Origin of the sequence: Serratia grimesii NBRC 13537 (assembly GCF_001590905.1) — a bacterium.
Classification (GTDB): Bacteria; Pseudomonadota; Gammaproteobacteria; order Enterobacterales; family Enterobacteriaceae; genus Serratia; species Serratia grimesii.
In genome coordinates this window covers 1-57,671 of sequence record NZ_BCTT01000008.1, presented here as the reverse complement: position 1 = coordinate 57,671, position 57,671 = coordinate 1, and the positions used below count along the sequence as shown (strand labels likewise).

47 protein-coding genes, 1 tRNA gene and 1 pseudogene (1 of these 49 running past the window's edge) are annotated in these 57,671 nt (G+C 53.6%); 19 read left to right on the top strand and 30 right to left on the bottom strand.

Annotated elements, in window-relative coordinates; translation table 11 throughout:
* Window positions 1-28 carry the 5' end (the start) of a phosphonate metabolism transcriptional regulator PhnF gene (phnF, locus tag SGR01S_RS11050; RefSeq protein ID WP_172479798.1) on the bottom strand. Its footprint begins 698 nt before the window's first position, so the window shows 28 of its 726 coding nt (coding positions 1-28); its start codon is at window positions 26-28; its stop codon lies beyond the left edge, outside the window.
* Between the two features lie 267 nt (window positions 29-295).
* Here phnF and SGR01S_RS11045 point away from each other — a divergent pair, with 267 nt between their 5' ends.
* The gene (locus SGR01S_RS11045) at window positions 296-1,354 is read left to right on the top strand and encodes a permease (protein ID WP_061807473.1); all 1,059 of its coding nucleotides are present in this window, start codon (window positions 296-298) and stop codon (window positions 1,352-1,354) included.
* 42 nt (window positions 1,355-1,396) lie between these two features.
* Here SGR01S_RS11045 and nrdG read toward each other — a convergent pair whose 3' ends face one another.
* The 3 genes from nrdG to SGR01S_RS11030 all read right to left on the bottom strand — a co-directional run bounded on the left by nrdG (window position 1,397) and on the right by SGR01S_RS11030 (window position 5,241).
* Entirely contained in the window at window positions 1,397-1,861 is a 465-nt protein-coding gene (nrdG, locus tag SGR01S_RS11040) for an anaerobic ribonucleoside-triphosphate reductase-activating protein (protein WP_037426017.1), read from the bottom strand.
* A gap of 60 nt (window positions 1,862-1,921) precedes the next feature.
* Window positions 1,922-4,060 carry an anaerobic ribonucleoside-triphosphate reductase gene (nrdD, locus tag SGR01S_RS11035; RefSeq protein WP_061807472.1) on the bottom strand — a complete coding sequence of 713 codons (2,139 nt, stop codon included), beginning with the start codon at window positions 4,058-4,060 and terminating at the stop codon, window positions 1,922-1,924.
* Between the two features lie 272 nt (window positions 4,061-4,332).
* Window positions 4,333-5,241, bottom strand: coding sequence for a LysR family transcriptional regulator (locus tag SGR01S_RS11030; protein WP_061807471.1), 909 nt, complete (start codon window positions 5,239-5,241; stop codon window positions 4,333-4,335).
* Between the two features lie 104 nt (window positions 5,242-5,345).
* On the opposite strand from SGR01S_RS11030, the gene SGR01S_RS11025 reads away from it, so the two are divergent.
* Complete coding sequence (locus SGR01S_RS11025; protein ID WP_061807470.1) at window positions 5,346-5,870, top strand: NAD(P)H-dependent oxidoreductase; 525 nt, start codon at window positions 5,346-5,348, stop codon at window positions 5,868-5,870.
* Window positions 5,871-5,897: 27 nt separating this feature from the next.
* On the opposite strand, the gene treC is transcribed toward SGR01S_RS11025, so the two are convergent.
* Window positions 5,898-7,562, bottom strand: a complete 1,665-nt coding sequence (gene treC / locus SGR01S_RS11020; protein ID WP_061807469.1) for an alpha,alpha-phosphotrehalase — start codon at window positions 7,560-7,562, stop codon at window positions 5,898-5,900.
* A 56-nt stretch (window positions 7,563-7,618) separates the two neighbouring features.
* Entirely contained in the window at window positions 7,619-9,034 is a 1,416-nt protein-coding gene (gene treB / locus SGR01S_RS11015; protein WP_061807468.1) for a PTS trehalose transporter subunit IIBC, read from the bottom strand.
* Window positions 9,035-9,354: 320 nt separating this feature from the next.
* On the opposite strand from treB, the gene SGR01S_RS11010 reads away from it, so the two are divergent.
* Entirely contained in the window at window positions 9,355-9,768 is a 414-nt protein-coding gene (locus tag SGR01S_RS11010; protein ID WP_061807467.1) for an Exc2 family lipoprotein, read from the top strand.
* Window positions 9,769-9,810: 42 nt separating this feature from the next.
* Here SGR01S_RS11010 and treR read toward each other — a convergent pair whose 3' ends face one another.
* Complete coding sequence (gene treR, locus SGR01S_RS11005; RefSeq protein WP_037425997.1) at window positions 9,811-10,758, bottom strand: trehalose operon repressor TreR; 948 nt, start codon at window positions 10,756-10,758, stop codon at window positions 9,811-9,813.
* A 419-nt stretch (window positions 10,759-11,177) separates the two neighbouring features.
* Between treR and mgtA the strand changes: the two genes are divergently transcribed.
* Both mgtA and SGR01S_RS10995 read left to right on the top strand, forming a co-directional pair.
* A complete protein-coding gene (gene mgtA, locus SGR01S_RS11000) occupies window positions 11,178-13,886 on the top strand; it encodes a magnesium-translocating P-type ATPase (protein ID WP_037425994.1) in 2,709 nt (902 codons plus the stop codon).
* Between the two features lie 156 nt (window positions 13,887-14,042).
* Window positions 14,043-16,436 carry a beta-N-acetylhexosaminidase gene (locus SGR01S_RS10995; protein WP_061807466.1) on the top strand — a complete coding sequence of 798 codons (2,394 nt, stop codon included), beginning with the start codon at window positions 14,043-14,045 and terminating at the stop codon, window positions 16,434-16,436.
* Between the two features lie 76 nt (window positions 16,437-16,512).
* Here SGR01S_RS10995 and SGR01S_RS10990 read toward each other — a convergent pair whose 3' ends face one another.
* The 11 genes from SGR01S_RS10990 to SGR01S_RS10940 all read right to left on the bottom strand — a co-directional run bounded on the left by SGR01S_RS10990 (window position 16,513) and on the right by SGR01S_RS10940 (window position 27,512).
* The gene (locus SGR01S_RS10990; RefSeq protein ID WP_037426375.1) at window positions 16,513-17,241 is read right to left on the bottom strand and encodes a proteasome-type protease; all 729 of its coding nucleotides are present in this window, start codon (window positions 17,239-17,241) and stop codon (window positions 16,513-16,515) included.
* A gap of 75 nt (window positions 17,242-17,316) precedes the next feature.
* The gene (locus SGR01S_RS10985; protein ID WP_061807465.1) at window positions 17,317-18,111 is read right to left on the bottom strand and encodes a transglutaminase family protein; all 795 of its coding nucleotides are present in this window, start codon (window positions 18,109-18,111) and stop codon (window positions 17,317-17,319) included.
* Window positions 18,108-19,037: an alpha-E domain-containing protein gene (locus SGR01S_RS10980; protein WP_037426377.1), complete on the bottom strand. Its 930-nt coding sequence runs from the start codon at window positions 19,035-19,037 to the stop codon at window positions 18,108-18,110. The genes SGR01S_RS10985 and SGR01S_RS10980 overlap by 4 nt, the downstream gene beginning before the upstream one ends.
* A complete protein-coding gene (locus SGR01S_RS10975; protein WP_037426416.1) occupies window positions 19,031-20,467 on the bottom strand; it encodes a circularly permuted type 2 ATP-grasp protein in 1,437 nt (478 codons plus the stop codon). Before SGR01S_RS10975 ends, SGR01S_RS10980 begins: the two co-directional genes overlap by 7 nt.
* Window positions 20,468-20,745: 278 nt before the next feature.
* Complete coding sequence (gene ridA / locus SGR01S_RS10970; RefSeq protein WP_017891419.1) at window positions 20,746-21,132, bottom strand: 2-iminobutanoate/2-iminopropanoate deaminase; 387 nt, start codon at window positions 21,130-21,132, stop codon at window positions 20,746-20,748.
* 221 nt (window positions 21,133-21,353) lie between these two features.
* Window positions 21,354-21,818, bottom strand: a complete 465-nt coding sequence (pyrI, locus tag SGR01S_RS10965; RefSeq protein WP_020825003.1) for an aspartate carbamoyltransferase regulatory subunit — start codon at window positions 21,816-21,818, stop codon at window positions 21,354-21,356.
* A 12-nt stretch (window positions 21,819-21,830) separates the two neighbouring features.
* Window positions 21,831-22,766: an aspartate carbamoyltransferase gene (gene pyrB / locus SGR01S_RS10960; RefSeq protein WP_037426380.1), complete on the bottom strand. Its 936-nt coding sequence runs from the start codon at window positions 22,764-22,766 to the stop codon at window positions 21,831-21,833.
* A gap of 443 nt (window positions 22,767-23,209) precedes the next feature.
* The gene (locus tag SGR01S_RS10955) at window positions 23,210-24,214 is read right to left on the bottom strand and encodes a FecCD family ABC transporter permease (protein ID WP_061807464.1); all 1,005 of its coding nucleotides are present in this window, start codon (window positions 24,212-24,214) and stop codon (window positions 23,210-23,212) included.
* Window positions 24,214-25,170 (bottom strand): ABC transporter substrate-binding protein, encoded by a 957-nt coding sequence (locus SGR01S_RS10950; protein ID WP_061807463.1) that lies wholly within the window; start codon window positions 25,168-25,170, stop codon window positions 24,214-24,216. The genes SGR01S_RS10955 and SGR01S_RS10950 overlap by 1 nt, the downstream gene beginning before the upstream one ends.
* Before the next feature lie 292 nt (window positions 25,171-25,462).
* Window positions 25,463-26,251 (bottom strand): ABC transporter ATP-binding protein, encoded by a 789-nt coding sequence (locus SGR01S_RS10945; protein WP_061807462.1) that lies wholly within the window; start codon window positions 26,249-26,251, stop codon window positions 25,463-25,465.
* 19 nt (window positions 26,252-26,270) lie between these two features.
* Window positions 26,271-27,512 carry an amino acid deaminase gene (locus tag SGR01S_RS10940; protein WP_061807461.1) on the bottom strand — a complete coding sequence of 414 codons (1,242 nt, stop codon included), beginning with the start codon at window positions 27,510-27,512 and terminating at the stop codon, window positions 26,271-26,273.
* 192 nt (window positions 27,513-27,704) lie between these two features.
* Between SGR01S_RS10940 and SGR01S_RS10935 the strand changes: the two genes are divergently transcribed.
* From SGR01S_RS10935 to SGR01S_RS10920, 4 genes are all read left to right on the top strand, one after another.
* Entirely contained in the window at window positions 27,705-28,568 is an 864-nt protein-coding gene (locus SGR01S_RS10935) for a MurR/RpiR family transcriptional regulator (RefSeq protein ID WP_037426393.1), read from the top strand.
* Between the two features lie 39 nt (window positions 28,569-28,607).
* Window positions 28,608-30,047, top strand: a complete 1,440-nt coding sequence (locus tag SGR01S_RS10930) for an N-acyl-D-amino-acid deacylase family protein (protein WP_061807460.1) — start codon at window positions 28,608-28,610, stop codon at window positions 30,045-30,047.
* A gap of 17 nt (window positions 30,048-30,064) precedes the next feature.
* On the top strand, window positions 30,065-30,463 hold the full coding sequence (locus SGR01S_RS10925) for a RidA family protein (protein WP_061807459.1): 399 nt from the start codon (window positions 30,065-30,067) through the stop codon (window positions 30,461-30,463).
* A 117-nt stretch (window positions 30,464-30,580) separates the two neighbouring features.
* A complete protein-coding gene (locus SGR01S_RS10920; protein WP_037426404.1) occupies window positions 30,581-30,841 on the top strand; it encodes a Rho-binding antiterminator in 261 nt (86 codons plus the stop codon).
* 93 nt (window positions 30,842-30,934) lie between these two features.
* On the opposite strand, the gene SGR01S_RS10915 is transcribed toward SGR01S_RS10920, so the two are convergent.
* The 7 genes from SGR01S_RS10915 to argF (SGR01S_RS10885) all read right to left on the bottom strand — a co-directional run bounded on the left by SGR01S_RS10915 (window position 30,935) and on the right by argF (SGR01S_RS10885) (window position 39,609).
* A complete protein-coding gene (locus SGR01S_RS10915) occupies window positions 30,935-32,503 on the bottom strand; it encodes an ABC transporter substrate-binding protein (RefSeq protein ID WP_061807458.1) in 1,569 nt (522 codons plus the stop codon).
* Window positions 32,504-32,729: 226 nt separating this feature from the next.
* Window positions 32,730-33,221 (bottom strand): arginine repressor, encoded by a 492-nt coding sequence (locus SGR01S_RS10910; RefSeq protein WP_037426409.1) that lies wholly within the window; start codon window positions 33,219-33,221, stop codon window positions 32,730-32,732.
* Between the two features lie 61 nt (window positions 33,222-33,282).
* Complete coding sequence (arcD, locus tag SGR01S_RS10905) at window positions 33,283-34,713, bottom strand: arginine-ornithine antiporter (RefSeq protein WP_061807457.1); 1,431 nt, start codon at window positions 34,711-34,713, stop codon at window positions 33,283-33,285.
* Window positions 34,714-34,803: 90 nt separating this feature from the next.
* A complete protein-coding gene (argF, locus tag SGR01S_RS10900; protein ID WP_061807456.1) occupies window positions 34,804-35,808 on the bottom strand; it encodes an ornithine carbamoyltransferase in 1,005 nt (334 codons plus the stop codon).
* Between the two features lie 18 nt (window positions 35,809-35,826).
* Window positions 35,827-36,744, bottom strand: coding sequence for a carbamate kinase (arcC, locus tag SGR01S_RS10895; protein WP_440591199.1), 918 nt, complete (start codon window positions 36,742-36,744; stop codon window positions 35,827-35,829).
* 18 nt (window positions 36,745-36,762) lie between these two features.
* Window positions 36,763-37,983, bottom strand: a complete 1,221-nt coding sequence (gene arcA / locus SGR01S_RS10890; protein ID WP_037424437.1) for an arginine deiminase — start codon at window positions 37,981-37,983, stop codon at window positions 36,763-36,765.
* Window positions 37,984-38,589: 606 nt separating this feature from the next.
* Window positions 38,590-39,609: an ornithine carbamoyltransferase gene (argF, locus tag SGR01S_RS10885; protein ID WP_037424435.1), complete on the bottom strand. Its 1,020-nt coding sequence runs from the start codon at window positions 39,607-39,609 to the stop codon at window positions 38,590-38,592.
* Between the two features lie 163 nt (window positions 39,610-39,772).
* Here argF (SGR01S_RS10885) and rraB point away from each other — a divergent pair, with 163 nt between their 5' ends.
* The gene (gene rraB / locus SGR01S_RS10880) at window positions 39,773-40,201 is read left to right on the top strand and encodes a ribonuclease E inhibitor RraB (RefSeq protein ID WP_037424433.1); all 429 of its coding nucleotides are present in this window, start codon (window positions 39,773-39,775) and stop codon (window positions 40,199-40,201) included.
* Between the two features lie 54 nt (window positions 40,202-40,255).
* On the top strand, window positions 40,256-41,020 hold the full coding sequence (miaE, locus tag SGR01S_RS10875) for a tRNA isopentenyl-2-thiomethyl-A-37 hydroxylase MiaE (RefSeq protein WP_037424431.1): 765 nt from the start codon (window positions 40,256-40,258) through the stop codon (window positions 41,018-41,020).
* Between the two features lie 23 nt (window positions 41,021-41,043).
* Here the strand turns inward: miaE and SGR01S_RS10870 are convergent, their stop codons facing one another.
* Window positions 41,044-42,651 (bottom strand): GMC family oxidoreductase, encoded by a 1,608-nt coding sequence (locus tag SGR01S_RS10870; protein WP_061807454.1) that lies wholly within the window; start codon window positions 42,649-42,651, stop codon window positions 41,044-41,046.
* Window positions 42,652-43,004: 353 nt separating this feature from the next.
* Here SGR01S_RS10870 and SGR01S_RS10865 point away from each other — a divergent pair, with 353 nt between their 5' ends.
* Window positions 43,005-44,012 carry an acyltransferase family protein gene (locus SGR01S_RS10865; protein ID WP_061807453.1) on the top strand — a complete coding sequence of 336 codons (1,008 nt, stop codon included), beginning with the start codon at window positions 43,005-43,007 and terminating at the stop codon, window positions 44,010-44,012.
* Between the two features lie 157 nt (window positions 44,013-44,169).
* Here SGR01S_RS10865 and SGR01S_RS10860 read toward each other — a convergent pair whose 3' ends face one another.
* From SGR01S_RS10860 to pepA, 4 genes are all read right to left on the bottom strand, one after another.
* Window positions 44,170-44,673: a GNAT family N-acetyltransferase gene (locus SGR01S_RS10860; RefSeq protein WP_037424425.1), complete on the bottom strand. Its 504-nt coding sequence runs from the start codon at window positions 44,671-44,673 to the stop codon at window positions 44,170-44,172.
* Between the two features lie 304 nt (window positions 44,674-44,977).
* Window positions 44,978-47,854, bottom strand: a complete 2,877-nt coding sequence (locus SGR01S_RS10855) for a valine--tRNA ligase (RefSeq protein ID WP_061807452.1) — start codon at window positions 47,852-47,854, stop codon at window positions 44,978-44,980.
* Window positions 47,855-47,867: 13 nt separating this feature from the next.
* Window positions 47,868-48,320 carry a DNA polymerase III subunit chi gene (locus SGR01S_RS10850; protein WP_037424421.1) on the bottom strand — a complete coding sequence of 151 codons (453 nt, stop codon included), beginning with the start codon at window positions 48,318-48,320 and terminating at the stop codon, window positions 47,868-47,870.
* Between the two features lie 195 nt (window positions 48,321-48,515).
* A complete protein-coding gene (gene pepA, locus SGR01S_RS10845) occupies window positions 48,516-50,027 on the bottom strand; it encodes a leucyl aminopeptidase (RefSeq protein WP_037424420.1) in 1,512 nt (503 codons plus the stop codon).
* A 280-nt stretch (window positions 50,028-50,307) separates the two neighbouring features.
* Here pepA and lptF point away from each other — a divergent pair, with 280 nt between their 5' ends.
* The 7 genes and pseudogenes from lptF to SGR01S_RS24180 all read left to right on the top strand — a co-directional run.
* On the top strand, window positions 50,308-51,402 hold the full coding sequence (gene lptF / locus SGR01S_RS10840; RefSeq protein WP_037424419.1) for an LPS export ABC transporter permease LptF: 1,095 nt from the start codon (window positions 50,308-50,310) through the stop codon (window positions 51,400-51,402).
* Window positions 51,402-52,472, top strand: a complete 1,071-nt coding sequence (lptG, locus tag SGR01S_RS10835; RefSeq protein WP_037424418.1) for an LPS export ABC transporter permease LptG — start codon at window positions 51,402-51,404, stop codon at window positions 52,470-52,472. Before lptF ends, lptG begins: the two co-directional genes overlap by 1 nt.
* Window positions 52,473-52,851: 379 nt before the next feature.
* Window positions 52,852-52,936 (top strand) — tRNA-Leu (locus SGR01S_RS10830).
* 239 nt (window positions 52,937-53,175) lie between these two features.
* A complete protein-coding gene (locus SGR01S_RS10825) occupies window positions 53,176-53,811 on the top strand; it encodes a carbonic anhydrase (protein WP_061807451.1) in 636 nt (211 codons plus the stop codon).
* 185 nt (window positions 53,812-53,996) lie between these two features.
* Window positions 53,997-54,245: pseudogene (locus SGR01S_RS10820) on the top strand (helix-turn-helix domain-containing protein).
* A gap of 2 nt (window positions 54,246-54,247) precedes the next feature.
* Window positions 54,248-55,534: a type II toxin-antitoxin system HipA family toxin gene (locus SGR01S_RS10815; RefSeq protein ID WP_061807450.1), complete on the top strand. Its 1,287-nt coding sequence runs from the start codon at window positions 54,248-54,250 to the stop codon at window positions 55,532-55,534.
* A gap of 540 nt (window positions 55,535-56,074) precedes the next feature.
* Window positions 56,075-57,671: hypothetical protein (locus tag SGR01S_RS24180; protein ID WP_061807449.1), on the top strand; the 1,597-nt coding region annotated here is incomplete at its 3' end.

Below are 57,671 nucleotides of genomic sequence, written 5' to 3'. Positions count from 1 at the left end.
AACTGGTCGGATGTCTAGATAAGTCCATCATAATAAAAACCTCGGCGTGCCGAATGCTCATTAAAATCTATGGGATGTCAGTTTTTCTTACAGTGCTTGTGCTGCTCACAACGCTACAGCGTGAAAGGCGACGGGTATGTCCCGTGGTGAAGTTGGCATTATCTTGCCGGGGCCAGATGACAATCGCGTTACGCATCGGTGGCGAACAGATGAACTATTTTGGACAGACTGATGATGCGTACTGGCCTACGTCGCGCTAAGCTGACGCCATTGATGACTGAACCGAGCCAATCCCATGCCACATCCCCTGACTGCAACTGAAAACCGTGCCCGCCCCTGGCCATTGTGGAAACCGATTCTGTTTCTGCTGGTGATGGCCGTTGGTCTTTACTACGTCAAATGGCAGCCTTATTACGGCAAGGCCTTTTTGGCTGCCGAAACGCACTCGATCGGCAAATCGATACTGGCTAATGGTGACAACAGCCCGTGGCTGGCGGCCTGGCACTATGCGCTGATCTATTTCACTGCGGTGTGGAAAGCGGCGGTGCTCGGTGTGGTGTTGGGCTCGCTGGTGCAGGTATTAATCCCGCGTGATTGGTTGATGCGTACATTGGGACACCCACGGTTTTCCGGCACCTTGCTCGGCGCGGTGATCGCACTGCCGGGCATGATGTGTACCTGCTGTGCGGCACCGGTTGCCGCCGGGCTGCGCCGTCAGTCGGTATCCAGCGGCGCGGCGATGGCATTCTGGCTCAGTAACCCGGTGCTGAACCCGGCGACGCTGATTTTTATGGGCTTCGTGCTCGGCTGGCAGTTTGCCGCTATTCGGCTGGTGGCCGGGGTGATGATGGTATTGGGTATTGCCTGGCTGGTGCAGCGCGCGACTGCCAACGACCCGCAACCCGCCGCATTGCAAATGCCGGTGATAGCGCTGGAGAAAATCGAGGAGCAACCTTTCTTCGGGCGTTGGCTGAAGGCGCTGTGGTCGCTGTTTTGGTCAACCATACCGATTTACATTTTGGCGGTGTTGGCGTTGGGTGCGGCGCGGGTCTGGTTGTTCCCGCATGCTGATGGCGCGATAGATAACAGTGTGCTGTGGATTATTGGGTTGGCGATCGCCGGTTGTTTGTTCGTGATCCCTACGGCGGCGGAAATTCCGATTGTGCAGGCGATGATGTTGGCTGGCATGGGCACGGGGCCGGCGCTAGCGTTGTTGATGACCTTACCGGCGGTCAGTGTGCCTTCACTGCTGATGCTGAACAAAGCCTTTTCCGCTAAAGCTCTGATTCTGACGGCGGCTTTAGTGGCACTGTGTGGGATCGTGACAGGCGTGGTGGGAGTGTGGCTGGTGTAAGGTGAGAAAGGCGCAGCTTACAGGCTGCGCCCTTGAAAACAGTCAACGCAGCTTATGCACCACCTGATTGGCGCTGCCGCGCCAGATCAATGCCGGGTCTTTTAAGTCCTGCACAAACTTGCCGTCAATCAGCACGTTAATCCGATCCACTACCTGCATTTGCTGTTCATCCAGTTCAGCTAGCCGATAGCCCGTCCACAGCCAAATATCCTTGCCGGGGCACTCGGCATGCACTCTTTTCACCAATTGCAGCACCGCCGGGATATTGGCCGGATGCAGCGGATCGCCGCCGGACAGCGACAGGCCCTGGCGCGGAATACGCGTGTCGTTAAGGTCGGCAATCACTTGGTCTTCGATCGCTTGGGTAAATGGCTGCCCGGAATTGAGCCGCCAGGTGCTTTTGTTGTAGCAGCCAGGGCACTGGTGTACGCAACCGGCAACAAACAGCGTGCAGCGAGTGCCAGGGCCGTTGACCACGTCGATGGGATAGTACTGGTGGTAGTTCATATTTCGCTTTCTGATAGTAGGGGCTCAGCATGCTGAGCCCTGATGTATCGCTGCCCGACGTTAGCCGATCTGTCCATTCCCCAGGTGTTTCACCCGGCGTTTCACTTCTTCCTGCTTGCCTGCGTTGAACGGTCTGGCATCCGGGCTACCGAGGTAGCCGCACACCCGACGCGTAACGGACACCTTGGATGGCTCGTGATTACCGCATTTCGGGCAGGTGAAGCCTTTGCTGGTACAGGAGAATTCGCCGGTAAAGCCACACTCGTAGCACTCATCGATCGGCGTGTTGGTACCGTAATAAGGCACGCGGCTGTAGCTGTAATCCCATACATCTTCCAGTGCTTTCAGGTTGTGTTGCAGGTTCGGGTATTCGCCGTAACAGATGAACCCCCCATTGGCCAATGGCGGGTAAGGCGCTTCAAAATCCAGCTTGTCGTACGGATTGACCTTTTTCTCTACGTCCAGATGGAAGCTGTTGGTGTAATAGCCCTTGTCGGTGACACCCGGCACCACCCCGAAATCAGCGGTATCTAACCGGCAGAAGCGATCGCACAGGTTTTCGCTTGGCGTGCTGTACAGGCTAAAACCGTAGCCGGTTTCGGCTTTCCAACTGTCGGTAGCAGCCCGCAGATGCGCAACAATGGCGACCGCTTTGGCACGCAGCGCTTCATCGTCGTAAACATGTTGTTCATTGCCGAATAGTGCATTGATAGTTTCATGCAAGCCGATATAGCCCAGTGAGATCGACGCGCGGCCATTTTTGAAAATGTCGGCAATATTGTCGTCAGCTTTCAACCGCACACCACAGGCACCTTCCATATACAGGATGGGGGCCACGCGGGCTTTGATACCCTCGAGCCGCGCGATACGCGTCATCAGTGCTTTCTTCGCCAGCAGTAAACGTTGATTCAGCAGTTGCCAGAAGCGGCTTTCATCGCCCATAGCCTCTAGCGCAATGCGCGGCAGGTTTAGGCTGATGACACCGATATTGTTGCGGCCGTCGTGCACCAGCTCGCCGTCCTCTTCATAGGTACCGAGGAAGCTGCGGCAACCCATCGGCGTTTTGAACGAACCTGTGACTTTCACTACCTGATCGTAATTGAGGATGTCTGGATACATGCGCTTGCTGGCACATTCTAGTGCCAACTGTTTGATATCGTAGTTTGGATCGCCATATTGGTGGTTCAGGCCGTCGCGAATGGCGAACACCAGTTTAGGGAACACTGCTGTCTTGCGGTTCTTGCCCAGCCCGGCGATACGGTTTTTCAGAATAGACTGTTGGATCAACCGTGATTCCCAGCACGTACCCAGGCCGAATCCGAAGGTGACGAACGGGGTTTGCCCGTTGGCGGTGTGCAAGGTATTGACCTCGTACTCCAATGACTGGAAGGCGTCGTAACACTCTTTCTCGGTGCGTGCCATGGCGTAGCTTTGCGCGTCCGGGATCTGCCACTCTTCGGCGACTTGCCGATGCTTGTTGAAGCTTTCGCTGACGAACGGTGCCAGGATCTCGTCAATGCGGTTAATGGTGGTGCCACCATAAATATGGCTGGCGACCTGTGCGATGATCTGTGCGGTGACGGCGGTCGCGGTGGAGATCGACTTCGGTGGTTCGATCTCGGCATTACCCATTTTGAAGCCGTTGGTCAGCATGCCTTTCAAATCGATCAGCATGCAGTTGAACATAGGGAAGAAGGGCGAGTAATCGAGATCGTGGTAGTGGATCTCGCCGCGCTCGTGGGCCAGCACCACGTCACGTGGCAGGATATGCTGTTTGGCATAATGCTTGGCGACGATCCCGGCCAGCAGGTCGCGCTGGGTAGGGATCACCTTGCTGTCTTTATTGGCATTTTCGTTCAGCAACGCCATGTTGCTTTGTTCCACCAGGCCGCGGATCTCTTGGTTGAGTCGCCCACGCAGTTCGCGTGCCACGTCACGATCGTGACGATATTCGATATAGGCGCGTGCCAGCTGTTTGTATTCGCCGGCCATCAGCTGATTTTCAACCGCCTGCTGAATTTCATGGATATCAACGCGCTGCTGTTGTGACATCCGTTGAGCGACTACGCGGGCGACAGTAGCGCAGTAGTCAGCATCGACAATCCCGGCGGCCAGTGCTGCCCGCTCGATAGCTTGCCCAATGCGTGCCTCGTCAAAAGGTACCTGGCAACCGTCCCGTTTAATCACTACTGGTTTCACGTTGTTACTCCTTGTTCCCCGAGGGAGCGCTGATGCCCGGCAGCCTGAAAGCTATTGGGTATCGGTATGATTTCGGCTTATCCACAGGGCAAAGCCGCAGCGCACAAGGGCTGAGGCGACGTGTGGATGATTTTGTGGATAACTACTACATATAGGTGTTGGTGTTTCTTAATGCACTATATATAGATATTGGCAGGGTTCTTTTGACGTAGGACAAAGAAATTGAAAGAGCGGGCGTTAGCTGTACAAACGTTAATTTACGGCCTGAAAACTCAGGCCGGGCGGTGACGAAAATGCTCTAGCAGGAACTCAACCCAGACGCGTACCCGAGGCGGAAGGTCGGCAGAAGCGTAATACAGCCACAGTTGAGTCGGCTGTGGCCAGCAGCCCGCCAGCACCGGCAGCAGAGTACCTTGCGCAAAATGCTGTTCCGCGTACCAGCGAGCCAGGCAGGCGATGCCTACCCCAGCCAGGGCCGCGTCCAGCAGCATCTCCGGCCGGCTGGCAACCAGGCGACCATGCAGCTCCAGCGTTTTGGCGTCGCCGTGCTGACGCAGAGGCCATTTTGCGTTGCGCCCGGTAGCCGGGTTACGGTGCAGCAGGCAGTTATGTTGCAGTAGATCGTCAGGATCCTGCGGCATGCCGTGTTGCGCCAGATAACCGGGTGAGGCCGCCAGCACCATCTGCATTGAGTATAGGGGGCGCGCCACCAGTCGACTGTCAGGATCGACCCGGCTGCCAATACCTACGTCAAAGCCTTCACCCACCAAATTGACTACTCGCGCATCCAGTGAAAGATCGAGATCGATCTGCGGATAACGCTCGAGAAATTGGGGGATCAATGGCATCAACATTTGGCGGCCGAAGCCGGGGATCATACTGACGCGTACCGTCCCTGATGGCGTTTGCTGCGCACTGCCGGCGGTTTCCAGCGTTGTGGACAGCGCCTGCCACAGCGGAGCGACTTGTTGCAGCAGTGCTTTACCTTCGTCGGTCAGCACCACGTTGTGGGTATTGCGCTGGAACAATCGCAGCGCCAGCTTTTCTTCCAGCACGCGAATATTTTTGCTAATCGCCGCCGGGGTGACACCCAACTGGCGCGCAGCAGCAGAGAAGTTCTGCGCCTGGGCTGCGGTGAGAAACGCCGGCAGCAGGCGATGTACGTCAAAGGGCAGCGGCATAGTGGTTGATACTTTCAGTTGAAATTGAAGTGACAACTAACAGCCTACACCCGGCGTGCAGGAAATGGAAAAATGCGATATCAAATCTTAATCAAGGATCTCTTATGTCGCGTATTCTCGTGTTAACCGCTCACCGTTTCCCTGATGATTCACGTATCAACAAAGCGTTGATCGAAGCACTACGCCCGCTGCCAAACGTGACTATTCACGAACTGATGCGCGCTTACCCGGACTATCAAATTGACGTGGCGCGTGAGCAGGCGTTGTTGCAGAGCCATGATGCGGTGGTGATGTTGTTCCCATTCTACTGGTACAGCTCACCCGCGATCCTCAGTGAATGGCAGGACGCGGTATTAACCCACGGTTTTGCCTACGGTACTGATGGCACCAAACTGCAGGGTAAACCGTTGCAACTGGTGGTCACTACCGGCGGCAATCAGCAGGCCTATACGCCTGAAGGGTATAACCGCTATCCAGTGACAGATTTACTGCGCCCGTTCCATGCAATGGCCAATCTGACCGGCATGGATTACCTGCCGCCGTATCTGGTTCAGGGTGTGTTTGATATCAGTGAGGAGCGTCTGGCGCAAGAGGCTGCCGGTGTGGTGGAATTATTGGAAAAACTGTAGGGCGCAGCAAGCCACGCCCCGACAGTATTAGTCTTCTAACAGCCACCATACGGCTTCGAATGGCCGCAAGGTAGTGGCCTGCGGTTGCGCAGGCGCATTAGCGTAGTTGCTCATTAGCGGGCGCCACAAATCAGACGGCTCTACGCCTTCCGCTTGCCAGGCCAGCGACTCGCGGCTCAGGTTGGCGACAACCAACAGGCGTTGGCCGTTCCAGCTGCGCTGGTAGCACCACAGTGCCGGGTGGGCGGGGGCCAGGTCACGGTAGTCACCGTGAGTCAGCAGTGGATACTGCTTACGCAGGGTGATTAATTGGCGATAGGCGTAAAACACCGAATCCAGATCGGCCAGCGCCGTTTCGGCGTTGATTTGCGGGTAGTTTTCCGCGCAGCTAATCCACGGGGTGCCTTGAGTAAAACCGGCGTTCGGTGCGGCGCTCCACTGCATCGGCGTGCGGCCGTTATCGCGTGATTTACTGGCCAGGATAGCCAGCAGCTCGGCGTCACTTTTACCCTGTGCACTGAGTTCGCTATACATGTTCAGGCTTTCCACATCGCGATACTGCTCTATGGTGTTAAAGCCCGGGTTAGTCATGCCGATCTCTTCGCCCTGATAAATATAAGGTGTGCCCTGCATGCCATGCAGCACCATTGCCAGCATTTTGGCGGCCGGTACCCGCAGCTCGCCTTCATCACCGAAGCGAGAAACGATGCGCGGCTGATCGTGGTTACACCAGAACAGCGCGTTCCACGCCTGATTATGCATGCCTTGCTGCCAGTGGCGGAAAATCTGTTTGAGTTCAACGTAATCAGGCGCGGCCAGTGTCCATTTTTCGCCGCCCGCATAGTCCACCTTCAGATGGTGGAAATTGAAGGTCATCGACAACTCTTCACCACTTTTCGCCGCGTACTGTTGGCAATGTTCCAACGTGGTGGACGACATCTCCCCTACGGTCATCAAGCCGCGTGGCTGGAACACATCCCGGCTCATCTCTTGCAGAAATTCATGAATACGCGGCCCGTCGGTGTAGAAACGGCGACCGTCGCCTTGGTTATCAGAGGGGAAATCCTGCTGCTTGGAGACCAGGTTGATCACGTCGAGACGCAGGCCGTCCACGCCCTTGTCGGCCCAGAACTGACACACTTTCTTCAGTTCTTCGCGTACCGGTGGGTGCTCCCAGTTAAGATCTGCCTGCTCGGTAGCGAACAGATGCAGATAATACTGACCACTGTCGGCGTGCCATTGCCAGGCGTTGCCGCCAAACTTGGAACGCCAGTTGTTCGGCGGTGTGTCGCCTTCGCCGTCGCGCCAGACATAGAATTGACGGAACGGGCTGTTACGATCCTGTGAGGCTTTGAACCACGGGTGTTCGGTCGAGGTATGGTTGAACACCATGTCCATTACGATGCGGATGCTGCGCTGGTGGGCGGCAGCGATCAGACGGTCGAAATCCTCCATGGTGCCGTAGGCCGGATCGATGGCGCAGTAGTCCGCCACGTCATAGCCGTTGTCCACCTGCGGGGAGACATACACCGGCGTCAGCCAGATCGCGTCAATGCCCAGTTCCTGCAGATAGTCCAGCCGCTGGGTTACACCGGCCAGATCGCCGTAGCCATTGCCGGTGCTGTCCTGAAAACTCTTCGGATAGATTTGGTAGATGACACCGTTTTGCCACCAGGGGATTGGATTGCTCATAGTAATACCTTTGAATCGTGACAACGGGCCCGGCTTGGCGGGCCCCTACATTTCAATCAGACCGGCAGCTCACCGCGGCTGGCTTTGCGTTTGTAAACCATGATGGTCAGTACCAGCGGGATAATCACCGCCACCAGGATCGCCACCGTGTAAATCATCCAGAACTGCGGTTTGATCGACAGGATACCCGGCAAACCACCGACGCCGATACCGTTAGCCATCACGCCGTCCAGGCCGCAGATCAGCCCGGCGAAGGCGGAGCCGATCATCGCGCACAGCATTGGGAAGCGGTACTTCAGGTTGATCCCGTACATCGCCGGTTCGGTAACGCCGAGGTAGGCAGAGATGGCCGCCGGTACAGAGATTTCTCGTTCGTTGGCTTTACGGCTGACAATGATAATGCCCAGTACCGCAGAGGCTTGTGCAATGTTAGACAGCGCAATCAGTGGCCAGACCGGGGTACCACCCATGCTCTGGATCATCTGCATATCGATGGCTAGGGTGGTCTGATGCACACCGGTAATCACCAGCGGTGCATACAGGAAGCCAAACAGCGCGGCGCCAATCGGTGCGAAGCTGCCGGTCATCACGGCTTTTACCGCCCAGGCTACGCCATCGCCAATCATGCGACCAAACGGCCCAATAAACGCGTGTGCCAGGAACACTGCCAGCAGCAGTGAAACCACCGGCACTACCACCAGATACAGGTAATCCGGCACGATCTTTTTCAGGCGGGTCTCAATCCAGCCCAGCGCCATACCGGCCAGCATGGAAGGGATAACCTGTGCCTGATAGCCGACTTTCTGAATGGTAAACCAGCCGAAGTTCCACACTTCCGGAATCTGCTGACCGAGTTGATAGGAATTCATCAACTGCGGGGAAACCAGCGTGACGCCCAGCACAATCCCCAGCACCGGCGTGCCACCCATTTTTTTCACTGTGGACCAGCAAATGGCGACTGGCAGGAACATGAAGATGGCTTCACCGAGCAGCCACAGGAAGTCGTAAATGGTTTTCCACGCCGGATGCATCTGCGCCAGCGTTTGGCCGCCGGACATCGGGATGTCGCCGATCACGTTGCGGAAACCGAGGATTAAACCGCCGCTGATCAAGGCAGGCAGCAGTGGGAAGAAGATTTCAGCAAAGTGAGAGATGGCACGTTCGCTCCAGGTCATGTTCTGGCGCGCTGCCACTTTGGCTTGTTCTTTATCTGCTTCATTGACGCCGGTGGTGGCGATCAATGCCTGGTAGTAATCACCGACTTCCGGACCAATCACCACCTGGAACTGACCGGCATTGGTGAAGCAACCTTTGGCCATCGGCAGCTCTTCGATTTCTTTCGGTTTGGCCAGCGCTGGGTCATTGAGAACAAAACGCAGCCTGGTAATGCAATGGCTGACGGTAGCGATATTCTCGCGCCCGCCCACCAGCACAATCAGGCGATCGATATCCTGCTGTTTTACTTTGCTCATTATTAGATACCTTTCTTGGTATGGGACTGCCGCAGAGGTGTTGACTGAGTAATGATCAAAGCTTAGTCATTCCCCTTTTCTTATGGAATGGGAACGTTCCCGGTTTGGGGCGAGGATCACAAAACGATAAAAAAATGACCATTTATCCAGCAGGGAATTTTGAGCGCTGGCCGAAACATCCAGCAATATTATCTTGAACAAGCGCATTGGCGGTTATACTGTCACCCTTAACAATCAATAAGTTGATTGAAATTAGCGCGACGCGTTAGTCCAATACATTATGTGATCGTCGCTACCACGCACTTTTTCAAGGAAGAATGATGACTTTGACATTGCCCCGAATTCTTATTGTTCTCACCGCGTTGTTTCTGAGCGCCTGCACCGGCCAAAAAAGCAGCCCGGAACGCCACGCCCGGCAGGCGATTTATCAGCTGGCGCGAGAGGATTTTTCCCCCGAAATGCGGACGCAAATTCCGGACTCGATAAAAGCCTCTATTCCGTTTTTTGACCAGTTCTATCAAATGGGGAAGGCCGATCGGGCCAAAGGATTGACGCGCAAGCAGGCAGAGCAGCAGGAAGCCTATTTCCGCAGCCCTGAATTCCTCAGCGACATGGGGAAGAAAGGGAAATTTATCAATCAGGAATATTCAGTGGATAACCCGCAAAAACAACGCCAGATCCTGCTGGATTCCGCCGTGGCTACCTACTGGGATGGCTATGAAGGACGGCCTTGAAAGCGGTTATCACGCTACCTAATAGCCCAAGCAAACCCGCCCTTAGGCGAGTTTGCTTGGTACGATGATCTGGCGGATACCCAGTTCGCCGCTGAGCTGGCCTAATAGCTGCTGGGCGGCTTGCAGCCCGGCGCTGCCGTAGCCGAGGTCAACCGAAAACGTTTCAGGGAACAGGAAGTTAAGCAGCGGGGTATTACCGATACCGCAAACTTGCAGTGGGGCAATATGTTGCTGTTGCAGGTATTTGATGGCACCCAGGGCGATGGTGTCTGAGGCGCACACCAGCGCCGTGGTCTGGGGATCGATGACCGAAGCGGCCAGTTGGAAACCACTCTGATAGCTCAGTTCCCCCAAGGCTACGCTTGGGGTTATCCGCTGTTGTTGGCAAGCGTCCAGATAAGCCTGATGGCGGCGCATACCCGTGGTGGCATCCGAAAGTTGTACTCCCAGGTAACTGATGTGCTGGTGGCCCTGTTGTTGAAGGCGTTCCATCAACAGCCGTACGGCACCGTCATCATCGTAGCAAACTGAAGAAAACCCCTCGTATTCGCGAGCCAGCACAACCATCTTGTCTTGCCATGGGCTGAGCATCGCTGCCGTCAGTCCTGTGAAGCCAAATAGGATCACCCCGTCGACGTTACGCTGCTGCAGGACGTGCAGATGCTCTTTCACCAACCGTGTTTCAAACTGACTTTCCATGACGATCGGGTCGAAGCCCTGCTGATAGAGCAGCGGCAACATGGTACGCACTGCCTGGTTTTCCGACGGTGAGTCGAGTCGGGAAACGATAATACCCACCACTTTGTCGCTTTGGCCGCGCATCGCACGTGCCGACTTGGACGGTGTAAACCCCTGCTGACGGATCACCGCTTCTACCCGTTCGCGGGTCTGCGGGCTTACGCTGCCTTCGTTGTTCAACACCCGTGATACGGTGGATTTTCCTACGCCGCTCAGGCGTGCGATGTCCTTGATGGTCAGCCGGTTTTGCATGGTTTACTTGTCGTTTAGGTTAAAAGGCGTAAATTGACGGCGTACGCTGAATGCCCGTCAGCATAGCCTATTTTCCGCAACGGATCTTGGCGCAATAAGGGGATTTGTGTACTGCGCTGAACGGCCGCTCTTGTCGTTCGATCTTTTCATTTACCGGAGGTTATCACCCGTATGGATCCCGATCCGACAGCCTTAGACACTCACTCGGTGATCCGGTAAAACCTGCCCGCTCTGCGCTGCTGTTTTACCGGTGAAGTAAACGGTAACCGGTAGCGCACGCCCGTCGTTCGCTCCTGCTGCTTTTAAAAATACAAGAATCTGCTCCGGCAGAGGCTTTTTGGCGTGTCCGAAAGCCTGGCTGGGGAAAGATCCTGCGTTCACCCGCTGCCGTGAGGCAATGGGCGACGAGGTGCGAAAAAATGAAACTGAAAAATATCCCCCGTCGGCTGCTGGGCCTGCTCAGCCGCAATTTACCGCGCCGTTTGGTGCACCGTGACAGCTTGTTGGACGGCCTTAGCGGCAAAGCGCAAGGGTTGCCCGCCGGCCTGGCGCAGCAGCGTTTAGAATGTGCTGCTGCTGACACAACCCAACTGTACTTGCGCTTTCATAGCCATCCCGAAGGGATTACCGCCCATGAGGCGGATGTGGTGCGTCAGCGCTGCGGTGAAAACATTATCGACGATCAGCAGCAAGAGGCTTGGTGGCAACACCTGTGGCACTGCTATCGCAACCCATTCAATCTGTTGCTGACTGCACTCGGCATGATCTCGTATGCGACGGAAGATCTGACCGGTGCACTGGTGATCGCCCTGATGGTGGTGATCTCGACACTGCTTAATTTCATTCAGGAAGCGCGATCCAACAAGGCGGCGGATGCGCTGAAGGCCATGGTCAGCAACACCGCGACAGTGATCCGCAGTGACGCGTTGACGGGCAAAAGTGAACATATTGAACTGCCAATATCCCAGTTGGTGCCAGGCGATATCATAAAATTGGCGGCAGGCGACATGATCCCGGCGGATCTTCGCGTGTTGTCGGCTAAAGATCTGTTTATCAGCCAGGCCGCACTGACCGGTGAATCTCTGCCTGTAGAGAAAGTTGCCGAGTTGCGCGGGCAGGTGGACGATCCGCTGGAATGCCAAAACCTGTGCTTTATGGGCACCAACGTGGTGAGTGGCACCGCGCTGGCGATGGTGATCGGTACCGGCGGGGATACCTACTTTGGCCAGCTGGCGCAACGCGTCATCAGCCAGGATGAGCAACCGAACGCCTTCCAGAGCGGCATTAGCAAGGTCAGCTGGCTATTGATCCGTTTTATGTTGGTGATGACACCGATTGTGTTGCTGATCAACGGCTACACCAAGGGTGATTGGTGGGAAGCCGCGCTGTTTGCACTGTCGGTTGCGGTGGGGTTAACACCGGAAATGTTGCCGATGATCGTCACGTCGACATTGGCCAAAGGGGCAGTAAAACTGTCCAAACAGAAGGTGATCGTCAAACGTCTGGACGCTATTCAGAATTTTGGCGCCATGGATATTCTGTGTACTGACAAAACCGGGACTCTGACCCAGGATAAAATCGTACTGGAACGTCACACTGACGTCTTCGGTGTCGCCAGTGATCGGGTGCTGCATTACGCCTGGCTAAACAGTTTCTACCAGACCGGGCTGAAAAACCTGCTCGACGTGGCGGTGCTGAGCTGTGCAGAGCAAAATGAACAGCCGGATGTACTGCAACATTACCGTAAGGTCGATGAGATCCCGTTTGATTTTGAACGCCGCCGTATGTCGGTGGTTGTGGCCAAAGACGCGCAATATCACGAGCTGATCTGCAAGGGTGCCCTGGAGGAGATGCTGGCAATTTGCAGCCATGTGCGGCAAGAAGATGAGGTGATCCCGCTGACTGAAGCGCTGCTGACTCGGATTCGGCGTATCACCGACGATCTTAACCAGCAAGGGCTGCGGGTTGTCGCGGTGGCTAACAAGATCCTGCCAGCGCAGGCGCATGAATATAGTGTGGCCGACGAATCGGATCTGATCCTCGAAGGGTATGTGGCCTTCCTCGATCCACCGAAGGAGAGCACGGCGCCTGCACTGGCGGCGTTGAAAAACAGCGGTGTCACGGTGAAGATCCTCACGGGGGACAATGAGCTGGTGGCGGCGAAAGTGTGTAAAGACGTCGGGCTGGCGGCGGATCATGTGCTGCGTGGCAGTGAAATCGAACAGATGGACGATGAGCAACTGGCGCAGGCGGCGGCACGTACCACGGTATTCGCCAAGTTGACGCCGCTGCACAAGGAACGCATCGTCAAGCTGCTGCGCCAGCAGGGTCATGTGGTTGGTTTTATGGGTGACGGCATCAATGATGCGCCGGCGCTGCGTGCGGCGGACATTGGTATTTCTGTCGATTCTGCGGTGGATATTGCCAAGGAAGCGGCGGATATCATTCTGCTGGAAAAAAGCCTGATGGTGCTGGAGCAAGGTGTGATTGAGGGACGTCGTACCTTCGCCAATATGCTCAAGTACATCAAGATGACCGCCAGCTCCAACTTCGGTAACGTGTTCAGCGTGCTGATCGCCAGCGCTTTCTTACCGTTCCTGCCGATGTTACCGCTGCACCTTCTGATCCAGAACCTGATGTATGATATTTCGCAGATTGCGATTCCATTTGATAACGTGGATGACGATCAGATAACGCAGCCGCAGCGTTGGAACTCCGGCGATATCGGGCGCTTTATGGTGTTCTTTGGGCCGATCAGTTCGATCTTCGACGTGTTGACCTTCAGCCTGATGTGGTGGGTGTTTAAGGCCAATACGCCTGAAATGCAGACGTTGTTCCAGTCCGGCTGGTTTGTTGAAGGTCTGCTGTCGCAAACATTGATTGTACATATGATTCGCACACGCAAAATTCCGTTTATCCAGAGTCGCCCTTCGTGGCCGCTGTGTATCATGACGCTGGTTGTGATCACTACTGGTATTGGCCTGACCTTCTCGCCGTTAGCCGGTTTCCTGCAATTGCAGGCACTGCCGCTCGGCTACTTCCCGTGGTTGGTGCTGATCCTGGCCGGTTATATGGTGTTGACCCAGTGCGTGAAAGGCTGGTTTGTGCGCCGCTACGGCTGGCAATAATTCCCGCGCCCCTCTTGCATGCGTAAGAGGGGCATTTGTGATCCAACCCGGCTTTTCGCCCTCACCGTTGGACATCTGCACTGTGCTCAGTCTTTATTTACAGCTTCATTATCTTTTTGCTGTTTTTATTGATTTTTTTCCTCTGAGGAATTTCTGATGCACAGAACCCTGCGCTATACGCTATTGGCTTCATCGTTATTATTGTCTCTGGGCGCACTGGCGCAGCCAGCCGGTGATCTGCCGTTGATGCCCTGGCCGCAACAGGTTGAACTGACTCAGCCAGCAGGCAGGCTGGTGCTGGATCACCGCTTATCAATTAACGTGCAAGGCGACGATTTGGCTGATGCGCAGCAACGTTGGCGGCAGCGTCTTGAGTTGCAAACCGGCTGGACGTTGGCGCCGCAGGCAACAACAGATACGGGCGTGGTCGTTAAGGTCGATATCAAAGATAAGGTGGCGGTGCAGCCGCTGCCGGGCAGTGACGAGAGCTACAAACTCGTGGTGAAACCGGACGGCGTCACGTTGACAGCCAATACCCGTTTTGGCGCGTTACGCGGGATGGAAACCCTGCTCCAGCTGGTACAGACAGATGAGCAGAACACCTTCCTGCCATTGGTAAGTATCACCGACGTGCCACGTTTCCCGTGGCGCGGTGTGCTGTTGGATTCTGCACGTCATTTCCTGCCGGTGGCAGATATTCTGCGCCAGCTTGACGGTATGGCAGCGGCGAAACTCAACGTGTTTCATTGGCATCTGACCGACGATCAGGGTTGGCGCTTTGCTTCAGAGCATTACCCTAAACTGCAACAACAGGCCAGCGACGGCCAGTTTTATACCCGTGAACAGATGCAACAGGTGGTGGCCTACGCGACCGCACGCGGCATCCGGGTAGTGCCGGAAATCGATCTGCCAGGCCATGCTTCAAGCATCGCGGTGGCCTACCCGGAATTGATGAGTGCGCCGGGGCCGTATCAGATGGAACGCACGTGGGGTGTACATAAGCCAACGCTCGATCCGACACGTGATGACGTTTATCAGTTTGTTGACGCCATCATAGGTGAACTGGCCGCGATCTTCCCCGATCCATACCTGCATATTGGCGGTGATGAGGTCGATGCCAGCCAGTGGAAAGAATCAAAAGCCATTCAGAGCTTTATGCAGCAACATCAGTTGGCTGATACCCATGCACTGCAGGCCTACTTCAACCAAAAGCTGGAAAAAATCCTTGAGCAGCACCAACGGCAGATGGTTGGCTGGGATGAGATTTATCATCCGTCTCTGCCACGCACCATTGTTATCCAGTCCTGGCAGGGGCCGGATTCACTCGGTGCCAGCGCGCAGGACGGGTACCAGGGCATTCTGTCCACCGGCTTCTACCTTGATCAACCGCAGAGCACGGCCTATCACTATCGCAATGAGATCCTGCCGCAGCCACTGGGCGTTGCTACCGAGGTGCAGCCCGATGAGAAAGCGCAGAGCTGGCAGTTCAGCATGCCGCGCCTGAAGGGCAGTGCAGTGGAGGGCAGTTTTACCCTGATTGAAGGGAAACAGGGTTGGCGTGGCTTTATCGATTTTAATGGCAAGTCTCGGCGCGCATTGCACGATATTGTCTGGCGTTCTCCACAACAAGTGAGTTTCCGTCTCGATACCTGGATGGGGGATACGCGCCCGGTGTTCACGTTGGATCAAGACAAACTCAGTGGGTATACATTGGTCGGCAACGTACGTTACCCGACCAGCGGCAGTAAGCTGGCCATTGTTCCGGCAGGCAAGATGCCGGTAGTGCCGGGGCTGAAGCAGCAGGCTAATATTCTCGGCGGTGAAGCGGCGCTATGGGCGGAAAACATCAGAGCCCCCATTCTTGATCTTAAACTGTGGCCGCGTGGGTTCGCGGTGGCGGAGCGCTTGTGGTCAGCGCAGGATGTGACCGATGAAAACAACATGTATCGGCGACTGGCGGCGGTTGATGCCTGGTCGGTCGTGTCGGTGGGGTTGCAGCAACATGCTGAGACCGCTCGCGAGTTTACCCGGTTGGCGAACAGCGTGCAGATCGCACCGCTCTACACGCTGGCTGAAGCGGTAGAACCGGGTCAGTACTACACCCGCCAGCATTTGAAATTCAAGGCCGGCAACTACCATCAGTTCGAGCCGCTGAACCGCTTTGCCGATGCGTTACCCCCGGAAAGTAACGCGGTACGCGAGATGGGCCTGCAGGTTGCCGCGTTGGTGAAGGATCGTAACGATCGAGCCGCAGCGTTGGCGTTGCGCGAGCGTTTGCAGCGTTGGCAGTTGAATACCGCCCCGGTAAAAACGGTGATTGCCGGTAACAGGGTGATGCAGGACTTGGCTCCGGTGGCGCAGGATGTCGGCTCATTGTCCACATTGGGTCTGATGTTGCTGGAACGCTATCAGCAAAACAAACCCTTGAGCAAAGCCGAAGCCGGACAGATACAACAACAACTGGATGCAGCCGCACAGATACGGGACGAAGTGGTGATTGCGGCGGTTTATCCGCTGGAAGCCTTGCTGCGTGCCAGCGCGATCGAATAACTTTCTGCCTCGTCGGGCTTTGCTTCGTTGGGCTTTGCATGCGTAGGGGCTCAGCATGCTGAGCCCTCACAAAAACTTACAGCTGCAACGGCGGCAACTGTTTGAAAATGCTGACCAGACCTTCGCCCCAGCCTCTGCGGATGGCGCTGAAATGCGGATGATCTTCAGTGATGCGATATTGTTGAGCACTGCTGAAGCTGTCGCGTGGGTAGATCATCACGTCGAGCGGCAAACCGACCGACAGGTTGCTGCGTAGTGTGGAATCGAGGGAGATTAGCGCGCACTGCATCGCTTGTTCCAGCGGGGTATCGTAATTGAGCACCCGATCAATAATCGGTTTGCCGTACTTACTTTCGCCAATTTGGAAATAGGGCGTATCGCGGGTGGCTTCGATAAAATTGCCTTGCGGGTAGATATGGAATAACCGCATCTCTTCGCCCGTGATCTGGCCGCCAAGCAACAGGCTACAACTGAAATCGGTGGTGCTCCCGCTCTGCTGGGCTTCGCTGTCGCGTTGGATCACTTCACGCACGGTTTCGCCCACCAGCGTGGCGGCTTCGTACAGACTGGGTGCGTTCAATAGATTTAGGCGCTCGGCATCCTTACAGCGGCGCTGTAGCAGGCTAATGATACTTTGGGTGGTTGCCAGATTACCGGCGCTTTGCAGCACCAGCATGCGGTCACCGTCTTGCTGGAACACGTGCAGTTTGCGGAAGGTGGAAATATGGTCCACTCCGGCATTGGTGCGTGAATCGGAAGCAAAGACCAGCCCGGATGATAAGCGCATGGCCACACAATAGGTCATACCACAATCCCTCAAAACAGTACTGGCACACCGCCAAACGCCAGCGTGCCGTAAACCTTCGTTTTCGGCAAGATGCTATTGTCCGGTTGGCATCATCTGCACTTCGGCCATGGTCTGCATATTTTCACAGCCTCCCCCTAACCGTATGCCGCGTACCGGGCATGCGTCCAGATAGTCGATACCCACGGCAAGCTTAAGGTGCTGATTTGGCAAACGGGTGTTATTGGTGACGTCGAAGCTGTGCCAGCGTTCGTCGACCCAGGCTTCGGCCCACGCATGAGTAGCGACATGGCTAGAATCTTCGCTGTAGAGATAGCCACTGACATAGCGTGCCGGAATATTCAGGCTGCGGCAGCAGGCCAGAAACACATGGGTGTGATCCTGGCAAACACCGGTACCGGTCGCGAAGGCTTGGGCAGCACTGTCGGTGACGCTGGTGGAACCTGGGCCGTAAGGCATTTTCAGCAACAGTTCGCTCATCAGGTGTTCCAGCCCGTCGAGCACCGCGTGTGGTTGGTAATAGCGTAGGGCAAAGGCCTGTATCGCACTGTCGGGCTGGGTCAACGGGCTGTGGCGCAGAAAGACCAACGGTGACAGATGCCCCATGACCTGATCTTCTGCCCCGTCTTCAATCTCCACCACGCCATGGGCCTGAATGGTAATCGCCTGATGCGGATGGTCCAGCGTCAGTACATGCAGCACGTTGCCGAAGGCGTCAGTGGTGCATACCGCATCTTCCGGTAGCGTCAGTTGCCAGGAAATGATGCGTTGATGCTCTGAGTCCTGTGGCGTCAGGCGCAGATACTGGGTGCTACGCTGTACCTGTTGGGCGTAGGTATAATGGGTATTGTGCTCAATGTTCAGTTTCATTGTGCCTCCAGATAAGTGTGATGGACGCTCTCCGCGATACCGCCAATTTGCCCAAGAAACGCTTCTAACCAGTCGTTCAGCCCAACCTCATTCAGGTCTTTCATGCTGCTGAAACGCAGTTCGGCGTGCAGTGTATGTGCCAGCCGGCGTGGCTGATTTGAACGGTTACCGCCAATTTGCTCCAGCTGCTGCACCATATCGCCGACGCAGGCCAGCAGGGAGCGCGGGATTTCATTACGCAAGATCATCAGTTCGGCAATGGTGTCCCGGCTGAGCTGCTGCTTGTAGATGCTGTGATAGGCTTCGCGTGCGCTGACTGCCCGCAGCAGTGTGTCCATGCGGTAATACTCACGTACCGGGTCGCCGTCGCTGTCCATCAAGGTATTCTTGACACCCAGCAGGCGTGCGGTGCTGTCGGCCCGTTCCAGCAGGGTACCGAGGCGGATAAAGCACATGGCATCGCTGCGCAGTAGGGTGCCAAACATGGCACCGCGAAACAGGTGTGAGCGTTCTTTCACCCAATCGAAAAAGGCATCTGCGCCCACCGAACCGATGCCCTGACGGCGGATCAGCTTCATCTCGATCCAGGTCGCGTTAATGCACTCCCAAACCTCGGAAGACAGGCTGCCGCGCACCGCATGGGCATTGTTCCACCCCATTTGCAGACAGCTGTAAATGCTACTGTGATTGCGGCTGTCGAGTGCAAAAAAACTCACCAGATTGGCCATGGTCAGGTCGGGATAGGCGGCGGCATACAACTGCCCGGTACTGGTCAGATTGAGTGGCACCTGCAAATCCTGATCTTCGCTGTCGCGGATCGGCATCATCGACAGCTTATTAGTGACATCGAGCACCCGGGCAATGCTTTCTGCCCGCTCCAGATAACGGGCCATCCAATAGAGTTCACTGGCAGTTCGGCTCAGCATACGTCGTCCTCCAACACCCAGGTATCCTTGGTTCCCCCGCCTTGCGACGAGTTGACCACCAGCGAACCTTGCGCCAGCGCCACACGTGTCAGACCACCGGGCACCAGTCGAATTTCGGCACCGCTGAGGGCAAATGGCCGCAGATCGATATGTCGTGGGGCCAGGCCTTCGTTGACGAAAGTCGGACAGGTCGACAGCGCCAGTGTATTTTGCGCAATGTAGTTATGGGGTTTGGCTAACAGCAAGGTGCGGAAATGGGCGATTTCGTCTTTGGTCGCTGCCGGGCCGATCAACATGCCGTAGCCACCGGCCCCGTGGACTTCTTTCACCACCATCTGATCCAGATTTGCCAGCACATACGACAGCTCATTCTTGTGGCGACATTGCCAGGTCGGCACATTGTTGAGGATCGGCTCTTCTTGCAGATAGAAACGCACCATGTCAGGCACATACGGATAGATCGATTTATCGTCGGCCACGCCGGTACCAATGGCGTTTGCCAGTACCACGTTGCCGGTGCGGTAAACCGACAGCAGCCCCGGAACACCGAGCATTGAGTCAGGGCGGAACGCCAGTGGATCGAGGAAAGCGTCATCCACCCGGCGGTAAATGACATCCACCTTGCATGGTCCGGCGGTGGTACGCATAAACACGGCGCCGTCCTTGACGAATAGATCAGCGCTTTCAACCAGCTCAACCCCCATCTGCTGTGCCAGGAAACTGTGTTCGAAATAGGCGCTGTTAAAGCGGCCCGGTGTCAGTACCACGACCGTGGGATCGTTAATCGGCGAGCTTTCACGCAGGGTTTGCAGCAGGTGCGATGGATAGCGCTCCACCGGTGCAATACGTTGCTGGGCGAACAGTTCGGGGTACAGGCGCATCATCATCTTGCGGTTTTCCAGCATGTAGGAAACGCCGGAAGGGGTACGCAGGTTATCTTCCAGCACGTAATACTGGCCATCGCCGTTGCGCACCATATCCACGCCAACGATGTGCGCGTAAATATTGCGGTGCAGATCGACGCCTTGCATACAGGGCTGATATTGATCATTAGCCAGCACCTGTTCTGCCGGAATGATCCCGGCTTTCAGAATGTGTTGTTGGTGGTAAATGTCGTGAAGAAAGGCGTTTAACGCCTGGACGCGTTGGCGAATACCGCGATCGAGCATCGCCCATTCGCTGGCGGGAATGATACGTGGCACACTATCAAACGGGATCAATCGTTCGGCACCATCATCCTCACCATAGACATTAAAGGTAATCCCCACTCGGTGAAACAGCAGTGCAGCTTCTTCCCTTTTGCGCTGAATGGCCTTTTGATCGGCCTGTTGCAGCCAGTGCCAGTAAGCTTCGTAGTGACCCCGGTGTTTACCCTCAGCCAGAAGCATCTCATCAAAAAACGGTGAAGCGGACAGATCGATATTTAGCATCATCACCTCGTCGACATTGCAGGCTGTAAACGGATCCAGCATAAAATGTGCCAAGGTGATAAAGGGGCGAAAATGGCGCGAAACCACGGTTTTTCGCCGATAAAGAGCACACTTTAGGTGCAGTCAAAGAAGAGGTTGCCTTAAAACAGGGCGAAACTACGGTAAGTGTGGGCCAGAGTGATCGTTAGTGGCGCGCCATTAGAGGGACATGCTGTAACTGGAATAAATAAAAACGGCCAGCCGAGGGCTGACCGTTGGTCGCGTGCGTGGTCGTGGAATTAACGACGAACGGCGATGGCTTCGATTTCGATTTTCACGTCTTTTGGCAGACGCGCCACTTCGACGCAAGAACGGGCCGGGAACGGCGCGCTGTGCTCGGTAAAGAAGCTTTCGTACGCGGCGTTGACGGTGGCGAAATCGTTCAGGTCTTTGACGAAAACCGTGGTTTTCACGATATCGGCGACTTTCAGGCCGGCAGCTTCAACGATTGCTTTAACGTTTTCCAGTGACTGGCGTGCCTGAGCGGCGACGTCGTCGGCAACGGCGCCGGTTTTAGGATCAACCGGGATCTGACCGGAAGTGATGATCATGCTGCCCAGATCAACGCCCTGCACGTAAGGACCAATGGCTGCCGGGGCGAGTTCAGTGCTAATGTTACGTGACATTTTTTCTCCTAATTTACCCTTCGTCTTTCAAACCGCAGCGTTGTTGACTGCGTGTGCTCACCCCAGTCACTGACTTAAGTCAGTGACTGGGAATTCCCACACTTGCCGCCTCGCTGCGGCTCGAAATCCATTGGGTAATAAACGTGGGTATTTTCTTCAGTGACTCATTATAGGGAGTGGCGAGCAGATTAACAGCGCCGTTCCCGGTCAATAGGCATATTTCAGTCTGCCTGTAACACCACCTGATGTTCGAACTCTTTCTCGCAGTAACGGCACTTCAGATGTACGTCACCGTCGCGGGATTTTACGCTAAAGCTGGACGACACCGGTTCGCTGCGGCTGATGCAGTTGCTGTTCGGGCAGGTCAGCACGCCGTCGATATGATCCGGCAGGCTGAGGGTAAGTTTACGCACCACTTCGTAATTATCGATGCGGTTGACCGTGGCTTTGGGAGCATACATCGCCAATTGGTTAGCCTGTTGTTCCGTCAGGAATGTGTTCTCGATTTTGATCAGGTCTTTGCGGCCCAGCTCATTGGAGGGCAGGTTCAGGCCGATAGTGATGCGCTGATCGGTGGCAGTCAATTTGAACAGCGTCAACAGCTTAAAACCTATCTGTGCCGGAATGTGGTCAATCACCGTACCGCATTTGATCGCTTCAACCTGCAGTTTATTATCGTGAGTCATGACGGTTCCCCCTTAAAGAGCCAAATCTGCGTTTAATACCAGTGCCAACAGTGCCTGACGGGCGAAAATACCGTTACCTGCTTGCTGGAAATAGTAGGCGTACGGTGTTTTATCCACGTCGGTGGTAATCTCGTCAATGCGTGGCAGTGGGTGCAAGACTTTGAGATTGGTGCGTGCATCCGCCAGATCCGCTGCACGCAGGACGAACTGCGCCTTCACGTTAGCGTATTCGGAAGGATCCAGACGTTCTTTCTGCACCCGGGTCATGTAGAGAATATCCAATTCAGGAACCACTTCTTCAATGCTGCTGTGCAAGCTGTATTGGATGCCTTTCTCTTCCAGCATTTTCAGGATATAGGTCGGCATGGCCAACGCGTCCGGGGCGATGAAGAAGAAGCGGTTGCCTTCAAATTTAGCCAGCGCCTGTGCCAGCGAGTGCACGGTACGTCCGTATTTCAGGTCGCCCACCATAGCAATGTTGATATTGTTCAGGCGGCCCTGGGTTTCTTGAATGGTAAACAGATCGAGCAGTGTTTGTGTCGGATGCTGGTTGGCGCCGTCACCGGCGTTGAGCACCGGAATACCCCCGGAGAATTCGGTTGCCAGTCGTGCAGCACCTTCCTGTGGGTGGCGCATCACGATGGCGTCGACGTAGGTACCAATCACCGAGATGGTATCAGCCAAGGTTTCGCCTTTCTTGCCGAGTGAGGTGTTGCTGCCGTCGGCAAAACCAACCACTGAAGCTCCCAGGCGGTGCATCGCGGTTTCAAATGACAGGCGGGTACGGGTTGATGCTTCAAAGAAGCAACTGGCAATGACCTTGTGCTTTAGCAGTTCAGGCTGTGGATTGGCTTTCAGGCTGGCAGCGGTGCGTAGCACCAGTTCCAGATCCTCGCGGCTGAGATCGTTAATAGAGATGATATTTTTGTGATACAGCGGGTTGGCCATTTTTCACTCTCCTCGATGCATGCCCGTGGCGCGGGAATGCCCGTTATCTTTCGAACCACAGCGGCGTTGGCTTCTCGTTTTTACCCCAATCACTTAGTTGATTAAGCTCCTGGGATACCATCGGTTGCTGCCTGGCTGCGCCCCGAAATCTATTGGGCATAATTTTTTAAGGCAAAAAAAAGCCCCTCAACGAGGGGCTTGAAAAGATCGGTTTAGCAACAGGAGAAATAACGGCAGTTGGCTGCCGATTGGCAGTCGGTTTTGTCGGTTGTGGCTAACAAAACAAACGTCGTTTTTCATGCTTTCTCCTGGCAAATTGTCGCGCATTATACTCGCGCTTTTGGACACTGCAAGTGCTAAAACGCCGATTTTTTGTCATTTCGCAATCGATTGGCTGGTGGATTTGATGTGTTGCTTTTAGATACATGCGAATAGCGCGAGGATCAGTGAGTTCGTCGTAGCAAAATAACCAGCACGAAAATACCGCCAAGGCCGGCGGTAATAATCCCAATGGGAAGTTCCTGTGGCGCGATGATGACACGGCTTAGGAGATCTCCGGCGGAGAGCAATATAGCCCCCAATATGCCAACTAGCGGCAGCAGACGGCGGTGACGGACGCCGGTGAATGGGCGTGCCAGGTGGGGGACCATTAAACCGACAAACCCAATGACTCCGGTTAAGGCGACCAGCAGTGCAGTCGCCAGTGAACAACACAGAAATACCTCGGTGCGTAAGCGATTCGTGTTAATGCCCAGGGTGCCTGCGGTTTGTTCTCCCGCCAGTAAGCCATCCAGTGAACGCCAGCGGAACGCGATCAATATCACCAGTAACAGCAGCGCTATCACTGCAAAAATCAGGTTGTCCCAACGTGCTAACCCCAGCCCACCCAACGTCCAGAAGAGTACGCTGCTGGCTGCCCGTTGATCACCGGAAAACACCAAATAATTTGTGAAGGCGCCGAATAAAAAAGAGACCGCCAGGCCGCAGATAATCAATTTCTCGGTGCCTTTCTGCGATTGCGTCACAAAAATAATCATCACCACGGCAGCGGAGAGCATGCCGCCGACAAAAGAGGAAACCGGTAATGTCCACGCCCCGAGGCTATCACCGAGGCGGGTAATCACCAGCACGACGCCAGCAGAGGCGCCAGAAGAGAGACCAAATAAGAACGGATCGGCCAGATCATTACGGGTCGTGGTTTGTAATAGTGCACCGACCAGCGCCAACCCGGCACCTGCCAGCAACCCGAGCAAGGTGCGTGGCAAACGCAGTTCCAGCACAATGCTTTTAATCATTGGCGGCACCTCACCAGGGGTAATGCCTAGCGCAGCCATCACCTGAGTGAAAGAGAGTGCCACACTCCCTTGTGCGACATTGGCGAGGATGAGCCCTGCCAACAACAGCGGGGCAATGACCCAGACCAACCTAAAACGCGTTGTTTCCGACATTAGCTGACGGCAGCGGGATAAAGGGCGTGAGCCAGTTTGTGGATAGCCTCAATATTGACAGGGCCCGGCGTCAATTCCTGATATTTTAATTTCAAATAACGGTGGTGGATGACAGCGAGGGTTTTCTTCATCAGTGGATGTTGTTCGAGAAAACGCTGTCGTACGTCGGTATCGTGATTCGTCTCCGACTGGTAATCCACCAGGATGATAAATTCAGGTTCAGTTGCTGCGACACTTTCCCAGTTGGTGGTCGTCCAACTGGTGTTTAGAGTATCCATCACATTCTTCGCTCCCGCGGCCTCAATGATGGCTGTTGGCATTGCGTAAGCGCCGCTGGTAAAGGGTTTATCCTCACCAGAATCGTAAAGAAACACTTTGACGGGTTTTTGCGTCGCAATTTTGCGATGGATATCCACGACCTGCTGCTTCCAGCCATTGACCTGTTTCTCCGCATCTTCCTGTTTACCGAATACTTTACCGAGCCTGATCATATCGTCGTAGAGCAAATCCATACTGGCCCGTGGACGATGGCCGTCGACGTGGATACAGCTTTCACTCAGTACCAGCGTTTTGATATTAAATTTTGCCAGCGCTTGCGGGGTCACGTTACCCCGAAGCCCATAGTTCCAGCCGGCGAAGAACAAATCAGGGCTCACGGCGAGCAGATTTTCGATCGTCGGATATTTCGGTGCCAGTTCAGGAATAGCGCCCTGTTGTTGCGTGAATTCAGGGATGTTTTTATACCAACCGGAGATCCCTGTGACACCGACAATGGCGGGCTGTAAATTCAGGGCAAACGCCATTTGCGACATATTAATGTCTTGAATAACGGCACGTTGTGGGGGTTGGTTAAAGGTAAGGGGCTGGCCACAGTTGTCCACCGTGACAGGAAAACCAGAAGCAGCGGCACTGCCTGAGGTGAATATCAGTAATGCGGCGAGGGCGAACTTTTTCACATCGACTCCAGATTCATCACACCGAAGGACCATTGAGATCGCTTTGGCGTCGGTTTCTGGCCTCGCGTCAACCTTCACCCTGCGGGTGTCTTGTCTAAGGTGTCGTCAGCATTAAAGCCGTGGAAGACGGTGGAGAAATATCACGCCACTTCCCGGATAACCGCGTGGGTTAAATCGGCAAAACCGAAGCCAGCAACCTGGCCCGTTGATCAGGGTGGCAACATACCTGAATAACGCACATGGCAAATGTAGTTAGATCAAACAACGGTCGATTGTGATGATTTCACCGGCATTATGTCGGTAACGCCTCGAAGAAACGTATTGCTTTGCCGGTTTCCGGGTGACGTGCTTGCAGAGATCGCATACCAAACACCTGTTGCAGGTGCACTGACTCCAGCACGCTATCAGGACGGCCATAACAAACGATCTTGCCTTCATTCATCATGATGACGTTGTCAGAAAAGGGCTGTACCAACTCAAGATCATGCAACACTTTTAGCGTGGCTATCTTTTTTTGCTGGATCAGCGACAGCAGTTGGTGCCGGGCGAGTGGATCGAGATGGTTAGTGGGTTCATCAAGCAATAACAACACGGGCTGCTGCGCCAGGACGCGTGCAAACCCTGCACGCTGGCGTTCACCACCAGAAAGCTTACTCAACGGCATATGTTGCAGATGGCGGATACCCACGTCATCCATTGCCTTTGCAATAATGCGTTGGTGCTGTGACTGCACGCTATCGGCCTGCCAGGGCAGACGACCAAGGGCAACATACTCGTTAACTTTAAGGCGTAAATCAGCGTTATCGTGTTGGGTGAGCAACGCAATAGCGCGGGCGCGTTGATGGGGTTTTAAGGCGGATAAGCGATCCCCCCGGAAAAGGATTTCACCGTCACTCGGCGTTAACTCGCAGGTAATGAGCCGTAGTAATGTGGATTTTCCACTGCCGTTTGGGCCGATGATGGTAACTGACTCACCTTGCTGAAGCGTAAACGTGATCCCATTAATCCGTGGCGCTTCCCCTGGGCGAGCCAGGGAAAGATTCTTCACCGATAAAAGACTGTCGGTGGGCAGGTTATTCATGAAATATCCTTTTCCGTTATCAGAAAAATGTCTCAATGGTTTCGATGACATTGTAATCATCATCAATCAAAAATAACGTTTTCCATTTATCAAAGGTCAGGCACGGGTGCGATGTGGCGAACACCAGTATATCGCCGACCTGTACCGGGAACTCTGCCGGGCAGCTCAGCATGGCGTGCTGATCCATAATCCCCTGGGTCGTCAGGTGCTGGACGCCGCTCTGTTGCTGAACACCACTGCGGTAATGGGCGATTGGTTGCGGCAAGCCGGCGTCGAAAGCGGCATCGCGCTTGCCGAAATTGACGATAACCCGGCCCGGTTCCGGGACTGACTGCACCAGCGCAATCAATTCCAGTGCTGAGGTTAACTCGCCCGCCAGATCACAGGCGTAGCTGTCACGGGCCAACACGGCATTTTGCGCGTCTTGGTAAATCCCCTGATCGTGGGTGATGTAACAGCCGGGGCGGATCACCAGGCGGCAGTTTGCCGGCAGTGTTTCTTGGCACCAGACGCTGCAAACCACGTCATACCAGGAGGAACCGGCACCGGTCAGGAGGGTTTCCTCACCGGAAAAAACTCCTTGCTGGTGCAGTTCACGCAACAGGCCGGCAGCATCACGCAGGAATCGCTCGATTTTTTGCTGGGCGTTGTCACCGTGCATTACCCCTTCATACAACTCTATACCTTGTAAGCGCAAACCGGGCAGCGCGGCGATCTCATGCGCCAGCTGTTTTGCCTGCACAACGCTACGGCAGCCACAGCGACCGCCGGGTACACCTAATTCCAATAATACGTCCAGCGTTTGGCCATGTTGACTGAAAAAGGCTGAGAGGGCCTGCGCATTGCTTAGACTGTCGATACAGCAAAAGAAAACCGTATTGGGATGCTGAGTCTTCAACTCGGCGATCAGCTGCATGTTGGCTCTACCGACCAGTTGGTTGGCCATCAACACTCGCGGTACGCCTGCGTCCATTGCTACTTTTGCTTGCCAGGCGGAGCCGACACCAATTGCCCAGGCACCTTGTGCCACCTGACGCTGGAAGATCCATGGTGTCATGGTGGTTTTGCCATGCGGGGCCAGAGAGACACCGCGCGCATCGGCATAGCTTTGCATCCAGGCAATATTGCTTTCCAGGCTGTTGCGCTTAATGGCGACAGCGGGCAGGCAGACATCTTCGTTAATCAGGTTCGCCGGATTGTTTGGGTCAGCGTGCATCACGGCGGCTTTGTGGGTAACGGTGAAATTTTTTTGGTATTTCATAACATTATCCTTTTGGTATTCTATCTATTTTGAATTATGTATCTTTATTTATGGTATTGATTTAATTTGTTTTTTAATTTTACTGTTCTGTTTTTAGGTACAAAGTATCATTTTTAGGTCTGTTTTTTGTGTAGTCTTCCACTGTTTTTTTGCATTGTAAATGACAAACTTTAACCACTATAAGGTGAGGCGATGGGTGTTGAGATCGACATTATTTCGCGTATTACGGAGCGTTTTATCGAGCTAAGTAGCGCCGAAAAACGCATTGCCCAATTCATCCTGGACGATACCCAAGCGGTGATCGCCTTACCGATAGCCGAACTGGCTCGGCAGGCCAGCGTTAGCCAAGCCTCAATCACGCGTTTTGCCAAAATGTTGGGGTGTAAGGATGTGCGCGATCTTAAGGTCAAACTGGCGCAGTCGTTGGCAGTCGGGCAGCGATTTATTCATGAAGAGCCTGATCTGGAAGGGATACAGGGGATTTATGAAACCATCATCAATGTCCTGAACGTCAACCGGCGGGCGATCGATGAGCCAGCCTTGGCAAAGGCGGTGGGGTGGCTCAGTGATGCCCGGCAAATTGTGGCAATAGGCATGGGGGGCGGTTCAACCATATGCGCTGCGGAGGTACAGCATCGCCTGTTCCGACTTGGGTTACCGGTGACGGCGCAGAGTGATGGTTTGTTGGTGCGGATGATGGCGGCGGCGGTGGCGAAGCACGATGTGGTAGTGGCGCTGTCATTGGGCGGTTACACGCAAGACGTGGTGGAAAGTGCGGCCATAGCACGGCAGTACGGTGCCAAAGTAGTGGCGATCACACCTGCTGGAACGCCACTTGCGGCGCAAGCTGACGCGTTGCTGCCGCTGGTGGTGCATGAGAATGATTACATCTACAAACCCAGCACATCGCGCTACGCCATGCTGGCGATGGTGGACGTGTTGGCGACGTCACTGGCCGTGGCGAATAAACGTCAGTCCAGAGACCGGCTGCGCCGTATCAAGTTGGCGTTGGACAGCCATCGCGGCGGAGCCGATCGACAGCCGTTGGGGGATTGAGCCCGTGGCCCACAGACAATAACGGAAGGATGATGATTCATGCGGTATCAGTATCTGTTTAAAAATGTCACGGTGATCGACGGCAGCGGTGGGCCGCAATACCGGGCAGATGTTGCGGTAAAAGACGATCGCATTGCCGAGATTGCCCCCTGCATTGAGGCTGATTCTGAGGTAGTGATCGATGGCCGGGAGCGGGTGTTGTCGCCGGGATTTATTGACGTGCATACCCATGATGATACCAACGTGATCCGCATGCCTGAGATGCTGCCGAAGATTTCACAGGGGGTCACGACGGTGATTGTCGGCAACTGTGGTATCAGCGCGGCCGGAGCGGTGATCAAAACCCACGTGCCTGACCCGATGAACCTGCTGGGAGAGAAGGCGCACTTCGTGTACCCAACGATTACTGACTATCGTCAGCAAATTGAACATGTGACCCCTGCGGTGAACGTGGCGACGCTGATTGGGCATACCACGTTGCGTAGCAACCAGATGGATGACCTGTTTCGACCGGCTACGGGCGAAGAGATTGCTGCCATGCGCGAACAGTTACGGGCCGCGTTGCAACAAGGCGCGCTGGGGCTGAGTACGGGGTTGGCGTACGCTTCAGCGTTTTCGGCACCTACCGAAGAGGTCATGGCGCTGGTAGAGGAACTGGCCGATGAGCAGGGGATTTACACCACCCATCTGCGTTCGGAGTTTGAACCCATACTCGACGCCATGGATGAGGCATTCCGCATTGGCCGCCATGGCCGGGTGCCGGTGGTGATCTCGCACCATAAATGCGCGGGAGCCAAAAACTGGGGCCGTACGCAAGAGACGCTAAAGCTGTTCGACAAAGTACGCCAGACGCAGGATGTCTCCTGTGACTGTTATCCCTATTCTGCCAGTTCATCCACACTGGATCTAAAACAGATCACCGATGAATTCGATATCGTCATCACCTGGTCCGAGCCGCATCCAGAGATGGCGGGACAGTCTTTGCGCGACATCGCCGGTACCTGGTCGATGAGCCTGGTTGATGCAGGCAAGCGACTGATGCCGGCAGGGGCGATTTACTACAACATGGACGAGCAGGACGTGCGTCGGGTGTTGAGTTATCCGTTGACCATGGTGGGATCGGATGGCTTACCGAACGATCCGATGCCACATCCGCGTCTGTGGGGCGCCTTTCCGCGGGTACTTGGTCATTACAGTCGTGACGAAGGGTTGTTCCCCTTGACCGTTGCGGTGCACAAAATGAGTGGCATGTCCGCGGCGCGCTATCAGTTGCCACAGCGCGGGCTGATCAAAACAGGGTATTACGCCGATTTGGTACTGTTTGATGCGTTAAAAGTGAAAGATAGCGCGACATTCAGCCATCCTCAGCAACCCGCCGCCGGGATCGACGCGGTGTGGGTGAACGGTGTACTCAGTTACGAACATCAGGCCGTTACTGGCCTGCGCGCCGGGCGGTTTTTGCACCGCCAAGGCAAATAAATCGACAGGAGTAAGGCATGACGATCAAAAGATACGGCGTTGACGGTGGTACCGGGACCGGTGGGCAGCACCTGCCTTTTGCCAGAGCAGTAGAGGCGGGCGGTTGGTTGTATATTTCCGGTCAGACACCGATGAAAGACGGTGAAGTGGTTGAAGGTGGGATTATTGAGCAGTCCCGTCTGGCGATCCAAAACTGCCTGGATATCATGATGGAAGCGGGATATGGCCTGGAGGATGTGGTGCACGTTAAGGTTATTCTGACCGACGCGCGTTATTTCCAGTCATTCAATAAAGTGTTCCGTGAATTTTTTGCGGCTCACCCACCGGCACGTATTTGTGCCGTCGCGGATTTGGTAGTGGATTGCAAAGTTGAAGTGGATATTACCTGCTATAACGCTGCACGCATTACCCGCTAGTGGGTGACGAAACGATCATGTTTAATGGTTTCATTGTGTGATGCGCTGCAAAAAATCAGGCCTACGGAGGGGCCTGGTTCACCTTCATCGACCTAATGGGCTAAAAGAGGTTGTATTATGAATACCTATCAACCGATTGATTGCGATCTCCATGACCATTTGGAAATCGCCTGCTTATATTCTTGGGTATTAAAAATTGAGTTAGACGATGGGAAGGTAATAACCGCTAAATCCATCACCACGCTGACACGGCCTGGCGACGGCGAGTTTCTTATTCTGGATGATGATGGGGAAAGAGTGAGTATCCGTCTTGATTATATTCATGCCATAACTCATCTGGATAAAAATAAGCCGGCTCATCGCATTGTTTTTAAATAAAGAGTTGATATTACCCTGGTCAAGAAAATTGCCCCGTTATAGAAGAGGCGGCGCTGGCCGCCTCGTCTATCCCACGTCTTAAAGACGCCGCCTTTATTTGCTGACGCGATCGTAATAGACCATGTCGGCATTCAGACCCTGCTGATAGCCTTTGACGTTATCGCGCAGCACCACTTCGGTTTTTGCCTGATCGATAAAGACATACGGCGAACTGCGCTGTAGCTCCTGCTGCATTGCGGTATACAGCGCGGTGCGCTTGGCAGGATCGGCTTCGGCCACGGCCGCCAGCGTCTGTTTGCTAAGCTGCGGGATCTGCCAACCATTGAGGCCTGCGACGGTGCTGGTCTTGCCGTCGTTATAGGCGAAGGCACTGGCATTGGAGTGGGCGTCGAAGTAGTCCGGGATCCACAAACGGATCGCTGCCTGATGCTGTTTGGCTCGGACACGTGAATAGACCTGGCTGCCAGCAGCCGGCAACAGTTCGACCTTCACACCTCCTTCGGCAAAGCTGGCTTGTAGCGCCTGCGCGATGGTGATAAACGGCGGTTTGTTCTCTACGTCCAGCGTCAGCGAGGCATTGGTGATACCAGCCTTGGCAAGAATCGCCTTGGCTTTTGCCGGATCGAAGCTGAACGGATTGTCTTTCAGTGCACCCGGCAACCCGACGGGCAGGAAGCTCTGATGCACAAAATATTGGCCTTTCAGTAAATCCTTCGTGATGCCCTGGTAGTCAATGAGATAACGGGCGGCTTCCCAGAAGGCCGGATTTTTCAGCAAGGGGTTAGCGGTATTACCGGTGTTGAACACCAGGTAGTTCTGCTCGGCTGAAGGGATCTCCAGCACCTTCACACCCGCTTGATTCTTCAATGCGACAGTTTGGTCCGGGCCAAGCTCACGCGCCACGTCGGCGTCGCCTTGCTGGATCAGCAGGCGACGGGTGGCGGAGTCCGGCACGCTTTTAATGATAATGCTTTTCAACAGTGGCTTACTGCCCGGCGACGTCGGGTTAGCGTCCAACACAATCGCCTGATGGGGTTGATAGACGCGCATTTTAAATGGCCCGCTACCCGCAGAGTGCATTTTTAGCCAGGCGTTGCCATAGTCACCGTCTTTGATATTGGATTGCACTGCCTTGCTGTCGACGATCGACGCGATAGGCGTAGAGAGAATATTCAGTGCTACCGCCGGGCTGACGTTCGCCGTCCAGCTCAGTTGCAAACTGTGGTCATCGATTTTCTTCAGGTGTGCATCGATGTTATCCGGCTGCCAGCCGAGCACGTTAAGGATAAACGCCGGTGATTTGTTCATCTTCACGGCACGGCTGTAGGAAAAGATCACATCATCGGCAGTGAGTGGGTTACCGGAAGCGAATACCGCCTGTGGGCGCAATTTTATCGTCAGCGTTTTCGCCGCGACATCGCCCTGCCAGCTTTCTGCCAGTACTGGTATGACTTTCGCCGGGTCATCGCGATCCGCCTGTACCAACCGCTGATACAGGCTTGGTACGGTCTGGATGCTGGACAATTCGTTGGCTTCCGCTGGATCGAGGCTGACAATATCGTCCAGCGATTGCACCACCACCAGTGTGTTGGGGGGTGTCGCGGCCAATGCGGTAGTAGACAGAGCAGCAAGTACGAATAGCGGCAGGACTTTGGCTTTCATTGATGTTTTCCCTTAAATGCACCGTGATCTCCGGTGCCGAGAACGCATTGTTATCATTGGTTTTCGCAGCGTTTTCGCCGTCAGCATGCACGGTAGAACCTTTACTGATGGCTGACAAAGGCTAATCGGCTATTTTATATGACAAAAAACACTATAAGACGGCGGGCAAGGATTCGCTAACGTAGGTGGGAATAAAGCCCTCATTGAGAAAGGGCTTTGGGGGCAATCAGAGGGCGGAGCTGGTTTCCAGCAAGGCTTTCAGACGTTGATGCAGTTGAGCGACATAGCGGGTATCCCGCGGTGCGACCCACACCACATTGCTGCTGGCGATAACACCCAATACGGCGGGCCAGGCGCAAAGATCAATAATGCGTGCCATGGCTTTTGCATAGCCAGAATTCATGTGGATCAGCACAAAATTGTCGTTATGCTCGACATCAATCAGCATGGCTGACAACGGCTCGCTGATACACGGGGCTGGATGATGCAGCGCATTAAGAGAGTAGACCTTTTTCCCTTTGGCGTTTTGCACCTTCATTACCCCCAGTGCTTTCAGCAGACGGGAAACGGTCGACTGACTGATGCCTGGATAACCCCCTCGTATCATTTCACTGCGGATTTCCTCCTGTGATGAATAGCGTTGGCTTACGACCAGCTTGCGGCACAATGCCAGTTTCCGTTGTTCTTTCTCCCACAGGGTTTCTATTTTATTCGCCATTATGTTGCCTTGGTTTAAAAATGAGTGACAACTCTATATAAATCAATGCAATGAAGATGGGTTAACCGAGGGTGATATGACCCGTCGCAATCATATAAAGGGTAATAAGGGCGACAATGACCAAAAGAACGGCAATTAACGCTTCGTAGCCTTTCAACAACCGTTCTGCATGTTGATTTTTTTGATGCCAGAGGAAGACCAGCAAGCCAGGGACGAACAACAATGAGGTCAGTAACATCTGGCTGCCGGCGGCATAGCACAGCCAGAAACCGTAGACAGTGCCAATCAGCCCGAGGATCAGATCGCGGGTACGCGTTTCACCCGGTTGGTAGCTTTCACCGGTGATCGCCAGTTTCAGGCCATAGGCGGCGCTGAACAGATAAGGGGGGAGGATAGCGGCAGTCGCAATGGAGAATAGCGCCTGATAGCCCGCACTGTAGACCAGCGTCAGCAACAGGAAGAGCTGTATCAAACCATTGGTGATCCACAGCGACACTGCTGGCGAGCCATTGGTGTTGGTTTTGGTGAATATCTGCGGGAACATGCCGTCTTTGGCTGCGACGAACGGCAACTCTGCGGCGAACAGTGTCCAGGCGAGCAGCGCACCGGCTACCGACAGAATCACGCCGGCTGCGACAAAACGAGCCCCCCAAATGCCGACCACGGATTCCAGCACTCCGGCCATTGACGGATTTTTTAATCCGTTCAACGTTGCCTGATCGAGCACGCCCATCGACAACACGCTGACCAGGATATAAATCACCAGGCAACCCAGCAGACCGATCACCGTCGCTTTGCCGATATCGGCACGTCTGGCGGCCCGTGAGGAAACAACGGTGGCGCCTTCAATACCGATAAAGACCCAGGTGGTGACCAACATGGTGTTTTTTACCTGATCAAACAGGGCGGGATGGCTGCCGTCGACCACCATCATGCGGCCCCAGAAGTCTGCGGTAAAAATACCGATACGGAAGGCGATCACGACCGCCACAATAAACACCAACAACACCAGTACTTTGACTACCGTTAACACGGTATTGATCATGGCCGCTTCCTGCACGCCACGTAGCACCAACGCATGCACCAGCCATAGAACGATGGACGCGCCGAGGATTGATTGCCAGTTATTGCCCAGGCCGAACACCGGGAAGAAGAAGCTGAGGGCACTGAACAGCAGCACCGCATAAGACACGTTCCCCAGCCAGGCGGAGAACCAATAGCCCCAGGCAGACTGGAAGCCAATAAAATCGCCAAACCCGGCGCGAGCATAGCTGTAAATACCGCCCTCCAGCTGCGGACAGCGGGCACTGAGGTTCTGATAAATTAATGCCAGGCAGATCATCCCTATGGCGGTGATCAACCAACCGATCAGCAGTGCGCCTGGTGAGGCGACGGAAGCGAAATTTTGCGGCAGGCTGAACACGCCACCGCCCACCATGGATCCGATGACCAGCGCAATCAGGGCCACCAGCCCCAGTTTTTTTTCAGACATGAGGGTTCCTCCAGCTGCGCAGGGCAGCAGGAAAATAATGATTCAGAGGTAGAGAAGACGCGGCGGCAGACGATACCGCCGCGCCGTCAATCAGTCGCCGAGGGTGGCGACCATCACGGCCTTAATGGTGTGCATGCGGTTTTCCGCTTCATCGAACACAATGGAGTGGGCCGATTCGAACACGTCATCCGTGACTTCCAGCCCTTTCAGGCCATAAGCGAGCTCAATTTCCTTGCCTACTTTGGTCTGTTCGTTGTGGAAGGCCGGTAGACAATGCATGAATTTAACCTGTGGGTTACCGGTAGCTTTCAGCACCGCGGCATTAATCTGATAAGGCTGCATCAGGCTAACGCGTTCCGCCCATGCCTCTTTCGGTTCTCCCATCGATACCCACACGTCGGTATAGAGGAAATCGACACCTTTAACGCCTTCCTCAACCTGGTCGGTAACTGTGATATGCGCGCCGGTATCGCGGGCGATGTCTGCGCACTGTGCCAGCAGGGCTTCGTCCGGCCAAAACGCCTTAGGGGCGACCAGGCGGATATCCATGCCCATTTTTGCTGCGCCTACCATCAGCGAGTTACCCATGTTGTTGCGTGCATCTCCGAGGTAGGCGAAAGCGATCTGATCAAGGCTTTTGCCTGGTGCATGCTCCAGCATGGTCATCAGATCGGCCAGGATTTGTGTAGGGTGGAATTCGTCGGTCAGGCCATTCCATACTGGCACCCCGGCAAATTCGGCCAACTCTTCCACGATGGACTGCGCGAAACCCCGGTATTCGATGCCGTCATACATGCGGCCCAATACCCGCGCGGTGTCTTTCATCGACTCTTTATGGCCAATCTGGGAACCGCTTGGGCCGAGATAAGTCACCTGAGCGCCCTGATCGAACGCGGCTACCTCAAATGAACAGCGAGTGCGGGTAGAGGTTTTTTCGAAAATCAGCGCAATGTTTTTACCGCACAGTTGCTGCTTTTCTACATTGCCGTATTTGGCTTTTTTCAGCGTGAAGGCCAGGTCGATCAGGTATTGGATTTCATCGGTGTTGAAATCCAGCAGTTTCAGGAAATGACGGTGGCGTAAGTTAATGCTCATAATCTTGTTCCTCTCTGTTCAAAGCGTTGGCGTGATTAACGTGCCTTTCTCACCGGCCAGGATACGGGTGGCATCCTGTAGCGCGCCGATGCCGGCGATGCCCTGGGCGTAGCGTACAAAATGGCTGGCGGCCGAGATCTTCGGTCCCATCGATCCAGCGTCGAAGGTGATGCCGGCCAGATCGTCTGGCGTGACTTTGTCCAAAGCGCGTTGTTGTGGCGTACCCCAGCCGAGATAAACGGCATCGGCGTCGGTGAGGATAAGCAGTGCATCGGCCTTGATCTGCTCTGCCAGGAACGCAGCGGAAAGATCTTTATCGATCACGGCCTCAATGCCTTCCAGACGACCTTCACGGCGTAACACCGGGATGCCACCACCACCGGCGCAGATCACCAGATGCCTTTGGGCGATCAGGGTGTTAATCGCGTCGGTCTCGATGATGTTGAGCGGTTTCGGTGACGGCACTACGCGACGGAAATATTTGCCGTCTGGCTTGATCGTCCAGCCTTTCTCCAGGCTTAGTGCCAGTGCACTTTTCTGGTCATAGACCGGCCCGATGTATTTGCTGGGGTTGCCGAAGGCACTGTCGTCAGGGTCGACCTCCACCTGGGTCAGCAGGGCGCTAACCTGTTGCTTTGGCAGGCAGTTTTTAAGCTCCTGTAGCAGCAGATAGCCGATCATGCCCTGGCTTTCCGCACCCAGTACGTCCAGCGGGTAGGGGGCAACCTGCGGATAGGCATTATTTTGCAGTGCCAGTAAACCGACCTGCGGGCCGTTGCCGTGTACCAGTACGACGTTCCAGCTTTCGGTCAGTGCCGCAATCTGGCGGCTGGCAAGCAGGACGTTGCGGCGTTGGATATCCGCCTCAAGCGGTTCTCCGCGGCGCAGCAGGGCGTTCCCACCCAGGGCAATCACCACTGTGGGTTTAGTCATGATGTTTACTCCGTCGGGGGATCAGATGTCGTCGCGTTCTAACGGGCAGCTCATACAGCGTGCGCCACCGCGGCCACGGCCCAGCTCATCGCCGGGGATCGGCAGGACGGTGATGCCGGCTTTGTCGTATTTTTCGTTGGTCCAGGTGTTGCGTTCGTAGCCGACCACCACGCCAGGCCGGATGGTGAGAACGTTGTTGGCGTCATTCCACTGTTCGCGTTCGGCCTCGAAGCTGTCGCCGCCGGTGGTAATGAGTTGCACCTGACTGATACCCAGCGCGCGCTCGATAGCGGTCAGGAAGTGTTTTTCCTGTTGGCGATGCAAGCCACCTTTGCCGTCCGGCGTTAGCGTCCAACACTGCGCTTCTTTACGCACCACTTCTGGATAAACCGAGAAAGTATCCAGATTGATATGAGTCATGACGGTATCCAGGTGCATACAAGAACGGTGTTTTGGCAATTCCAGAGCGATGACCCGCTCCGCCTGATGGGATTTGAACAGTGCCTGCGCCAGGAATTCGACCCCTTGCGGCGTAGTGCGCTCCGACATGCCGATTAATACGGCGCCACGACCAATGACCAAAACGTCGCCGCCTTCCAATGTGGCATGATCGTAATTACGTTCCTCATCGCCAAAATAGGTGGTGAAATTGCCATTCGCAAAATACGGGTGCCATTTATAGATAGCGCGCAGGTTATTTGTTTCACGCTGGCGCGCGGGTTTGGCCATTGGATTAATCGACACGCCGTTATATATCCAGCATGAGGTATCACGGGTGAACAAATGATTAGGTAACGGCTTCATAATAAAGTCGGTGCCCTGATGCGTATCAACCACCATATTACTGAAGCTGGCCGGCACTTCCTCATATGTCAGGCCGCCGGTCATATGACGCGCCAATTGGCGGTCGGGTAAATCACCCAGCCAGCCGCGAATGTCGGCGGCGAGCGACGGCCCCAGACGGAAGTCAGAAACCTGCGCTGACAACAACCACTGCTTAGCCGCGGGAATGCTCATGGTTTCGGTCAGCAGATCGGTCAGCAGCAAAACTTCGACATTCTGTGCACGCAATGTTTGCGCAAAAATATCGTGTTCCGCACCGGCACGTTCTACGGACAATACGTCGTCGAATAATAATTCCTGACAGTTTGATGGGGTTAATCGCTTTAAACTTAAATTAGGTCGGTGAAGCATAACGCTGCGCAGCTGGCCTATTTCAGAACCTACATAATTCTTATCCATGTCATTTCCTATTATCAGATTTAGGTAACATCGAACAAAACGAAATAAAGGTTTATTTCATTTATTGAGAATGGGTGCAGTGCCGTTGCCGCTGATAATAAACATTGCTTCCGGTTGTTTTGTGATGGGTGTCACATTGAGAGGGCGCGAAAAATGAAAAGGATTATCAATTGATTAGCGTCATTGTTTTATTGGAAATTTCATTTATCAAAATGAATTAATACGCATCTATCGCGTTAATTATCCAAAAATAAAGCAAGTTCACCTTAAAGGTGAGTGACTTAATTTATTGTAATTGCTTGGTTTTATCGGATGGCTGGCGTAGTTATGCATTTACAGGTTATTAATATCCTGGTGCACTCAATTTCTTTTGAATTTTTATTCCCGTCGGTAACGGATAATGGGTTTTTATTTTTGTGACGCAGCGGGCTTCTATTTTATTCCAAGAGGATAAACAAGGTATTAGCACAGTGCATTTCCCTGAGGGTGGAGAGGTTATGTACGTCGGGTGCATAAAAATCTGCAATACAACGAGACAGAGTGGGATAGTTAATCGGTTGGGGCTGGGGTGGCGAGAAAGCCCACCCCTATTGGGGGAGTCAATCGTTAAAGGGATTCGCTTAAGGTGGCGACCATCACTGCTTTGATGGTGTGCAGACGGTTCTCTGCCTGATCGAACACGACGCTGTGCGCCGATTCGAACACATCATCGGTGACTTCCATGCCGCCGTGCAGCCCGTATTGTTCGGCCATTTGCTTGCCAAGTGTGGTTTGGTCGTCGTGAAATGCCGGCAGGCAGTGAAGGAATTTGACGTTCGGGTTGCCGGTCAGTTTCACCATCGCCATATTGACCTGATATGGCTTAAGCAGGGCGATACGCTCCTGCCAGGTTTCTTTTGGTTCCCCCATCGACACCCACACGTCGGTATAGAGGAAATCTGCATCTTTTACCCCTTCGGCGATGTCTTCAGTCAGGGTGATCTTCGCACCGGTCTTCTGCGCTAATGCCTGGCACTCTGCCACCAAGTCTGCCTGTGGCCAACATGCCTTTGGTGCTACCAGACGCAGATCCATGCCTGCCAAGGCTGCGGCCTCCAGCAGGGTATTGCCCATATTGTTGCGGGTATCGCCGAGATAGGCGAACTTCACCTCATTGAGTGGCTTGCCCGGCAGGTGTTCCTGCACCGTGAGCAGATCCGCCAATAACTGGGTTGGGTGGAATTCATTGGTCAGCCCATTCCACACCGGTACGCCGGCATGATTTGCCAAGGTTTCTACCAGGTGCTGACCGTAACCGCGGTATTGAATACCGTCATACATGCGGCCCAGCACGCGGGCAGTGTCTTTCATCGATTCTTTGTGGCCGATCTGACTGCCACTCGGGCCGAGATAGGTGACCTGAGCGCCTTGATCGAAAGCGGCAACTTCGAAAGAGCATCGTGTACGGGTCGAGTCTTTTTCGAAGATGAGCGCGATGTTTTTGCCCTGCAAATGACGAGTTTCCTTGCCTTGCTTCTTGGCCTGCTTCAAATCGGCGGACAGTTGCAACAGCATCTGCAGTTCTGCCGGGGTGAAATCCATTAACCTCAGGAAGTGACGTTTGTAGAACGGGTTTATGCTACTCATTGCCGTATATCCTTATCGCTTAAATTGAATTTAAATTCACTTTATATGTATGAATATTCAATTTCAAGCCCGGAATGGAAATCTTTCACGTTTATCGTGGAAGCAATGCCGACGGTGTGTGAAAATAGAAGGAATACAGGCCATTTGACTTGAGGATATAGGCATGGCAAACAGCGAACAGCTAGACGAACAACGTGAAGAGACCCGCCTGATCATCGAAGAACTGCTGGAAGACGGCAGCGATCCAGAGGCGCTCTACACCATCGAACACCATTTCTCTGCCGAAAAGTTTGAAGTGCTGGAGAAAGCCGCTGTCGAAGCCTTCAAGTTAGGCTACGAAGTGACTGACGCCGAAGAGCTGGAAGTGGAAGACGGTACCCTGGTGATGTGTTGTGACGTAATCAGCGAAGTCAGCCTGAAGGCCGAACTGATCGACACTCAGGTTGAGCAACTGGTCGCGCTGGCGGCACGTTGCGGCGTTAACTACGACGGCTGGGGCACTTACTTCGAAGATCCGAACGGCGAAGAAGGTGACGATGATGAAGAAGACGGTGACTTCATCGACGAAGACGACGACGGTAAACGTCATTAATTAACTTCTGCTTAATTCCTGTGGGCCAGCGCTTGTTGGCCCCTGATAAATGACATGAAATACCAATCTCTGTTAGCCCCTATTTTAAACTTCCTGCACTGTGAAACCCCAGACGCCTGGATTGATGCTGCGCGCCGCCCAGAAAATCTGCCGCTGTTGCTGACTGACCATATGGTATGCGAGCTAAAAGCTGCGCAGACCGGCATGTGGCTGATCCGCCGCTATGTAGCAGACAAAGAGAGTGGTGACGCGTTACTGGCACTCCTCAGGCCCTATGAGGCGTTTCTGCATGAAGCGCAGGGCGTGCCGGAAGCCCTGTTTCAGCAGAACAATTTCACCCGCAAGATCCTGCCAAAAAACGGCTCGGCCTATGGTCAGGATCTGGCGGACAAGATGGTGTTGTTGATCAAAGAAGAGCTCCACCACTTTTCTCAGGTGCTGGAGATCATGCTGGCACGGCAGATCCCGTATAAGAAGATCACCGCCAGTCGCTATGCTAAAGGCATGATCCGTGAGATCCGCACCCACGATCCGGCGACGCTGATTGATAAACTGATTTGTGGTGCGTATATCGAAGCGCGCTCCTGCGAACGTTTTGCCCGCCTGGCGCCGCATCTGGACGACGAATTAAACCGTTTCTACGTTTCACTGCTGCGCTCTGAAGCGCGCCATTATCAGGATTACCTGACGCTAGCCGAACAGATTGCCGGTGGCGATATCAGCGAACGGGTGGCTCATTTTGGCCGTATCGAAGCGGCACTGATCCAGACCCCAGACAGCGAGTTCCGTTTCCACAGCGGTGTGCCCGCTATCGCCTGATAGCTGGGCATCCGTGGCGTGTTTTATTCCGGTGTGCCCAGCAAGATATCTACGGCTTTCTCTGCCAGCATAATGGTCGGCGCATTGGTATTGCCGCTGGTCACCTGCGGCATCACCGAACAGTCGATCACCCGCAGCCGTTCAAAACCGTGCACTTTGAGCTGTAAGTCGGTGACCGAGTCCTGTGGGGATTGCCCCATGCGGCAACTGCCCACCGGGTGATACACCGTCTTGCAGAAGTTGCGCACGAACTCTTCCAACTGTGCTTCATCGTTCAGCCATGCCGGCTGCGGCATCAGTAGATCTTTGATGATCGGTTTGAGGGCGGCGGTTTGTAGGAAGCGCAGGCCAAACTTCACTGCGCGCACGCTGCCGGCCAGATCTTCCGGATGACCGAGGTAGTTGGCATGCAGTTTCACCGGATCGCGTGGATCGCGGCTGCGTAGCAGAACTTCGCCGCGTGCTTTGGGTTGCAGATAGCCAACCTTCAGCGTGAAGCCGTGGATATTAGGTAAAGGTTCGCCGGGTACATCGTCCCAGCTGTCGAGCATCGGCAGGAAGTGGATTTGCACATCCGGTCGGCTGTCGCCCAGGCTGTCAGTGAAGGCAGCGCCTTCGAGCACGTTGGAGCTCAGTACGCCACTGCGAAATGCCAGCCATTCGGTACCGTGGCGCAACGCTTGCAGGCCGCGATCGGCACCGTACAGACTGATAGGGTCGCGGGTACTGACGTTGATCGACATATGCAGGTGATCGTGGAAGTTCTTGCCGACTGGCAGATCCGCGCGCGGTTCGATGCCCAACTGTTGCAGATGTTCGCGTGGCCCAATACCGGACAACATCAGGAGCTTCGGCGATCCTACGGCGCCGGCGCTGAGAATCACCTCTTTTGCCGCATATGCAGTGACTTCGGCACCGCCATTTTGGCTGTACACCACGCCGGTGGCGACGTTGTTGTCGAATACCACGCGGTGCACCAGCGCATTGAGCTTCACGACCAAGCGTTGCTCGTTGCGCACTGCTTTCAGGTAGGTGCGTGCGGTGCTGGCGCGCTCGCCGTTGTGGGTGGTGGTTTGGTAGAAGCCGACACCGTGCTGGCTGTCGCCGTTGAAATCATTACGGTAGGGTAGATCCAGCTCTTGGCCCGCGCGGATAAACGCCATGCTAAGCGGGTGACGGTAGCGGTTCTCGCTGACCGGCAGCAGCCCTTCGCCACCGTGATAGGCATCCGACAGGCTTTCGTTGGCCTCGGCACGTTTGAAGTAGGGCAGCACGTCTTGGTAGCCCCAGCCGACGCAGCCATAACGTTCGGCCCATTCGTCATAATCCTGCCGCTGGCCACGAATGTAGATCATACCGTTGACCGAACTGCTGCCACCCAGCACCTTGCCTTGGGCTATCTGCATACGCCGGTTGTTGGCGTGTGGCTCCGGTTCGGTCTCATACGGCCAGCTTTTCTTGGCGATGATCTTCGCCACGCCAGCTGGCATCTTGATGAATAGATTATTGTCGTCACCACCGGCTTCCAGCAGCAGTACTCGCGCCTGGGTACGGCGGATCAACTGTGCTGCCAAGACGCAGCCGGCGGAACCTGCGCCGACAATGATGTAATCAAAAGCGTTTTCCGACATGACTGCTCCCTGTGCGATTGCGGCATGAGCCTGTTCTGGCAGAGTATCGTAAGCGGGCAGGAGGTCAATTTGTAATCGTTAATTTATTAATGAATATCACAAAATTTATTTTTAAAATTAACTATCATTTTGATTTTTATGAAATATTAACAGGATAACTATATTAATATTTTATCTTTGATTTTTTGCATGTGTATGCTGATGCGGCGGGAGTGCGGTTTTATAAAGAATTGGCACATTGTTTCTTAACGGAATATTAAATATGAGACTTATCCGATCAGGAAAGAGAGTGTCAGAGTAAAAATGCTGCTATATGATGAATCCCTCTATTATTGGATAAGATATTAAGAAATATGGAAATTTCGATTAATAAGTCTAATTATTTAAAAGGGATTGCCATCATTTTGATGTTGGTCCATCACCTGTTTGCCTACCCTCTGCGAATTAGCCCGGATATCCCGATCTATCATATTGTTAACCGCGTCGACATTGAGATGTACCTTGGCCTGTTCGGCAAGATTTGCGTGTCGATGTTCCTGTTTTTATCGGGTTATGGATTCTCGCTTAAAAAACAAATCTCGCTTAAATATATTTGGGGGAAGCTGAAGAACTTATATATCAACTACTGGATAGTGCTGTTTATCTTTGTGCCGATTGGCATCATTTTCTTTCCGGGAGAAAGGTATACCCTTTCCCCATCGCTGTTTTTCGAAAACCTGATTGGTCTTAAATCCACTTATAACAGCGAGTGGTGGTTCTTTAAACTTTACGTTTTGTATGTGCTTTCTCTGCCACTGTTGTCGCGGCTCAATACCTATCCATTGCTGGGGCTGCTGGTGTTGGCGGCAGTGTGTGGCAAAGGGTTGCAGTATTTTGCTTGGGCACCGGAGGTGCTAATCGAATATTGCACCTGGCTGTTGCCTTTCGGCTTTGGCATGGTGTTTGGCCGTAGCCAGAAAATGCCGGCAAACACGTGGCTGGCGAAGCTGATCGTTACTCTAAGCCGTACACACCCGCTGATTTTACTGATGGTGACAGTGGCGGTGTTTATCGTTGCTCATAACCCTGGGCTGCTGCTGGTGACACCGCTGTTTATTATCGCGTTGATGAATACCGCTGACGGCCTGGGTAGCACGGTGAATCGGGTTGTGGGTGAGTTGGGCAAGCATTCGATGTACATGTGGCTGACCCACAGTTTCTATTGCTATTACTTCACTCAAAAGCTGATCTTTGCGCCGCGCTATACGCCGCTGATCCTGCTGTTATTGATTGTGGTGTCATACCTGACCAGCCTGGTGCTGAGCCGGATTGAGTTGGCTATCAAGGGCGGAGTGATGAAGAGGGTGCAGAAGGTGGGGTAGGCTGGATAAGAAAAGAGATCACTTATGTGTTCTCTCAGAAGACGGGCAATGTTTGTTATTAGGGAGAGCGTGCCGAAGGGGCGTAGCAGCCTTGGCTGCCGGAGCGCCCCTTCGGTGCGCTAGGCCCGGGTATCTCGGGCCGAACAGTAAACGCTGATCACAGGGTCTTCAGCATGGTGACTTCGCAGTCGACGTGGCCGGTGGTGCCCATCGCCTGGTCGATATGCTCAAAGCCCAAATGCTCATACAGGCCGATGGCCTGCGTCAGGCTGGCGGTAGTTTCTAAATAACAACAGCGGAAGCCCTGTTGACGGGCGAACTCCAGTGCTTGCAGCGCCAGGCGTTTTGCCAGGCCCTGGCCGCGCAACAGCGGCAGGAAATACATTTTCTGTAATTCGCAAATATCGTCTTCACCGCCTTGCAGTGGTGCAACACCGCCGCCACCGGCAATCTGACCATCCACTTCTATCACCCAATACGCGCTGCGCGGCAGGCTATAGAGTTGATACAAGACGTCCAGATTGGGGTCAGAAACGGTATAGCCTTTGTCCGCCGTCAGACCGTGTTCGGCGGAGACTTCGCGAATGACATTAGCAATAGCGGCATTATCATCAGCCGTTATTGGGCGCACCAGAAGACGTACTGGGGTTGCTGTTGTCATGTTTACACTCGCCATTAAAGGGAACCACATTCGTTTTTATCGCAACACAAAACGCACCGGAGTTATTTCCCGGCGGCGTCCATGCAGCATTATATACCCGTCATCTTTCAAGTTGCAGCGTTGTTACCTCCCCAGTTACTTACCTGAGTAAGCGCCTGGGGATGAGCGAGCTGGGCGCCTGGCTGCAACTTGAAAGCTATAGGGTAGGCTTTGTAATAACATCTTAAGCGGGCCGGATGCAACGGCGATAAAAAAACAGCGGGGAAATCCCCGCTGTTTTCAGCTGTTGCAGTGATTCGACAGATTACAACGCGGCGATGGACGCCTGCTGTTCCTGCAACTTCACTTTACCTTCTTTGCAGGCAGTCAGACGTTCGCGTTCTTTCGCGACGACGGCTTCTGGCGCGCGCGCCACAAAACCTTCGTTAGACAGCTTGCCTTCGATCGAGGCGATTTCTGCATCCAGCTTGCCCATCTCTTTCGACAGACGCGCAATCTCGGCGTCTTTATCGATAAAGCCAGCCATTGGGATCAACAGCTCGGCACCGTCTACCAGCTTGGTGACGGATAACGGGCCTTTGTCACCGGCAGGCAGCAGAGAGATAGACGACAGACGCGCCAGACGCTCGATAAAGCTCTGGTTTTCCTGCACGCGGCGCTCTGCGTCGGCGTTGCAGTTGCGCAGCAGCACTTCCAGCATTTTGCTCGGCGCGATGTTCATCTCGGCACGGATATTACGTACCGCGGTGATCGCCTGCTTGATCCACTCCAGGTCGTTCAACGCCTGCGCATCTTCCAACGCGGCGTCGTACTCTGGGAATGGCTGCAGCATGATGGTGTCTGCAGTTTCGCCAGTCAGGGTCTTCACGCGCTGCCAGATGGTTTCGGTAATGAACGGGATCACCGGGTGTGCCAGGCGCAGCAGGGCTTCCAGCACGGTGATCAGTGTGTGGCGGGTGCCGCGCTGTTCCGCTTCGCTGCCGTTGGTCACGACAGGCTTGGTCAGCTCCAGATACCAGTCACAGAACTGGTTCCAGGTGAATTCGTACAGGATGTTGGCGGCCAGATCGAAGCGGTAAGTGTCCAGCGCTTCGCGGTATGCCTTCACCGTGCGGTTGAATTCAGCCAGGATCCAGCGGTCTGCCAGCGACAGCACTTTCTCGCCACCGTTAAAGCCACAGTCCTGGCCTTCGGCGTTCATCAGCACAAAGCGGCTGGCGTTCCACAGCTTGTTACAGAAGTTGCGGTAGCCTTCCAGGCGCTTCATGTCCCAGTTAATGTCACGGCCGGTAGAAGCAAGTGCCGCCAGGGTGAAACGCAGGGCGTCGGTGCCGTGCGGTTCGATACCGTTCGGGAATTGCTTCTCGGTGCGCTTACGGATTTTTTCCGCCAGCTGCGGCTGCATCATGTTGCCGGTACGTTTTTCCAGCAGGTCTTCCAGTGAGATACCGTCAACCATGTCCAGTGGGTCGATCACGTTACCTTTCGACTTGGACATCTTCTGTCCTTCGTCGTCGCGGATCAGACCGGTCATGTAGACGGTCTTGAACGGAACCTGTGGCTTGCCGTTTTCGTCCTTCATGAAGTGCATGGTCAGCATGATCATGCGCGCAATCCAGAAGAAGATGATGTCGAAGCCGCTGACCATCACGCTGGTCGGGTGGAAGGTTTTCAACGCGTCGGTTTGTTCTGGCCAGCCCAGAGTAGAGAAGGTCCACAGGCCGGAAGAGAACCAGGTGTCCAGCACGTCTTCGTCCTGGTTCAGCACCACGTCTGGGCCCAGGTTGTTCTCGCTGCGCACTTCTTCTTCGCTGCGGCCAACGTAGACTTTGCCGTTCACGTCGTACCAGGCCGGGATACGGTGACCCCACCACAGTTGACGAGAGATACACCAGTCCTGAATGTCACGCATCCAACTGAAGTACATGTTTTCGTACTGCTTCGGCACGAACTGGATCTCGCCTTGCTCAACCGCTTCCACCGCCACTTTCGCCAGCGGTGCGGTACGCACGTACCATTGGTCGGTCAGCATCGGTTCGATCACCACGCCGCCACGGTCGCCGTAAGGCACCGTCAGGTCGTGCGGTTTGATCTCTTCCAGCAGGCCCAATTCTTCAAAGGCGGCCACTACCGCTTTACGCGCTGCAAAGCGCTCCAGGCCACGGAACTGGGCCGGGATTTCGTTGCAGTAATCTGTGCAGATTTCGCCGAGCGTATTGAACACTTCCGCTTCCTGACGGATATCGCCGTCGAAAGTCAGGATGTTGATCATGGTCAGACCGTGACGTTTACCGACTTCGTAGTCGTTAAAGTCGTGCGCCGGGGTGATTTTCACACAGCCGGTGCCTTTTTCCATATCGGCGTGTTCGTCACCGACGATGCGGATACGGCGGCCAACCAACGGCAGAATAACTTCTTTGCCGATCAAATCTTTGTAGCGCGGATCTTCCGGGTTCACGGCTACGCCGGTATCACCGAGCACGGTTTCCGGACGGGTGGTGGCGACTACCAGGTAATCTTTGCCTTCGGCAGTTTTGGCGCCGTCGGCCAGCGGGTAGCGCAGGTGCCACATGGAGCCTTTGGATTCGCGGTTTTCCACTTCCAGATCGGAAATGGCGGTGCGCAGTTTCGGATCCCAGTTCACCAGGCGTTTGCCGCGGTAGATCAGATCTTCTTTGTGCAGGCGGACAAACACTTCGCGTACGGCGTTGGACAGGCCTTCGTCCATGGTGAAGCGCTCACGCTCCCAGTCCACGGAGTTGCCCAGACGACGCATCTGACGGGTAATGGTGCCGCCGGATTCTGCTTTCCACTGCCAGATTTTGTCGATGAACGCGTCGCGGCCATAGTCATGGCGAGTTTTGTTTTCTTCTGCGGCGATCTTGCGCTCAACCACCATCTGGGTGGCGATACCGGCATGGTCGGTACCGGCCTGCCACAGGGTGTTTTTACCCTGCATGCGCTGGTAACGGATCATAGTGTCCATGATGGTCTGCTGGAATGCGTGGCCCATGTGCAGGCTGCCGGTGACGTTCGGCGGCGGGATCATGATGCAGAAGCTTTCCTGGCTGGTATCACCATTTGGCTTGAAGTAACCCTGGTTTTCCCAGTGATCGTACAGCTTCTGTTCGATCTCTTTCGGGTCGTATGCGGTATCGAGATGACTGTTTGTCTTTTCCATTTTATATCGTTGTTCAGTGAGTTGGCGGCGTGGCCGTGGTCAAATGGAAGCCGACGCTGCGATAAGCTTTATATCGGTCGCGCGCCAACTGTTTCAGGGTGTCTTCGTAAGGGACGAAGTCTACCACTTCATGGAAAGCAGTAGCAAAATCTGCAAACTGCGGCAGCAGGGCGATCAGTAGATCGCGCGGGGAGTTGCCGCGTTTACCGGGCCAGCATAGCTCGACCGGCGCACCATAGTGCGGGCCTTCACCGGCCAGATTGTGTGGTACGAACTGGTGCGGATCGCGCTGCCATAGCGCCTCGTCCAACCGCTGGGCTTGTTCCTGGCTTTCGCAGGCGATCAACACCCGCTTGCCGGAACGCCAGCGCTCGGCGGCAACGGCGCAGGCCACGGCCTCATGCGCGCTGAGCGCACCTGCGGGTTCCGCGTGTTCAATTAAATAGAACGTTGCCTGTTTGCTCATGAGTCCATTGCCGTTAGAAAAAATTAGGGGCGCAACTTGTGCGCCCTTCGCTTTGTTACCGTGATTATATACCCAATAGGTTTCAAGTTGCAGCTAGGCGGCAAGTTCGTAAATCCCCAGGAGCTGACATAAAGTCAGTGACTGGGGTTTACGAGCACAGCCAACAACGCTGTAGCTTGAAAGATGAAGGGTATTTTAATCGTCGCCGTTTAACCCAGCACGGTTCAACAGGAACTGTGACAGCAAGGCTACCGGACGACCGGTAGCGCCTTTGGCCTTGCCTGAACGCCAGGCAGTGCCGGCGATATCCAGGTGTGCCCAGCTGTACTTACGGGTGAAACGCGACAAGAAGCAGGCTGCGGTGATAGCCCCGCCCGGACGGCCACCAATGTTCGCCATATCGGCAAAGTTGGAGTCCAGCTGCTCGTAGTACTCGTCGGACATCGGCAAGCGCCACGCGCGGTCGCCGGCCTGTTCGGACGCGCCGATCAGTTCGTGCGCCAGCGGGTTGTGGTTCGACATCAGGCCGGTGATGTGGTGGCCCAACGCGATCACGCAGGCGCCGGTCAGGGTGGCAACGTCAATCACCAGCTCCGGATCGAAACGCTCGACGTAAGTCAGGGTGTCGCACAGTACCAGGCGGCCTTCGGCGTCGGTGTTCAGCACCTCGACGGTCTGGCCGGACATGGTAGTCAGCACGTCGCCCGGACGATAAGCGCTACCGCCAGGCATGTTTTCACAGCCCGCCAGCACGCCGATCACGTTCAGCGGCAGGTTCAGTTCCGCCACCACACGCATCACGCCGTACACGGTGGCTGCGCCACACATGTCGTACTTCATCTCGTCCATGCCATCGGCAGGTTTGATCGAGATGCCGCCGGCATCGAAGGTCAGCCCTTTACCGACAAGCACAATTGGCTTAGCGTCCGGGTTCGGATTGCCCTTATATTCCATCACCGACATCAATGACTCGTTGCGCGAGCCAGCGCCAACCGCCAGATAGGCGTTCATCCCCAACTCTTTCATCTGCTGTTCGCCGATGACGCGAGTGGTGATGTTGGTGCTGAAAGCGTCCGCCAGTTGGCGAGCCTGTGACGCCAGATAACCGGCGTTACAGATGTTCGGCGGCATATTGCCGAGATCTTTCGCAGCTTTGATGCCTGAAGACACCGCCAGACCGTGCTGGATAGCACGTTCACCGCTGGTGAGTTCACGACGGGTTGGCACGTTGAACACCATTTTACGCAGTGGACGGCGTGGCTCCACTTTGTTGCTTTTCAGCTGATCGAAGGTGTAGAGCGTTTCTTTAGCGGTTTCTACCGCCTGACGCACCTTCCAGTAAGTGTTACGGCCTTTCACGTGCAGCTCAGTCAGGAAGCAGACCGCTTCCATGGAGCCGGTATCGTTAAGGGTATTGATGGTTTTTTGAATCACCTGTTTGTATTGGCGTTCATCGAGCTCGCGCTCTTTGCCACAGCCAATTAACAGGATGCGTTCGGAGAGAATGTTAGGTACATGGTGCAGCAGTAACGTCTGCCCGACTTTACCTTCCAGTTCGCCACGGCGCAGCAAAGCGCTGATATAACCATCACTGATTTTGTCGAGTTGTTCTGCGATAGGGGACAAGCGGCGCGGTTCGAAAACGCCGACTACAATACAGGCACTGCGCTGTTTTTCCGGGCTACCGCTTTTTACACTGAACTCCATGCACTCTCCTGAATCTTAAAGACAAAGGCGGACGCTACGGCTAGAATGACGCACTCCGTAACGATCTCCGGCCATCGAGTTAACTAACTATGTTAACCTGAACGGCGTAAATTGCTCTGTTTTGGCGACTATAAGTAAGTTCCTATAGGACACCCAAATGCTAGATGTTGTAATACTATTTTAGCTGTGTCGGTTGCCATATGATGAGAATAAATGGCGGATTAGCGATGAAACTATCGATTTTCCTGCAAAAAGACAAGTTTTCACAGGCGTAATAAGCGTGATCATCATAAGATATCTGGTACGGGAAACGCTAAAGAGCCAAATCGCAATCCTGTTCATCCTGCTTCTGATCTTCTTTTGTCAGAACTTAGTCAGGGTGTTAGGCGATGCGGTGGACGGCGATGTCCCGACAAATTTAGTTCTTTCTTTGCTCGCATTGGGTGTGCCGAAGATGGCGCAGCTAATCCTGCCATTAAGCCTGTTTCTCGGTTTATTGATGACGCTTGGGCGGCTGTATACCGACAGTGAAATCACCGTGATGCATGCCTGCGGTCTGGGTAAACGTACCCTGATCATCGCGGCAATGGTGTTGGCACTTTTCACCTCCGTCATTGCAGCGGCCAACGTGTTCTGGGTCGGGCCCTGGGCCTCGCGCTATCAGGACGTGGTGGTGTCCGAAGCCAAAGCTAACCCGAGTATTGCCGGGCTGGCAGAAGGGCAGTTCAAGACGTCACAAGACGGTAACGCGGTGCTGTTTATTGGCAACGTAAAAGGCAGCACCTTCAATAATGTGTTCCTGGCGCAACTGCGGCCGAGTGGTAACCAACGCCCATCCGTGGTGGTGGCTGAGCACGGCCAGATTAACCAGTTGAATGACGGTTCGCAGGTGGTGACGCTGGATAAGGGCACCCGTTTTGAGGGGACTGCACTGCTGCGCGACTTCCGCATTACCGATTTCAACGACTATAAGGCGGTGGTAGGCCACCGAGCGGTCGCCGTGGACGGTAACCAGGCCGAACAGATGTCGATGAAGACGCTGCTGGAGTCTGACGACCCGGACGCACGTGCCGAGTTCCATTGGCGCCTGACGCTGGTGGTGTCTGTGGTGCTGATGGCGTTGCTGGTTGTGCCGCTCAGCGTGGTGAACCCACGACAAGGCCGCGTGTTGAGCATGCTGCCGGCCATCCTGTTGTATTTGATATTCTTCCTGCTGCAGACCTCGCTGCGTTCCAACGCCGGTAAAGGCAAACTGGACCCGATGTTGTGGCTCTGGCTGGTCAACGCCGTGTACTTTGCGATCGCGCTGGCGCTGAACCTGTGGGATACCGTGCCGATGCGTAAGCTGCGTGCACGCCTGAGAGGAGCGGCCTGATGTTTGGTGTTTTAGACCGATATATCGGTAAGACGATTTTCAACACCATCATCATGACGCTGTTCATGCTGGTGTCGCTTTCCGGCATCATCAAGTTCGTCGACCAGCTGCGCAGAGTGGGTCAGGGTGACTATACGGCGCTGGGCGCCGGGATGTTTACCCTGCTGAGCGTGCCGAAGGACATCGAGATCTTCTTCCCGATGGCGGCCTTGCTGGGGGCATTACTTGGTCTGGGGCAATTGGCGACGCGCAGTGAACTGGTGGTGATGCAGGCTTCCGGCTTTACTCGCATGCAGATCGCCGGTTCGGTGATGAAAACCGCCATTCCGCTGGTGCTGTTGACCATGGCGATTGGCGAGTGGGTAGCCCCGCAGGGCGACCAGATGGCGCGTAACTACCGTGCGCAGCAGATGTACGGCGGTTCACTGCTTTCCACCAAAAACGGCCTGTGGGCGAAAGACGGCACCGACTTTATCTACATCGAACGCGTAGCGGGTGAGAAAGAGCTTTCCGGCGTGAACATTTACCACTTCAACGACCAGCGCAGGCTGGAGACGGTACGCTATGCCGCTAGCGCAACCTTTGAAGACGGTGTATGGAAGCTGTCGCAGGTAGATACGTCTGACCTGACCAACCCTAAACAAGTTACTGGCACCCAGACGCTGACCGGCGAATGGAAGACCAACCTGACCCCGGACAAACTGGGCGTGGTGGCGCTGGACCCAACCTCACTTTCGATCAGCGGCTTGCACAACTATGTGAAGTACCTGAAACAGAGTGGTCAGGAAGCCAACCGCTATCAGTTGAACATGTGGAGCAAGGTGTTCTCGCCGCTTTCCGTTGCGGTGATGATGCTGATGGCCCTGTCGTTCATCTTCGGGCCGCTGCGTAGCGTACCGATGGGCGTGCGTGTGGTAACCGGTATCAGCTTCGGCTTCTTGTTCTACGTGCTGGACCAGATATTCGGCCCGCTGAGCCTGGTATACAACATGCCGCCGGTACTGGGCGCGTTGCTGCCAAGCATGCTGTTTTTGTTGATCAGCGTGTATATGCTGCTAAAACGCAAGTAGCGGCGCTACAGGCAGTTTAAGAAGGCGTGGCCAGTGGGTTACGCCTTTTTTGTTTCTGGGAGCCCTGCACGTTGCGCCCGTGATGTTTGCAGCAGGTATCGCCGATGTCATTCGTAGGGGGGCTGCATGCTGCGCCCGTGTTGTTTGCCGCAGGTATCCGCGATGTTATTCGTAGGGGCGCTGCACGCTGTGCCCGTGTTGCTTGCCGCAGTATCACCGATGTTATTCGTCGAATGAGGGCTTATTTCGCCTACAAAATGAGCCAAACATGACCCTGTCGACGATTTTTTCAGCACTTAACTCATTGAACAACGGATAAGTGTTGCGTGCGGATCGCTGAAAGGTATAATGCACACGTTTTCCGCATACTACTTGCAGTGCCGAAGTGGCGAAATCGGTAGACGCAGTTGATTCAAAATCAACCGTAGAGATACGTGCCGGTTCGAGTCCGGCCTTCGGCACCATTAGTACAGCGCGAACAAGAAGCCACCGAGAGGTGGTTTTTTTGTGCCTGAAATCCGCTCCGCGAGTTTCCCCTATCTTACCCAGACTTATCCATCAACGGATTGCCGCATCCCGTCATTGCCACTTTCACAGGCACGTTTCGCAGCCCCTTTAACGCTCATTTCCATCCAAGAGATGCTGGACTAACCGAGTGTGATGATTATCATGTTATCGATACTACCGATCCAGAGAGCGTGTTATGCAACATATCATTGAAGGTTTCCTCAGCTTCCAGAAAGAGATTTTCCCACAGCGTAAGGAACTCTTCCGCAGCCTTGCCTCCAGCCAGAACCCTAAAGCGCTTTTTATATCGTGTTCTGACAGCCGCCTGGTACCCGAACTTGTGACTCAGCAAGACCCGGGACAGCTTTTCGTTATCCGTAACGCAGGCAACATCGTTCCTTCCTTTGGCCCGGAACCGGGTGGGGTTTCAGCGACCATCGAATACGCGGTTGTTGCACTGGGCGTCACGGATATTGTGATTTGCGGCCACTCGAACTGCGGTGCCATGAAGGCGATAGCTTCTTGCCAATGTCTTGACCCGATGCCTGCTGTGGCCCACTGGCTGCACTACGCGGACGCGGCAAAAGCGGTGGTAGAGAAGAAAACGTGGGATAGCGAAATCGACAAAGTTAACGCCATGGTCGAAGAGAACGTTATCGCCCAGCTTAATAACATTAAGACTCACCCGTCCGTTGCCGTGGGTCTGCGCAACAACGGCCTGCGTCTGCACGGCTGGGTGTACGACATCGAAAGTGGCGAGATCCGTACGCTGGATAAAAATACGAAGAATTTCGTTTCACTGGCAGATAACCCCGCAGTTCACTTCGAATAAAGTGATGGTTGGCTTTGGCTAGTAAATTGAATCCACGTTTCGGCGTGGATTTTTTTATGGGGTAGATCTAAAGAATCATGTCCGCTTTTGATACTCACTAAAAGCCATAGCAGACATCTCGATACGGAGAGGGCATCTATCCCCTATAGGGGATAATACTCATTTCATCCGCTTGGGAGGATAAAATGAAAATCACCTCGGCACAGATGCTGGGGCATACATTACGCAACGAGCGTAAAAAGCGTAACCAGAGCCAAAGTAAAACCGCTGACAGTATCTGATTTAAACAGGCCACGGTTTCCGCCTTTGAAAACAACCCAGACGGCACCCAGTTGGAGACGTTGTTCAAACTGCTTTCCGCGCTGGACTTGGAGCTACAGGTCACCCCGCGTGGTAAGCCGGTAGATCCCAAGACCTGGGATCAGGAGTGGTGAGCATGGAAAAGCTGCGTGTGGCGCTAAATGGCACTGTTGTTGGAATGCTGGAGAAGCATGCAGGCGGCGCGATGTCGTTTGTTTACCTGGAAGAATGGCTGGCACGCGCCATATCGTTATCCCTGCCGTTACAGCCAGAGCCGTTCCGCGGCGACGTAGTGTTTAACTTTTTCGACAATCTGCTGCCGGACAGCGAGCTCATTCGCAGCCGCATACAGACGCGCTTTAAAACGACAACCAAACAACCTTTTGATCTGCTGGCCAGCATTGGCAGCGACTGCGTGGGAGCGGTTCAGCTTTACCCTGAACATGCTGAGGTGGCCCCGGTAAAGCAAGTGAATGTAGTACCGGTCAGTGACGAAGAAATAGAACAGTTACTGCAAGGCTACCGAGAAGCCCTCTTGGGCATGGGACTCGATAGTGATGATTTCCGCATTTCTCTGGCAGGCGCACAGGAAAAGACGGCGTTGCTTTGGTTCTACAATCAGTGGTGTCGACCGAAAGGAAGCACACCGACCAGCCACATCATAAAACTGCCCATCGGCCATATTGCGTATAACAATCTGGATCTCAGTGAAAGCTGTGAGAACGAGTGGTTATGTTTACGTATTGCTGAACAGTTTAGCCTGCCGGTAGCACAGACTCAGTTAATGCGCTTTGGTGCACAAAGGGTACTGATCGTGGAGCGCTTTGACCGATGTTGGTCGCAAGATAACAGTTGGCTGATACGCTTGCCGCAGGAAGATTTTTGCCAAGCTTTAGGCGTTCCCCCTGCGCTGAAATATGAGGCTGATGGTGGGCCCGGTATTGCGGCTGCGATGGAGCTGCTATTGGGCTCACAGCAACCCTTGTTCGATCGAGACACTTTCTTTAAAAGCCAAATCGTATTCTGGATGCTGGCGGCCATTGATGGGCATGCTAAAAACTTCAGCCTGTTCATTGAACCAGAAACGACCTATCGAATAACTCCGCTCTATGATGTGCTCTCGGGTTACCCATTTATTCATGCCCGTGGCATTGCGCCACAGAAAGCCAAAATGGCAATGACTGCGCTTGGGAAGAACCGCCATTACCGTTGGAGCCAGATCTTGCCACGGCACTTTATCTCTACCGCGAGAGCAGTTGGGTATTCCGAAGAGAAGACGCTACAGGTGATGGCTGAGTTGAAAACGCAAACGGAGCAAGCAATCGCTAATGTGGAAGCGATGTTGCCGGACGATTTCCCCCGCTCTGTGAGTGATGCCATTTTTGCCGGGGTTCGGCGACAGGCAGAGCGATTGCCTTGGTAGGGGGATTTGTTATTGAACTACATGAAAAATTAACACACCTGCTTAGGTGTCTTTTTTATATCAATTAGACTAAGGTTTTTGTCATCAAATCGAAATTAGGTGCTTAAACAGCTATGGTGGATAAATGCGACCTTCTTGCATCTGCAGCGAGTAGTTGTTTACCTGCTTGTTAAATTCTAACAGTGTAGGGAGGAGGTGATCGTAACTAAGAGACCATATATTGTAATTCTATTGAATAATATCCAGTCACGCTATAAAGATATTTTTTGATTTTGAAATTTTTTAGTTATAGGAAAGGTAACCTAGTACTGATTTAGTATGCTGTGCTTTTTAACATCCCCTTTTTTTATAGATGTTTATTGCCATTCTCTTTGTTAATATAATGTGGTGGAATTGATGATTGAATATCAATGCCAAAATGAATTATTTAATTTTAAAATAGTAACTGCGTTTATTATTTAATTGGAAATTATTTTTGTGTTGAATAATATGCTAATGTACATGCTAGATTTCTACAAGATATAACTAAGGAGTAACTGGGTGAGCAATATGATATTTAGTACGATAAAAAATATCGCTATGGAAAGCGAGGGTTTGGGAGATTCAGGAATTGAGACTTTTTTGGATAATCCATTTTTTAGTCTTTCACGAGAAATTGGTCAAAACAGCAGAGACGTACATGATCCATCTACTAAAAAGCCTGTTAAAGTTTGCTTTGATTTGATTTCTATAAATAAGAATGAAATCCCATGTTTTAATGAGTTTACAGATACTGTATCGTCATGCCTTTCCTACGCAAAAGAAAAATGTGATATTAAGAGTGTTAAATTTTTCGATAATTTAATGGATAAAAGTAAAAATGAAAAAATAAATGTCCTAAAAATTTCAGACTTTAATACAAAAGGATTGAGAGGGCCTTGTGTTGAGGGGAATCCATTTCATAGTTTAGTCAAAGCAAAAGGCGTGAGCCAGAAAGATGATAATGAAGCCTCTGGTGGTTCTCATGGCATAGGAAAAAATGCTGTTTTTGCAATATCTGAAGGAAGAACGGTATTTTACTCAACTTGCTATCCTGATGAAACAGGTAACTCTGTATTCCTATTCCAAGGTAAATCACTATTAACTTCTCATCTCGATAAGAACGGTGATGCGAGGAGTGCAACTTGCTACTGGGGAGGAGAGGATTTTCAACCAATAGATAACATCGATTTTATTCCGAACTGGTTAAGAAGGGATGAGATAGGGACAACTATTTTTGCTTTATTTGTCAGAGACGATGAAAACTGGAGGAATGAAATAGCGATATCATTAATTAGTAATTTCACAAGTGCTATTCATTCCGGTGATATAGAGTTTTCTATTGACGATGGGGAAATATTAATCACATCTGACACGCTTGATGAAAACTTTGAGAAATTAAAAGAAAATGACTCTCTATCTGGTAACATGCATGCGGATGTTCTTGATGATGCTGAAATGATATATGATTGCCTGACCGCCATTGAAGCAAATCATGGTACTATTAATATAGATCAACTTGGTGATTTTACTATACGTGTTCTATTGAGTGAAAAAAATTATAAAAGGTTTTTCTTCATAAGAAATGGCATGTTAATAACTACAAACCTGAAAAACTTTAAAGATAAACTTATTAATTTTAATCAATATTCTAATTTTACAGCTATTATTGAGCCAGCAAATTCTTCCTGTAGCGCAAAAATAAAAAACATGGAAAATCCGAGGCATGATGAATTATCTACTGCGAGGATCATTGACTATACTGAGAGACAAATCCTCACTGCTGCTATGAATAAATTGGGGGTGGCAGTTCGCATATTCATTAAAAATATAGCGTACGTCGAACCTAAGGACAGAGAGCAAATAGATGAGCTAGCTCATTTTTTCGGAGGAGAAGATAATGAAATAAGAATTTCTGGCGATAACGATAAGTTAGATAATCATCCTGATACAGATAAAATCATTCCGAAAAAAAGAAAGTCGAATAATGGGGACGGTGGTGTAAGAGATATAGAAATAGTAACTGACGGAGGCACAGGCACAGGCACAGGCACAGGCACAGGCACAGGCACAGGCACAGGCACAGGCACAGGCACAGGCACAGGCACAGGCACAGGCA

What these genes read in the sequence shown, in the direction of transcription:
- SGR01S_RS11045 (WP_061807473.1), top strand. Translation starts at nt 296, where the DNA reads ATGCCACATCCCCTGACTGCAACTGAAAACCGTGCCCGCCCCTGGCCA.
- nrdG (WP_037426017.1), bottom strand. Translation starts at nt 1,861, where the DNA reads ATGAACTACCACCAGTACTATCCCATCGACGTGGTCAACGGCCCTGGC.
- SGR01S_RS11030 (WP_061807471.1), bottom strand. Translation starts at nt 5,241, where the DNA reads ATGCCGCTGCCCTTTGACGTACATCGCCTGCTGCCGGCGTTTCTCACC.
- SGR01S_RS11025 (WP_061807470.1), top strand. Translation starts at nt 5,346, where the DNA reads ATGTCGCGTATTCTCGTGTTAACCGCTCACCGTTTCCCTGATGATTCA.
- treC (WP_061807469.1), bottom strand. Translation starts at nt 7,562, where the DNA reads ATGAGCAATCCAATCCCCTGGTGGCAAAACGGTGTCATCTACCAAATC.
- treB (WP_061807468.1), bottom strand. Translation starts at nt 9,034, where the DNA reads ATGAGCAAAGTAAAACAGCAGGATATCGATCGCCTGATTGTGCTGGTG.
- SGR01S_RS11010 (WP_061807467.1), top strand. Translation starts at nt 9,355, where the DNA reads ATGACTTTGACATTGCCCCGAATTCTTATTGTTCTCACCGCGTTGTTT.
- treR (WP_037425997.1), bottom strand. Translation starts at nt 10,758, where the DNA reads ATGCAAAACCGGCTGACCATCAAGGACATCGCACGCCTGAGCGGCGTA.
- mgtA (WP_037425994.1), top strand. Translation starts at nt 11,178, where the DNA reads ATGAAACTGAAAAATATCCCCCGTCGGCTGCTGGGCCTGCTCAGCCGC.
- SGR01S_RS10995 (WP_061807466.1), top strand. Translation starts at nt 14,043, where the DNA reads ATGCACAGAACCCTGCGCTATACGCTATTGGCTTCATCGTTATTATTG.
- SGR01S_RS10990 (WP_037426375.1), bottom strand. Translation starts at nt 17,241, where the DNA reads ATGACCTATTGTGTGGCCATGCGCTTATCATCCGGGCTGGTCTTTGCT.
- SGR01S_RS10985 (WP_061807465.1), bottom strand. Translation starts at nt 18,111, where the DNA reads ATGAAACTGAACATTGAGCACAATACCCATTATACCTACGCCCAACAG.
- SGR01S_RS10980 (WP_037426377.1), bottom strand. Translation starts at nt 19,037, where the DNA reads ATGCTGAGCCGAACTGCCAGTGAACTCTATTGGATGGCCCGTTATCTG.
- SGR01S_RS10975 (WP_037426416.1), bottom strand. Translation starts at nt 20,467, where the DNA reads ATGCTAAATATCGATCTGTCCGCTTCACCGTTTTTTGATGAGATGCTT.
- ridA (WP_017891419.1), bottom strand. Translation starts at nt 21,132, where the DNA reads ATGTCACGTAACATTAGCACTGAACTCGCCCCGGCAGCCATTGGTCCT.
- pyrI (WP_020825003.1), bottom strand. Translation starts at nt 21,818, where the DNA reads ATGACTCACGATAATAAACTGCAGGTTGAAGCGATCAAATGCGGTACG.
- pyrB (WP_037426380.1), bottom strand. Translation starts at nt 22,766, where the DNA reads ATGGCCAACCCGCTGTATCACAAAAATATCATCTCTATTAACGATCTC.
- SGR01S_RS10955 (WP_061807464.1), bottom strand. Translation starts at nt 24,214, where the DNA reads ATGTCGGAAACAACGCGTTTTAGGTTGGTCTGGGTCATTGCCCCGCTG.
- SGR01S_RS10945 (WP_061807462.1), bottom strand. Translation starts at nt 26,251, where the DNA reads ATGAATAACCTGCCCACCGACAGTCTTTTATCGGTGAAGAATCTTTCC.
- SGR01S_RS10940 (WP_061807461.1), bottom strand. Translation starts at nt 27,512, where the DNA reads ATGAAATACCAAAAAAATTTCACCGTTACCCACAAAGCCGCCGTGATG.
- SGR01S_RS10935 (WP_037426393.1), top strand. Translation starts at nt 27,705, where the DNA reads ATGGGTGTTGAGATCGACATTATTTCGCGTATTACGGAGCGTTTTATC.
- SGR01S_RS10930 (WP_061807460.1), top strand. Translation starts at nt 28,608, where the DNA reads ATGCGGTATCAGTATCTGTTTAAAAATGTCACGGTGATCGACGGCAGC.
- SGR01S_RS10925 (WP_061807459.1), top strand. Translation starts at nt 30,065, where the DNA reads ATGACGATCAAAAGATACGGCGTTGACGGTGGTACCGGGACCGGTGGG.
- SGR01S_RS10920 (WP_037426404.1), top strand. Translation starts at nt 30,581, where the DNA reads ATGAATACCTATCAACCGATTGATTGCGATCTCCATGACCATTTGGAA.
- SGR01S_RS10915 (WP_061807458.1), bottom strand. Translation starts at nt 32,503, where the DNA reads ATGAAAGCCAAAGTCCTGCCGCTATTCGTACTTGCTGCTCTGTCTACT.
- SGR01S_RS10910 (WP_037426409.1), bottom strand. Translation starts at nt 33,221, where the DNA reads ATGGCGAATAAAATAGAAACCCTGTGGGAGAAAGAACAACGGAAACTG.
- arcD (WP_061807457.1), bottom strand. Translation starts at nt 34,713, where the DNA reads ATGTCTGAAAAAAAACTGGGGCTGGTGGCCCTGATTGCGCTGGTCATC.
- argF (WP_061807456.1), bottom strand. Translation starts at nt 35,808, where the DNA reads ATGAGCATTAACTTACGCCACCGTCATTTCCTGAAACTGCTGGATTTC.
- arcA (WP_037424437.1), bottom strand. Translation starts at nt 37,983, where the DNA reads ATGGATAAGAATTATGTAGGTTCTGAAATAGGCCAGCTGCGCAGCGTT.
- argF (WP_037424435.1), bottom strand. Translation starts at nt 39,609, where the DNA reads ATGAGTAGCATAAACCCGTTCTACAAACGTCACTTCCTGAGGTTAATG.
- rraB (WP_037424433.1), top strand. Translation starts at nt 39,773, where the DNA reads ATGGCAAACAGCGAACAGCTAGACGAACAACGTGAAGAGACCCGCCTG.
- miaE (WP_037424431.1), top strand. Translation starts at nt 40,256, where the DNA reads ATGAAATACCAATCTCTGTTAGCCCCTATTTTAAACTTCCTGCACTGT.
- SGR01S_RS10870 (WP_061807454.1), bottom strand. Translation starts at nt 42,651, where the DNA reads ATGTCGGAAAACGCTTTTGATTACATCATTGTCGGCGCAGGTTCCGCC.
- SGR01S_RS10865 (WP_061807453.1), top strand. Translation starts at nt 43,005, where the DNA reads ATGGAAATTTCGATTAATAAGTCTAATTATTTAAAAGGGATTGCCATC.
- SGR01S_RS10860 (WP_037424425.1), bottom strand. Translation starts at nt 44,673, where the DNA reads ATGACAACAGCAACCCCAGTACGTCTTCTGGTGCGCCCAATAACGGCT.
- SGR01S_RS10855 (WP_061807452.1), bottom strand. Translation starts at nt 47,854, where the DNA reads ATGGAAAAGACAAACAGTCATCTCGATACCGCATACGACCCGAAAGAG.
- SGR01S_RS10850 (WP_037424421.1), bottom strand. Translation starts at nt 48,320, where the DNA reads ATGAGCAAACAGGCAACGTTCTATTTAATTGAACACGCGGAACCCGCA.
- pepA (WP_037424420.1), bottom strand. Translation starts at nt 50,027, where the DNA reads ATGGAGTTCAGTGTAAAAAGCGGTAGCCCGGAAAAACAGCGCAGTGCC.
- lptG (WP_037424418.1), top strand. Translation starts at nt 51,402, where the DNA reads ATGTTTGGTGTTTTAGACCGATATATCGGTAAGACGATTTTCAACACC.
- SGR01S_RS10825 (WP_061807451.1), top strand. Translation starts at nt 53,176, where the DNA reads ATGCAACATATCATTGAAGGTTTCCTCAGCTTCCAGAAAGAGATTTTC.
- SGR01S_RS10815 (WP_061807450.1), top strand. Translation starts at nt 54,248, where the DNA reads ATGGAAAAGCTGCGTGTGGCGCTAAATGGCACTGTTGTTGGAATGCTG.